The organism is Candidatus Clostridium eludens, from assembly GCF_045310515.1.
Lineage (GTDB): Bacteria > Bacillota > Clostridia > Clostridiales > Clostridiaceae > Clostridium_B > Clostridium_B eludens.
This window is the reverse complement of sequence record NZ_JBJHZX010000004.1, coordinates 115,344-173,014: the sequence shown is the minus strand read 5'-3', so window position 1 is coordinate 173,014 and position 57,671 is coordinate 115,344. Positions and strand designations below refer to the sequence as shown.

45 protein-coding genes, 1 tRNA gene and 2 riboswitches (1 of these 48 only partly in view) are annotated in these 57,671 nt (G+C 31.5%); of the genes, 29 read left to right on the top strand and 17 right to left on the bottom strand.

Annotated features, from left to right (window positions below):
• The 5 genes from ACJDU8_RS04255 to ACJDU8_RS04235 form a co-directional block, all read left to right on the top strand.
• Nucleotides 1-8,441, top strand: the 3' portion of a protein-coding gene (locus ACJDU8_RS04255) for a glycoside hydrolase family 94 protein (protein ID WP_406790911.1). 163 nt of this gene lie to the left of the window's left edge; the window shows 8,441 of its 8,604 coding nt (coding positions 164-8,604); the start codon falls outside the window, past its left edge; its stop codon occupies nt 8,439-8,441.
• A gap of 235 nt (nt 8,442-8,676) precedes the next feature.
• On the top strand, nt 8,677-9,687 hold the full coding sequence (gene trpS / locus ACJDU8_RS04250) for a tryptophan--tRNA ligase (RefSeq protein WP_406790910.1): 1,011 nt from the start codon (nt 8,677-8,679) through the stop codon (nt 9,685-9,687).
• A gap of 192 nt (nt 9,688-9,879) precedes the next feature.
• Nucleotides 9,880-10,119 carry a hypothetical protein gene (locus tag ACJDU8_RS04245; RefSeq protein WP_406790909.1) on the top strand — a complete coding sequence of 80 codons (240 nt, stop codon included), beginning with the start codon at nt 9,880-9,882 and terminating at the stop codon, nt 10,117-10,119.
• A complete protein-coding gene (locus ACJDU8_RS04240) occupies nt 10,110-10,841 on the top strand; it encodes a protein kinase family protein (RefSeq protein ID WP_406790908.1) in 732 nt (243 codons plus the stop codon). The genes ACJDU8_RS04245 and ACJDU8_RS04240 overlap by 10 nt, the downstream gene beginning before the upstream one ends.
• A 259-nt stretch (nt 10,842-11,100) precedes the next feature.
• A complete protein-coding gene (locus tag ACJDU8_RS04235; protein ID WP_406790907.1) occupies nt 11,101-11,619 on the top strand; it encodes an HD domain-containing protein in 519 nt (172 codons plus the stop codon).
• A gap of 110 nt (nt 11,620-11,729) precedes the next feature.
• Here ACJDU8_RS04235 and ACJDU8_RS04230 read toward each other — a convergent pair whose 3' ends face one another.
• The 6 genes from ACJDU8_RS04230 to ACJDU8_RS04205 form a co-directional block, all read right to left on the bottom strand.
• Nucleotides 11,730-12,596 (bottom strand): diguanylate cyclase, encoded by an 867-nt coding sequence (locus ACJDU8_RS04230; protein ID WP_406790906.1) that lies wholly within the window; start codon nt 12,594-12,596, stop codon nt 11,730-11,732.
• Nucleotides 12,593-12,943, bottom strand: a complete 351-nt coding sequence (locus ACJDU8_RS04225; protein ID WP_406790905.1) for a hypothetical protein — start codon at nt 12,941-12,943, stop codon at nt 12,593-12,595. The genes ACJDU8_RS04230 and ACJDU8_RS04225 overlap by 4 nt, the downstream gene beginning before the upstream one ends.
• Before the next feature lie 323 nt (nt 12,944-13,266).
• Nucleotides 13,267-14,064, bottom strand: a complete 798-nt coding sequence (locus ACJDU8_RS04220; RefSeq protein ID WP_406790904.1) for an ABC transporter ATP-binding protein — start codon at nt 14,062-14,064, stop codon at nt 13,267-13,269.
• Entirely contained in the window at nt 14,039-14,929 is an 891-nt protein-coding gene (locus ACJDU8_RS04215; protein ID WP_406790903.1) for an ABC transporter permease, read from the bottom strand. The genes ACJDU8_RS04220 and ACJDU8_RS04215 overlap by 26 nt, the downstream gene beginning before the upstream one ends.
• Nucleotides 14,929-15,945, bottom strand: coding sequence for an ABC transporter substrate-binding protein (locus ACJDU8_RS04210; RefSeq protein ID WP_406790902.1), 1,017 nt, complete (start codon nt 15,943-15,945; stop codon nt 14,929-14,931). Before ACJDU8_RS04210 ends, ACJDU8_RS04215 begins: the two co-directional genes overlap by 1 nt.
• 467 nt (nt 15,946-16,412) lie before the next feature.
• Nucleotides 16,413-16,829, bottom strand: a complete 417-nt coding sequence (locus ACJDU8_RS04205; RefSeq protein ID WP_406790901.1) for a HutP family protein — start codon at nt 16,827-16,829, stop codon at nt 16,413-16,415.
• Nucleotides 16,830-17,077: 248 nt separating this feature from the next.
• On the opposite strand from ACJDU8_RS04205, the gene ACJDU8_RS04200 reads away from it, so the two are divergent.
• The 7 genes from ACJDU8_RS04200 to ACJDU8_RS04170 all read left to right on the top strand — a co-directional run bounded on the left by ACJDU8_RS04200 (nt 17,078) and on the right by ACJDU8_RS04170 (nt 22,699).
• Entirely contained in the window at nt 17,078-17,437 is a 360-nt protein-coding gene (locus ACJDU8_RS04200; protein ID WP_406790900.1) for a C-GCAxxG-C-C family (seleno)protein, read from the top strand.
• A 51-nt stretch (nt 17,438-17,488) separates the two neighbouring features.
• Complete coding sequence (locus ACJDU8_RS04195; protein WP_406790899.1) at nt 17,489-17,938, top strand: DUF134 domain-containing protein; 450 nt, start codon at nt 17,489-17,491, stop codon at nt 17,936-17,938.
• A 538-nt stretch (nt 17,939-18,476) separates the two neighbouring features.
• The gene (locus ACJDU8_RS04190; protein WP_406790933.1) at nt 18,477-18,686 is read left to right on the top strand and encodes a FlxA-like family protein; all 210 of its coding nucleotides are present in this window, start codon (nt 18,477-18,479) and stop codon (nt 18,684-18,686) included.
• A 386-nt stretch (nt 18,687-19,072) separates the two neighbouring features.
• Nucleotides 19,073-19,939, top strand: a complete 867-nt coding sequence (locus tag ACJDU8_RS04185) for a Rossmann-like and DUF2520 domain-containing protein (protein ID WP_406790898.1) — start codon at nt 19,073-19,075, stop codon at nt 19,937-19,939.
• Nucleotides 19,929-20,756, top strand: a complete 828-nt coding sequence (gene panB / locus ACJDU8_RS04180; RefSeq protein ID WP_406790897.1) for a 3-methyl-2-oxobutanoate hydroxymethyltransferase — start codon at nt 19,929-19,931, stop codon at nt 20,754-20,756. The genes ACJDU8_RS04185 and panB overlap by 11 nt, the downstream gene beginning before the upstream one ends.
• A 14-nt stretch (nt 20,757-20,770) precedes the next feature.
• Complete coding sequence (gene panC / locus ACJDU8_RS04175) at nt 20,771-21,655, top strand: pantoate--beta-alanine ligase (protein WP_406790896.1); 885 nt, start codon at nt 20,771-20,773, stop codon at nt 21,653-21,655.
• Between the two features lie 195 nt (nt 21,656-21,850).
• The gene (locus tag ACJDU8_RS04170) at nt 21,851-22,699 is read left to right on the top strand and encodes an HAD family hydrolase (protein ID WP_406790895.1); all 849 of its coding nucleotides are present in this window, start codon (nt 21,851-21,853) and stop codon (nt 22,697-22,699) included.
• A gap of 56 nt (nt 22,700-22,755) precedes the next feature.
• On the opposite strand, the gene ACJDU8_RS04165 is transcribed toward ACJDU8_RS04170, so the two are convergent.
• From ACJDU8_RS04165 to ACJDU8_RS04135, 7 genes are all read right to left on the bottom strand, one after another.
• Nucleotides 22,756-24,021 carry a SpoVR family protein gene (locus ACJDU8_RS04165; RefSeq protein WP_406790894.1) on the bottom strand — a complete coding sequence of 422 codons (1,266 nt, stop codon included), beginning with the start codon at nt 24,019-24,021 and terminating at the stop codon, nt 22,756-22,758.
• Between the two features lie 5 nt (nt 24,022-24,026).
• On the bottom strand, nt 24,027-25,238 hold the full coding sequence (gene yhbH, locus ACJDU8_RS04160) for a sporulation protein YhbH (protein ID WP_406790893.1): 1,212 nt from the start codon (nt 25,236-25,238) through the stop codon (nt 24,027-24,029).
• A gap of 4 nt (nt 25,239-25,242) precedes the next feature.
• Entirely contained in the window at nt 25,243-27,165 is a 1,923-nt protein-coding gene (locus tag ACJDU8_RS04155) for a serine protein kinase (RefSeq protein ID WP_406790892.1), read from the bottom strand.
• Between the two features lie 193 nt (nt 27,166-27,358).
• Complete coding sequence (locus ACJDU8_RS04150; RefSeq protein ID WP_406790891.1) at nt 27,359-27,838, bottom strand: MarR family winged helix-turn-helix transcriptional regulator; 480 nt, start codon at nt 27,836-27,838, stop codon at nt 27,359-27,361.
• Nucleotides 27,813-29,402: a DHA2 family efflux MFS transporter permease subunit gene (locus ACJDU8_RS04145; RefSeq protein WP_406790890.1), complete on the bottom strand. Its 1,590-nt coding sequence runs from the start codon at nt 29,400-29,402 to the stop codon at nt 27,813-27,815. Before ACJDU8_RS04145 ends, ACJDU8_RS04150 begins: the two co-directional genes overlap by 26 nt.
• Nucleotides 29,403-29,416: 14 nt before the next feature.
• Nucleotides 29,417-30,070, bottom strand: a complete 654-nt coding sequence (locus ACJDU8_RS04140; RefSeq protein ID WP_406790889.1) for an HlyD family secretion protein — start codon at nt 30,068-30,070, stop codon at nt 29,417-29,419.
• 20 nt (nt 30,071-30,090) lie between these two features.
• Nucleotides 30,091-31,062 (bottom strand): HlyD family secretion protein, encoded by a 972-nt coding sequence (locus tag ACJDU8_RS04135; protein ID WP_406790888.1) that lies wholly within the window; start codon nt 31,060-31,062, stop codon nt 30,091-30,093.
• A gap of 479 nt (nt 31,063-31,541) precedes the next feature.
• On the opposite strand from ACJDU8_RS04135, the gene ACJDU8_RS04130 reads away from it, so the two are divergent.
• The 3 genes from ACJDU8_RS04130 (at nt 31,542) to ACJDU8_RS04120 (ending at nt 37,178) form a co-directional block, all read left to right on the top strand.
• Nucleotides 31,542-32,591, top strand: a complete 1,050-nt coding sequence (locus ACJDU8_RS04130) for a carbamoyl phosphate synthase small subunit (RefSeq protein ID WP_406790887.1) — start codon at nt 31,542-31,544, stop codon at nt 32,589-32,591.
• Between the two features lie 62 nt (nt 32,592-32,653).
• Nucleotides 32,654-35,860: a carbamoyl-phosphate synthase large subunit gene (gene carB, locus ACJDU8_RS04125; protein WP_406790886.1), complete on the top strand. Its 3,207-nt coding sequence runs from the start codon at nt 32,654-32,656 to the stop codon at nt 35,858-35,860.
• Nucleotides 35,861-35,939: 79 nt separating this feature from the next.
• On the top strand, nt 35,940-37,178 hold the full coding sequence (locus ACJDU8_RS04120; RefSeq protein ID WP_406790885.1) for a M20 metallopeptidase family protein: 1,239 nt from the start codon (nt 35,940-35,942) through the stop codon (nt 37,176-37,178).
• A gap of 83 nt (nt 37,179-37,261) precedes the next feature.
• On the opposite strand, the gene ACJDU8_RS04115 is transcribed toward ACJDU8_RS04120, so the two are convergent.
• A complete protein-coding gene (locus tag ACJDU8_RS04115; RefSeq protein ID WP_406790884.1) occupies nt 37,262-38,476 on the bottom strand; it encodes a sensor histidine kinase in 1,215 nt (404 codons plus the stop codon).
• Nucleotides 38,477-38,479: 3 nt separating this feature from the next.
• Entirely contained in the window at nt 38,480-39,157 is a 678-nt protein-coding gene (locus ACJDU8_RS04110; protein WP_406790883.1) for a response regulator transcription factor, read from the bottom strand.
• A 273-nt stretch (nt 39,158-39,430) separates the two neighbouring features.
• Here ACJDU8_RS04110 and ACJDU8_RS04105 point away from each other — a divergent pair, with 273 nt between their 5' ends.
• The 6 genes from ACJDU8_RS04105 (at nt 39,431) to ald (ending at nt 46,222) form a co-directional block, all read left to right on the top strand.
• Complete coding sequence (locus ACJDU8_RS04105; RefSeq protein ID WP_406790882.1) at nt 39,431-40,399, top strand: glycosyltransferase family 2 protein; 969 nt, start codon at nt 39,431-39,433, stop codon at nt 40,397-40,399.
• A complete protein-coding gene (locus ACJDU8_RS04100) occupies nt 40,383-40,802 on the top strand; it encodes a GtrA family protein (protein ID WP_406790881.1) in 420 nt (139 codons plus the stop codon). Before ACJDU8_RS04105 ends, ACJDU8_RS04100 begins: the two co-directional genes overlap by 17 nt.
• 14 nt (nt 40,803-40,816) lie before the next feature.
• Complete coding sequence (locus tag ACJDU8_RS04095) at nt 40,817-43,021, top strand: glycosyltransferase family 39 protein (RefSeq protein ID WP_406790880.1); 2,205 nt, start codon at nt 40,817-40,819, stop codon at nt 43,019-43,021.
• Between the two features lie 140 nt (nt 43,022-43,161).
• Nucleotides 43,162-44,436, top strand: a complete 1,275-nt coding sequence (hemL, locus tag ACJDU8_RS04090; protein WP_406790879.1) for a glutamate-1-semialdehyde 2,1-aminomutase — start codon at nt 43,162-43,164, stop codon at nt 44,434-44,436.
• 196 nt (nt 44,437-44,632) lie between these two features.
• Complete coding sequence (locus ACJDU8_RS04085) at nt 44,633-45,088, top strand: Lrp/AsnC family transcriptional regulator (protein ID WP_406790878.1); 456 nt, start codon at nt 44,633-44,635, stop codon at nt 45,086-45,088.
• 18 nt (nt 45,089-45,106) lie between these two features.
• Nucleotides 45,107-46,222, top strand: coding sequence for an alanine dehydrogenase (gene ald, locus ACJDU8_RS04080; RefSeq protein WP_406790877.1), 1,116 nt, complete (start codon nt 45,107-45,109; stop codon nt 46,220-46,222).
• 53 nt (nt 46,223-46,275) lie between these two features.
• On the opposite strand, the gene ACJDU8_RS04075 is transcribed toward ald, so the two are convergent.
• Nucleotides 46,276-47,919 (bottom strand): hypothetical protein, encoded by a 1,644-nt coding sequence (locus ACJDU8_RS04075; RefSeq protein ID WP_406790876.1) that lies wholly within the window; start codon nt 47,917-47,919, stop codon nt 46,276-46,278.
• A 179-nt stretch (nt 47,920-48,098) separates the two neighbouring features.
• Here ACJDU8_RS04075 and ACJDU8_RS04070 point away from each other — a divergent pair, with 179 nt between their 5' ends.
• The 3 genes from ACJDU8_RS04070 to ACJDU8_RS04060 all read left to right on the top strand — a co-directional run bounded on the left by ACJDU8_RS04070 (nt 48,099) and on the right by ACJDU8_RS04060 (nt 50,845).
• A complete protein-coding gene (locus tag ACJDU8_RS04070; RefSeq protein WP_406790875.1) occupies nt 48,099-48,950 on the top strand; it encodes a DegV family protein in 852 nt (283 codons plus the stop codon).
• 93 nt (nt 48,951-49,043) lie between these two features.
• Nucleotides 49,044-49,144, top strand: a riboswitch (SAM riboswitch).
• A gap of 86 nt (nt 49,145-49,230) precedes the next feature.
• Entirely contained in the window at nt 49,231-50,187 is a 957-nt protein-coding gene (locus ACJDU8_RS04065; RefSeq protein ID WP_406790874.1) for a methionine ABC transporter ATP-binding protein, read from the top strand.
• 1 nt (nt 50,188) lies between these two features.
• Complete coding sequence (locus tag ACJDU8_RS04060; RefSeq protein WP_406790873.1) at nt 50,189-50,845, top strand: methionine ABC transporter permease; 657 nt, start codon at nt 50,189-50,191, stop codon at nt 50,843-50,845.
• A 70-nt stretch (nt 50,846-50,915) separates the two neighbouring features.
• Here ACJDU8_RS04060 and ACJDU8_RS04055 read toward each other — a convergent pair whose 3' ends face one another.
• The gene (locus ACJDU8_RS04055; RefSeq protein ID WP_406790872.1) at nt 50,916-51,677 is read right to left on the bottom strand and encodes a cell wall hydrolase; all 762 of its coding nucleotides are present in this window, start codon (nt 51,675-51,677) and stop codon (nt 50,916-50,918) included.
• Between the two features lie 2 nt (nt 51,678-51,679).
• Nucleotides 51,680-51,820: riboswitch (cyclic di-AMP (ydaO/yuaA leader) on the bottom strand.
• 168 nt (nt 51,821-51,988) lie between these two features.
• On the opposite strand from ACJDU8_RS04055, the gene ACJDU8_RS04050 reads away from it, so the two are divergent.
• The 5 genes from ACJDU8_RS04050 to ACJDU8_RS04030 all read left to right on the top strand — a co-directional run bounded on the left by ACJDU8_RS04050 (nt 51,989) and on the right by ACJDU8_RS04030 (nt 57,416).
• Nucleotides 51,989-53,149, top strand: a complete 1,161-nt coding sequence (locus tag ACJDU8_RS04050; protein WP_406790871.1) for a DUF116 domain-containing protein — start codon at nt 51,989-51,991, stop codon at nt 53,147-53,149.
• A 162-nt stretch (nt 53,150-53,311) separates the two neighbouring features.
• On the top strand, nt 53,312-55,954 hold the full coding sequence (gene polA / locus ACJDU8_RS04045) for a DNA polymerase I (RefSeq protein WP_406790870.1): 2,643 nt from the start codon (nt 53,312-53,314) through the stop codon (nt 55,952-55,954).
• A 24-nt stretch (nt 55,955-55,978) separates the two neighbouring features.
• Entirely contained in the window at nt 55,979-56,578 is a 600-nt protein-coding gene (gene coaE, locus ACJDU8_RS04040) for a dephospho-CoA kinase (RefSeq protein WP_406790869.1), read from the top strand.
• A 43-nt stretch (nt 56,579-56,621) separates the two neighbouring features.
• Nucleotides 56,622-57,200, top strand: coding sequence for a lytic transglycosylase domain-containing protein (locus tag ACJDU8_RS04035; RefSeq protein ID WP_406790868.1), 579 nt, complete (start codon nt 56,622-56,624; stop codon nt 57,198-57,200).
• Between the two features lie 131 nt (nt 57,201-57,331).
• Nucleotides 57,332-57,416: transfer RNA gene (locus ACJDU8_RS04030), tRNA-Leu, on the top strand.
• Nucleotides 57,417-57,671: the final 255 nt, after the last annotated feature.

The window sequence follows — 57,671 nt, the reverse complement described above, 5'->3', positions numbered from 1 at the left end:
CGGCAGAAGTTAAAAAGAGAGGCTGTAAGAAAAAATTAATTGATAGTTTAGATAAAAATTATAAAAATATTTTAGACGGATATAATTTTTTTAACGGCGAAATTAAAAACAGAACAGAAGTAGTATCTTGTGCTGAATGGCTTTTAGATAACTTATATTTGATAAAAAAGGAATATAAGGATATAAAATCTAATATGCCAGGGAATTATTACAGGGAGCTTCCTGTAATTACCAAGGGATCTATGAAGGGATACCCTAGAATATACTATATTGCAAGAGAAATGTTGCTGTGTACCTATGGTACAGTAAGTGAAGAGGCCATAGAGACTTTTATAAGTGCATATGAAGAAAATACAGTATTAAAAAGTTGTGAACTCTGGGCATTGCCTATAATGCTTAGAATAGCCTTGATTCAAAACATAAGTAATATAACAGAGAGTATAGTATTTATGCAAAAAGAGAGAAATAGAGCGGAGGCTGTAGCAGAAAATATTATAAGCTCTGGTAGTAATATAAATGTGGAAATTGAAAGATTAAAAAGAAAAAGAATAAATTTTACATCTCCTTTTGCAGAAAGATTTATAAAAGTGTTAAGAGATAACTTTATAGAAAATACTGAAGTATATGACTGGATAGATGAAGAGTTAGATAAAGAGGACAGCAGTGCTAGTAGAATAGTAAATATTAATCATCAGAAACAGGCTATATATCAAGTTTCCATGGAGAATTCTGTTAACGGCATAAGAGAAGTATCTGCATTAAAGTGGAAGGAAAACTTTGAACGTTTAAGTTATGTAGAGCAGGTCTTAAAGGAAGATCCCGCAGGAATTTATAAGGAAATGGATTTTACTTCCAGAGATTATTATAGGCATAAGATAGAAAAGTTGTCCCAAAAAATAAAAGTACCAGAGTCTTTCATAGCAAGAAAGGCCGTGGAATGTGCTAAAGAAGCATCAGGAGAGATATATGAGAATCACGTGGGATATTATCTGCTTGACAAGGGCATGGATTGTCTTAAAAAAAAGATAAAATCTAGCGGTGAAGAATATGCAAAGGTTGATTCTGGAATTGAAAATAATATAACAACTGGTTTCTATATAGGTACTATAATATTTGGCACTATTTTTTTAGACTTGATAATAAATGGAATGAATCTCTATACACAGAATTTGTCTGTATGGAAATACATAGTGGGAGTTATTGTACTTTTAATACCAAGCAGTGAAATATTTATATCTATATTTAATTGGAGTATAAATAAACTTGTAGAACCTAAGTTTATACCTAAAATGGAGTTCAAACAGGGTATACCCGAGGAATTTAGCACAGTAGTGGTAATCCCTGCCCTAATAAACAATCCCCATAGGGTAAAAAGCCTTATAAGTGATATGGAAGTATATTATTTGGCTAATGAGGAAGAAAATTTATATTTTGCACTACTTGGGGATTTTAAAGACAGCTTTTGTGAAGAGGAAAGTGATGATAAATTAATAATAGAAGCTGCATTGGATGAAGTAAAAAAACTTAACCAAAAATATAGTAAGGATGGAAAAGATAAGTTTTATTTTTTAAATAGATATAGAAAATATAATGAAAAAGAAGAAAAATGGATTGGCTGGGAAAGAAAACGTGGCAAATTAATGGAGTTTAATTCTCTTATAAGGGGTGATATTAATACTAGTTATAATGTTATTGGTGGAGATATAACCAATTTATATAATGTAAAATATGTAATAACACTGGATGCAGATACCAAACTTCCAAAGGATACAGCTAAATTGCTTATAGGAGCCATGTCTCATCCATTAAATTTACCTTATTTGGATAAAGAAAATAAAAAGGTAATAAGAGGACATGGATTGATGCAGCCTAGAGTAAGTGTAAGTGTATTAAGTGCAAATAAAACCCTGTACTCAAATATTTTTTCGGGGGAAACAGGTATAGACATATATACCAGTGCCATTTCTGATGTATATGAAGATCTATTTGATGAAGGCATATTTACAGGCAAGGGTATTTATGATGTAGATGTGTTTAACAGGATCCTACAGGATGAGATACCTGAAAATACTGTATTAAGCCATGACTTATTGGAGGGATCTTATGTAAGGGCCGGACTTGTAACAGATATAGAACTTATAGATGGATATCCTGCCTATTACAATTCCAGTTGTAAAAGACTTCATAGATGGGTCAGGGGTGACTGGCAGCTTATTCCATGGATATTTAAGAAAAATTCTCTAAATGAATTATCTAAATGGAAAATAATAGATAATCTAAGAAGAAGTGTGGTAAGTCCAGCAGTAATAGTACTTATTATAGTGGCATTAACTTTATTTTCTGATCCAGATAATTTACTTTTAATAGCTCTTATTTCATTACTATGTCCTATATTTTTTGATGTATCAGAAACTGTAGTTTCTCCTGTAAAAGGAATAAGTCTGTCGGGAAAAGTAAGCAATTTTAAAATTGCCATAGAACAGTTTTTTTTAATATTAAGTTTTTTGCCTTATCAGGCATATCTAATGTTAGATGCTATAATAAGAACCCTTTACAGAGTTTTTATAAGTAAGAAAAATTTACTTCAGTGGCAGACTGCAGCAGATGTAGAGGCAGTTTCAAAAAAAGAGTTCAGTAATTATTTAAGTTCAATGTGGGTGGGCAGTGCTATTGGAATTATTGTAGCCCTCCTAGGTTTTATGAATTCTGTGGAAAGGGCACTTTTAATACTGCCATTTTGCATAATTTGGTTTTTCTCACCATGGGTAGCATTTAATATAAGTATGGAGAGAAAAAGTAACAAATCAGAAGAAATAGGTAAAGATGAAAAGAAATTATTAAGAAAGCTTAGTAGAGAAACCTGGGCTTACTTTGAAGATTTTATAGCTCCAGAAACTAATTGGCTTTCTCCAGATAATTATCAGGAAAAGCCTTATAAAGGAATAGCTTATAGAACCTCCCCAACTAATATGGCCATGGGGATTACTTCCAATATAGTGGCCTATGATTTAGGCTACATAGGTATATCAGAGCTTCAGTACAGATTGGACAATATAATTTTAAATATGCAGTCACTAGAAAAATATAAAGGACATTTTTATAATTGGTATGATATAAAGAATAAAACTCCCCTTTATCCCAGGTATATATCTACAGTAGACAGTGGAAATCTTGTGGGATATATATGGCTTGTGGAAGAAACATTAGATGAATATATGAAATACCCTTTAATAAACAGGAACTTAACCTTAGGATTAAAAGATACTTTGGAATTGGCAGAAGAAGAAATCTATAAAAGACTTGAAATTAAAGATGCGTATAAAAATTTTATAGAAGAGTTTAGTGGTGACTACTTGGATAATTATGGATTAGAAGGTAAAAATAATATATTTCTATTAAAGCCGCTTTTACATGATTTAATAAAAATATCTACGGAATTTAATCAAAAATCTGTGGAGCTATACTGGAATATGAAAGTCAATAATATGGCTGTAAAAATTTTAAGTGAGCTAGATAAATTTTTCCCATGGATTGATTTTGTGGATAAGAATTCACAATTGGAAAAATCCAAGTATAGATTTAATAAATTAGCTAATGAAGTATGCCTAGAAAAGATTCCTGAAGTTGTTGATAATATAATTAAGGACTTTAATGACACAGAGAATGTGAAAGAATTTTTATTAACAACTAAGTCAAATGCAGAGAATCTTATATTTGAAATAAGGACTATAAGGGATATCTTATCTAATATGGGAAAAGAACATAACTTTAGTATGCTTTATAGTAAAAAAAGACAGCTTTTTGCCATAGGGTATGATGTGGAAAAAGACACCTTAGGTAAAAATTACTATGATTTACTTGCATCAGAAGCAAGGCAGGCTAGTTTTGTGGCTATAGCTAAAGGTGAAGTGGAGCAGGCCCATTGGTTTAATTTGGGGAGATCTATGACTTCTGTAGGTGGAGGTAAGGGATTAGTTTCCTGGTCTGGAACCATGTTTGAGTATTTAATGCCTCTTATAATCATGAAAAAGTTTCCTGATACCTTATTTAGTGAAACTTATAAATATATAGTTGAAGTACAAAAAACATATGGAGATAAAAACCAGATTCCTTGGGGTATTTCAGAATCTGCATATTATGATTTTGATGTAAATCATATATATCAATATAAGGCCTTTGGAGTTCCGGGAATTGGTTTGAAGAGAGGACTCACTAATGAATTAGTAGTTTCTCCTTATGCTTCTGTAATGGCACTTCAAGTTGATTTTAACAGTGCGTTAAACAACATAAAAAAACTTATGGAAATTAAAGCTGAAGGCAGGTATGGATTTTATGATGCTATAGATTATACAAGTGAAAGGTTACCTAAAGGGAATAGAAGTTCCATAGTTAGATGCTTTATGATACATCATCAGGGAATGAGTTTTATGTCTTTAGATAATGTATTAATGAAAAATATTCTTCAAGAAAGATTTCATAGAATTCCAAGGGTGAAGTCTGTAGAACTTCTTCTACAGGAAAAGGTTCCGAAGGCTATTGTTTATGATAGAGAAGAACATAGTAAAGAGGCAAAACTATTATTGAAAGAAGAAAATATGGTTGCAAGAAAGTATACTACGGCAGGTACTAAAACTCCTGAAACAAATATAATTTCAAATGGAAGTTATTCTTTAATGATGACAAACAGTGGAAGCGGATACGGCAAAAGAAAAAACACTATGGTGTACAGGTGGCGTGAAGATGCTACCACGGATAATACGGGAATGTTCTTTTATATAAAGAATATAAATTCAAATGAGTATTGGAGTGCTACTTTTGAACCATGTAAGCATGAAGGAGAAGAATATGAAGTTATATTTTTACCTGATAAATCGGAATTCAAGAGAAAAGATGGAAACTTAAGAACTTATACTGAGGTTACTGTATCTCAGGAAGATGAAGGAGAGGTAAGAAGAATTTCAATTACGAATAGTAGTGATTACAAAAGAGAAGTTGAAATCACAAGCTATTTTGAAGTAACTCTTGCACCTTATAATGCAGATCTGGTTCACCCTGCCTTTGGCAATCTATTTATAGAAACTGAATTTATTCAGGAACCAACGTGTGTTATTGCAAGTAGAAGGCCTAAGACTAAAGATGAAGAAAGGCTGTGGCTTATGCAAACTATAGCGGTAGAGGGAAAACAAGTAGGTTCTGTTCAATATGAAACTAGTAGGGTTAATTTTATAGGCAGAAACAGAAATCTTATAAATCCTAGGGCCATGGATAATGATGCTCAGCTGACTAAATCAGTAGGTGCAGTAATTGATCCTATAGTAAGTATGAGAATCAGGTTACTTATAGAACCAGGAAAAACTTCCAAAGTAGCCTATAGCACTATAGTTACAGATTCCAGGGAAAAGGCGATTGAACTTGCAAGTAAATATAGAAATATGTCTAATGTAAATAGAATATTTCAACTTTCATGGACAGAAGTCCAATTAGAAATGCAATATTTAGGAACAAGATCAAATCAGGTAAATATGTATCAGAAGATAGCATCAAAAATTTTGTTTATAAATAACTTGTTCCAGGATAAGTATAAATATATTTCTAAAATAAAAAAAGGCCAGTCCGCATTGTGGCCTTATGGAATTTCAGGTGATTTACCTATAGTACTTGTAATTATAAGAGATGAGAGTCATATGGAACTTGTAAGACAGCTTTTGCTTGCCCATGAATATTGGAGTCTGAAAGGATTGTGGGTAGATTTGGTTCTGTTAAATTTACAAGATACTTCCTATGTACAATTACTTCAAGATAAAATACGGGATGCCGTAAATTCTAGAAGATTGAGTAAAAAAAATGCATCAGGAGGAGTGTTTGTATACAACCGCAGTACCATGAATCAAAAAGATATAGATTTTTTTATAGCTGTGGCTAGAATTGTAATAGATGCTGAAAAAGGAGAGTTAATTAAACATCTTAAAGATACTGAAGAAGAGAAGATAGGGTCATATGGAGATGTAGTCATAAATAAAAAGAACAGCTCAAATTATAGTTTTAAGATTCCAGAGCTTCAGTATTTCAATGATATAGGAGGGTTTTCTAAAGATGGAAAGTCATATTTTATAATATTGAAAAATTACAGTAATACTCCTGCTCCTTGGATAAATGTAATTTCAAATAAAAAGTTTGGATTTCACATTTCTGAAAATGGAGTATCCTATACCTGGAATAAAAATAGTAGGGAAAATAAACTTACAACTTGGTCAAATGACCCAGTTATGGATAGTGAAGCTGAAGCTATATATATAAAAGATGATGTTACAGAACAAACATGGAGCATATCCCCTAAACCTGTCAGAGATTCAGGAGAATATTTAATAGAGCATGGCTTTGGATTTTCTACATTTAAACATGAAGCTAATGAAATATTAGGAGAAATGACTGTGTTTGCAGATATTGATGATAGTGTAAAAATCTCTAGGGTGAGATTAAAAAATATAGGCAGAGGCAAAAGAAAACTCTCGTTAAGTTATTATGCAAAATTAGTGCTGGGGGTTTGTCATGAACAGACATCACAGTATATATATACGGGATTTAACAATAAGGAGCAATATATATATGCTAGAAATCCGTATAGCGAGTGCTTTAGTAAAGGTATATGTTATATGAAAATCTTAGGCGGAAAAAATTTATCCTATACTTCAAGTAGAGAAGAATTTATAGGCAGAGGGGGAGATGTATCAGCTCCTAAAGGTCTTCAGTCTGAAAATTTTTCTGGTAGGGTTGGAGCAGGAGTCGATCCTTGCTTTGCTGAAAATATAAAAATAGAATTAAACGAAAATTCAGAGACCGAGATCTTAATTCTTTTAGGACAGGAAGACAGCTTCGAAGAAATAAGCAGAGTTATTCAAAAATATAACAATATAGGAAGCTGTACTGAAGAATTAGAGAAGGTTCAAGATTATTGGGAGAAGCTATTTAATGTTATAAAGGTTCATACTCCAGATGATGCCATGAATATTATGTTAAATGGATGGCTCATGTATCAGGTTATAACCTGCAGATATTGGGCTAGAACTGCATTTTATCAGTCTGGTGGAGCCTATGGATTTAGAGATCAGCTCCAGGATGTAATGGCAATTTGCTATTTGGAGCCTGATATAACAAGAAACCATATAATATATAGTGCTTCACGGCAGTATTTAGAAGGAGATGTACAGCATTGGTGGCATCCTTTTGTAGAAAGCGGAATCAGAACCAGATTTTCAGATGACTTGCTCTGGCTGCCTTATGTGGTAGCAGAGTATATACAAAATACAGGAGATTACAGTATATTGGAGGAAGAGGCACCTTATTTGGAGGATGATCAGCTAAAAGATGGAGAGGATGAAAGATATAAAATATCTAATGTTTCTAAAGAGAAGGGAACCGTTTATGAACATTGTATAAAAGCCATTGAAAAATCTTTAAAATTTGGACCTCATAACATACCCCTTATGGGTTCAGGGGATTGGAATGATGGTATGAGTACCGTAGGAAATAAAGGCCAGGGTGAGAGTATATGGCTTGGATGGTTCTTATACAGTATATTGGATAAATTTCAATTAATATGTAAATTTAAAGAAGATAATGAGCAGTCAGATAAGTACTTAAAGTTAAAAGAATTCATAAGAGAAAATATAGAGAAAAATGGTTGGGATGGAAGCTGGTATAGAAGGGCTTATTTTGATGACGGCACTCCTCTTGGTTCTGTTGAAAATGAAGAGTGTCAAATTGATTCCATTTCCCAATCCTGGGCGGTTATATCAGGGGCTGCAAAAAAATCTAGAGCCAGAGAAGCTGTGGATGCCCTTGAAAGAAATCTTATAAGAGAAGATAAAGGACTTATACTGCTGCTTACCCCGGCTTTTGATAAATCTTCTTTAGAACCAGGTTATATTAAAGGATATATACCTGGAGTAAGAGAGAATGGAGGCCAGTATACTCATGCTGCTATATGGTCAGTTTTAGCACTGGCAAAAATGTGTCATAATGATAGGGCATATAAAGCCTTTTCTATGATAAACCCTATAAATCATACTAAGACCTATTTAAATTGTGAAATTTATAAAGTAGAGCCTTATGTAATGTCAGCAGATGTGTATGCAATAGATTCCCACGTGGGAAGAGGAGGCTGGAGCTGGTATACAGGTGCTGCTGGATGGATGTATACAACTGGCATAGATACAATTTTAGGAATGAAGTTTAAAGGAGAGGCTGGATTTACAATTTCTCCTTGTATACCAGATAGATGGGAAGAATACAGCATAAAGTATACTAGAGACCAGTGTATATACAATATAAAAGTTGAGAAACATTCAGAAAAAGGAGTATGGCTGGATGGTAATAAGATTGACAACAAAATTGTACCTTTTCTGGAAGAAGGAGAACATGAGGTAAAAGTGAATATATAGAATTAAGTAAATATAACTTCCTAAGTAAATTTAGGAAGTTATATTGTATTTCACATAATATTTCATGGTAAAAATTTACATAGCAATTTTTAAACGTTTATAGTAAAATATATGATGATATTTAGTTGAATTTAAATCTTTTGGGATTTAGGTGATACAATGCCAATAATGCCCTATGATTTTGTATCATAGGGATTTTTCATACATTAAATGTTCAAATATGGAGGCAAAGATTATGGAAGATAAGAAAAAGGTAATATTTAGTGGTATTCAACCTTCGGGAGATTTAACTATAGGAAATTATTTTGGAGCTTTAAAAAATTGGGTGAAGCTTCAAGATGAATATGATTGTTATTTTTGTGTAGTAGATCTGCATGCATTAACTGTAAAACAAGAACCAAAGGATCTTAGAAGAAGAACTCTTGAAGTATTAGCTATATATGTAGCGGCAGGTATAGATCCAGATAAAAATACAATATTTATTCAATCTCATGTGCCTACACATAGTGAAGGAGCATGGCTTTTAAACTGTTTTACTTATGTAGGGGAACTTGAAAGAATGACCCAGTATAAAAGTAAGTCTCAAAAGTACGGGGGAGGAGAATCAGTGCGTGCAGGACTTCTTAATTATCCTGTTTTAATGGCTGCAGATATATTACTTTATAATACAGATCTTGTTCCCGTGGGTAAGGATCAGACACAGCATATAGAACTTACAAGAAATATAGCTGAAAGATTTAATAATCTTTATAGTCCTACATTTAATATACCAGAAGGTTATATACCAGAAGATGGCGCTAAAATAATGGATTTGCAAAATCCTACAAAGAAAATGTCTAAATCCTCAGACAATCCCAATAGTTATATATTGATTATGGATAGTTCAGAAGTTATAAGAAAAAAAATAAACAGATGTGTTACAGATAGTATTGGAATAGTAAAGTACACTGATGATCAGCCTGGAATAAAAAATCTTATAATTATATTAAGTGCTATAACTGGAATGGGGCATGAAGAAATAGAAAAGAAATATGAAGGAAAAGGTTATGCACAGTTTAAAAATGATACGGCAGAGGCTATAATAAATGAGCTTAAGCCTGTACAGGATAGAGTGAATGATCTTCTTAAGGATAAAAAGTATTTGGAGGATATATATAAAAAAGGGGCAGATAAAGCATATTATGTATCCAGTAAAATGTTGAGAAAAATGCAAAAGAAAATAGGGTGTATACCTGTTTCCAAGTAGTGGGCTAAGTGAAAATTTCTAAAAATTATAATGTTTTTAAAATGGTGATATGATTTTTATATTATGTCACTATTTTATTATGTCTAGTTATTATGAATGTTGACATATGGGGGGAGATATCATATTATAAAAATATAAAATTTTTGTAATTGATAATTAATTGAGAGTGTATTTGAAAAGAGGTGTATTATAATGAGTTTTTTTTCAAGATCATCACGAAAGAGGAAATATGTAAATGATCATCAGGGTAGTAAGTACTATAAAAGACAAGGATTCTTTAGTCGTATATTAAGAATGTTTGGTTCGGTTTCTAATTCCCACAGAAGATATAAAACACATTATTCTTATAGTTCTGATGAAAGGTACCATGATGAAAGACAGTATCCACGGGAAAATCATTATAGAAAAAGATATAAGAGTTCATGGTCCTAATGCCCTTTTTTAGAAAAAGAGTATATTCGACAGGCTATTTGATTGATAAATACAGCATCATAAAACTAATAGGCCAAGGGAGATTTGGCATGTGCTATTTGGTTTCGGCACATGATAAAGAGTATGTATTCAAGGAGATTAAACCTAAGGCTATAAAGAAAAGTGGCAGCAAAGTTATATTTGAGTCACAGATACTTTCATCTATTAGCCATCCATTAATTCCTGAAATAGTTGATATAATAAAGAAAGATGATATATATGGTTATATTTTGGAATATAAAAAAGGCAGCACAATAGAGCATATGATTTTTGGGTATAGTCATAAATTTACGTCAGATGAAATTTATAGAATAGGAAGTAAGCTTATAGAAATAATAGAGTATCTTCACAGAAATAATATTGTGCATAGGGATATAAGGGTACCTAATGTGATTATCAATGAGGAAGATGTTTATCTTATTGATTTTGGGCTTGCCAGATTTATAGACAATAAAAAATATATGCCTTGTGAAGATTTTTTATATCTTGGCCATTTGCTTCTTCATTTATACTATTCTTCTTTTCAAAAGACTAATGTAAAGTCGAAGCCTTGGTATAATGAACTTCAATTATCATTAGATGAGTTAAATTTTCTAAGAAAATTATTGGGGTTAGATGATATTTATAAAAATATTTATGATGTAGAAAAGGATTTTTTTAAATTAAAAATAACCCAGATATAGAGGAGAATGTTTATATAATATATTATTGTTTTAGAATACCACCCTAAACCAGTTAAGATAATACTTAATAGCTTAGGGTGGCATTTTTATTTATTAACACATTTATGTATTATATTGAATTTTTGGGGCAAATTAAGAAATAAAATTTTATAATTAACATTTATTTTATTGTATTTTTTTATAAATGCAGTAAAATCAATAGTATATGTTTTTATTAAAGAGAAGCCTTTTTAGTATGAATGGTTGTAGGAGGATTATAGTGATAGATTTAATAAAATCAATATGGAAATTAAAAGAAGATCCTGATAATTATGATGAGTATAAACATTGTATTAATGATTTAATTCAAAACGAAGCTGTACTTTCCATGGGGAATTTCATACAGCACAGCAATATAAGTTGTCTTAGACATAGCATATATGTGTCCTATATGAGTTATCTGGTTTGTAAAAAATTAGGACTTGATTATAGCTCTGCTGCCAGAGGAGGATTATTACATGATTTCTTTTTATATGACTGGCACATAAAAAGATATGATAGTGGATTACATGGCTTTACCCATCCATATACTGCATTAGGAAATGCAAATAAACTTTTTCACCTAAATGATGTGGAAAAGGATATTATAGTAAAGCACATGTGGCCTTTAACCATAAAATTACCCAAGTATAAAGAATCTTTTGTAGTTACACTTGCAGACAAATATTGCGCATCTATGGAAATTATTAAATTTGACAGTAAAACTAATATGTATAGGCTTATAGGTGAAATTTTATAAAAATATATTATTTGATTACTGTATATATTAAATAATTACAGAGTTTTAGAAGCTGCCAATATGGAATAAATAAGATATTAGCAGCCTTTTTCTTTTGAAATGTCTTATGTTTAAGCAATTGCATCTATATCTAAATTTCCGGTAATAATTGGGCCATTGCCATCTTGTTTTGCTTCTGTGGATAATAAGCTTGCTTTATTTACTAGTTTGTTTATTATGTCTAATATATTATTTATATTGCTGTAAGTATGTACTTTACAGCTTACAATTCCAATAGATGCTGAAACTTGTATGTTATTTGGAAATTTATATGATTTGATAATATCTATTATATTTTGGGAAAGTATTTTACTGTCATCTACAGAATGTGAGGTTAATATTGCAAATTCATCCCCTGCGTATCTGCACAAATAACAATCAGAGGTAATATTTTTTTCTAATATTTTACCTACATTTTTTAATATGATGTCTCCATTGATGTGACCATATTTCTTATCTATATGGCCAAAATTATTTAAGTCTAAAAATATTATAGTGGTATTAATTTTATTTTTTATGAACTTATATGCATTATAGAATATATATTGGCTTTTATAGAGTCCTGTAAGTAAATCAATATTACTAACTAATTCAGCTTTTAAGGTTGTCCTTGTTATGTATCCTATGATGTCATGTCCATTTTCTACGAGAATAGTATGTATATTTTTATTTGAATCAAAGGTTTCTTTAATGTTCCACAAATGGGTAGAATAATTAATACAAATGTATTTGTGAGACATAACGTCAGCAATTATTCTATTAGGATGAGCTCCAGTTAATTCTTTTTTAGTAACTATACCAACTAATTGTTTATTTTCATAAACAATAAAGCAATCTATATCTTTTTCGCAAAAAATATTCTGAATTTGCCTTACGCCGTTTAGAACGTCTACTTTCATAAAATTTTTTTCTACTATAGTAGAAGCTTCTTTAATCATAAATCAATAGATTTACTAACATGTAAAATAATATTAACCTGTGCTTTTATAATCATTGATTCGTTAGCAATCTTTCCTCCTTCCTCCATTATCATCGGAATAAGCTTATCTCTTGAAAGCATATTTAGCAGAGATCTTCTAACCACAACTGCCTCAACATATTCGTGTTCAACTTTTATTATTTCATATTGTTCTGGAGATAATATATCTACCATTCTCTTTGCCGCCTGTGGTCCAATAGGGGCATGTTTACCTACTATTAACACATCTTGCATTGGAGGCATTTCAAACTCTGAAAAGTGCATACTTACCTGTGCTCTTTTTGTTCCTTCTATTTTACCTTCCATGATTCTTCCACCTTCTCCATAATTCATATATTATATTATCATATTTTGTCTAATTTTTCTATTATATGTATTATATTTTGAGCAAAATTTATCCCCAAAAAGCATTTGGATTATTTAGATATTGTGCCACCATAAGTAATTATTAATTCCGTAATTAAAGTTCCTAATTAAATACATATTTTTATTAATAAAATTGAATATTATGAAATTTATATTGGTGATTATAAGTAAAAATAAAAAATCAGCCTAAAGCTAGTATTTAAACCTAGCTCTAGGCATATTTAATATTATATTATAAATTTTATAAGTATTATAATTTTCTATTAAGAAAATAAAACTCTATCACTTAATCCTTCTTGTTTCCCCTGCGCTTTTTCAAAGGATTTTAACAACTTATCTATGGTCAACTTGCTCTTTTCTTCATCTCTCACGTCCATAACTATTTTACCGCCATGCATCATAAATAATCTATTTCCCAGGTTTATTGCATGATTTAAATTATGGGTAACCATAAGGGTAGTTATTTTATTTTCAACTATTATTTCATTTGTAATTTCTATTATTCGTTCTGAAGTTTTAGGGTCCAAAGCTGCTATATGTTCGTCTAAAAGTAAAAGTTTTGGTTTGCACATTACCGCCATCATTAAAGATAAGGCCTGTCTCTGTCCACCGGATAGAAGACTTACTTTAGTATGAAGTTTATCTTCCAATCCCAGATTAATCTGAGAAAGCATGTTGGTAAAAATTTTTGTGTTATTTTTATTTACGCACATACTTAGTCCATATCTTTTACCTTTATTATAGGCTATAGACATATTTTCCAATATGGTCATACTTGGAGAAACACCTTTTGAAGGATCCTGAAATACCCTCCCAATGTGTTTAGTTCTCTTATATTCCGGCATTTTACTTATTTCCTGTCCATTTAATATTATAGAACCCTCATCCGCATGGAGGGTGCCGCATATTAAATTAAGCAGGCTAGATTTTCCGGCACCATTACTGCCTATTATGGTAACAAAATCCCCTTTATCTACAGTTAAAGATAAGTTATCGTATAATATATTTTCATTTATAGTATTTTTATTAAATACTTTACGCAGTTTTTGTATCTTTAACATAAGATTCACCTCCAAGATTATGTTTCTTGGTCTTAAAGCCGAATTTTTTCCCGTTTAATGATAGGGCTACAATTACAATTAAAGCAGTTATTAATTTTAAATCTGTAGATTGAAGGTTACACATAAGGGCTAATGCTATGGCACCCTTATAAAGAATTGAACCTAATAATGCTGTAGTAGTAGGATTTAATAATTTTATTTTACTAAATACCGACTCTCCCATAATAACTGCAGCAAGTCCCATTACTACAGTTCCGGTTCCCATTCCAACATCAGAAAATCCCTGATATTGAGCCATCATTGCGCCGGATAAAGCCACTAGTCCATTTGAAATAGCAAGTCCAATTAGTTTCACATTATCCTTATTTAAGCTAAGAGAAGTTACTAATTGTTCATTATCTCCAACGGCTTTCAGAACAAATCCTAGTTTAGTTCTTAAAAATAAATCCAGAAATACTTTTACTATAATCATAATGATAAATAAAATCAATAAAACATTTATATTATTTGAAAATATAGTTTGTTTTCCGAATAACGGTATGTTAGATTTTGTCATTATTCTTAAATTTATAGAATACAGGGCTATCATAACTAAAATACCGGATAAGAGATTACTTATTTTTAATTTTACATGGAGAATTCCTGTAAAAATCCCACCGATACATCCTGCGCCAAAGGATAAAATACATGCTGCGAAAGGATTCATTCCTTTTACTATACATATAGCAGTTACAGCAGCACCCAAAGGAAACGTACCATCTACGGATAAATCGGGAAAATCCAATATTCTAAAAGTTATATATACTCCAAAAGCTGCTATGGAGAATATAAGTCCTTGTTGTAATACACTTATTAGTATATCCACTAATTAACTCCTCCCTTTACTTTTTCAGCTTTGGAGTTTAAATCATCTGGAATAGTTATTTTAAGCTTTTTAGCTGCATCTTCATTTATAACCAGCTGCATGTCTTTTAAAGTTGTAATAGGAAGTTCACTAGGCTTTTTGCCATTTATTATTTCTACAGCCATAAGGCCTGTTTGGTAACCTAATTTAGTGTAGTCAATACCTGTAGTAGCAAGAGCTCCTTGAGTTACTTGTCCTTTTTCAGAACCGATTACAGGAACATTTTTCTTATAACATGTGTTTGTTACAATGGATATAGCTGAAACTACTGCATTATCAGTAGGTACATATAATGCATCAATCTTTCCAACTATGGAATCTAAAGATTGCGGAACTTCGTTTACATTTGTTACGCCGGCTGTTATAATTTCAAGTCCATATTGAGGAGCTGCTTTTTTAGCACTTTCCACCTGAACTTGTGAGTTAGTTTCACTGGTATTATATACAATACCCACTTTTTTAGCCTTAGGTACTAATTTTTTTAACAGTTCAAATTGTTTTCCTATTGGTAAATCGTCTGAAGTTCCTGTTACATTAGTGCCAGAGCTTTTAAGAGATTTTGCAATTCCTGCCTTAACTGGATCTGTTACTGCAGTTATAAGTATAGGAATATTCTTAGTTGCATTGTAAGCTGCCTGGGCAGAAGGAGTTGCTATTGCAAGTATTAAATCTTCTTTTTGAGATACAAAGTTTTGGGCTATACTCTGGGTTGTTGGCATATCACCTTGGGCATTTTGGAAATTTATTTTGATATTTTTGCCATCCTCATATCCTTTAGCTTTCAATGCCTCTATAAAGCCTTTTCTAGCAGAATCAAGAGCTGGATGCTCCATAATCTGGGTAATACCAATTTTAATCACTTTTTTGTCCTTAAGGGTTGTCCCGGAATTGCTTGATGACGTTCCAGTACATCCACCTAAAATTGATGCAGCCAATAAAAATGCTGCAAGAAATGAAAGTCTTTTCTTTCCTACCATACTACTCATCCTCCAAAAATAATATTTTAATTTTATATATTGAAAAAACTTTATAACATATATTCTGCTTGTAAAAGTTTACAAAAATATGATGTTTAGATTTTATTTCCAGATTATATGTTATATAGTAAAAATAAAAAAAGTCCTGGGTTAGCAGAACTTCAGATAACAAAAAATTTTGTGGAACTTAAAAATTCTTATATCTTTAGACTATATTATGTTCTACATAAACTACCAATACTACCTAATTTAATTAAATTTCAATAGAATTGTTATTTTAAAAATTACCATACTACAAATTTGATATACTACATAATTATGTACCTTAACATAAAATTAGCCTACAACGTTATGACATATGAAATATACGACATAATTATACTTTATATATCTTAGATTGTCAAATACTATAAAATATACTTTTTTGCCAATTTTATTCTCATCTTAAAGTCATATAACTGTAAAAATTATATTGGAATAGAGCGGTGTCCCAATCCAATCACTACTTCATTTAAGTGCAGCAATCCTATACTCATAAATATACATACACTTATATGTTCTTTATTCCTGGCTATACCAATTTTGCCTCCTACATTAAGTCCATTTGCTTTTTGAATAATTTGAAAAAGCGCCTCTCTTGTAGCTCCTGCTATAGCACCGTCATGTACGTGGCAATTTTCTTTTATGAGGCCCTTTTTTTTAGAAGCTACTAAGGCTCTTTCTATTATTTTGGGTATAGTATTATTGATATTTCCGCCTATATCCACAGCGGCAGTTAGAATACCTTTATTTTTGAAAGTCTCCTCTAACATTTTTTCATTTTCTCTAGAGGATATGGACATTTCTACAGAAGCCTTTGCTACATCTGTACTTTGTATAGTCATATACTTTCCTCCTTGATTGTTTAATAAGTTATTTTTGTCATATCATATTGTAAAAATTCTCTCATATATTCTTAAAATATATCTTATCCAATAATACTACATATACAACTCATTTTCAATTTTTTTGAATTGGCATTTGACAATAATTATAAATAGTAGTATTATAAAAATGGCAAATGCCAATATGCAGCAGGATTTTATGTCAGAGCGTAATTAATGCCCATCAAAGGAATAGGAGGAACATGAAAATGAAAAAAGCGGTAGAGTTTTATAAAGAAGGATATAATTGTGCAGAATCTATAATAAAGGTAGTAAATCAGGAGAAAAGCTTAAGCATTCCAGTATCAATAGCTAGTCCCTTTGGTGGAGGTATGGCCGTAGGAAGTAGCTGTGGTGCAATAACAGGGGCACTTATGGCTTTGGGTGCAATAAAAGGCAGAAAAGAGGCGGTAGAACCAAATCAGGCCAGAGAATATGCTAAAAAAATAATGGGAAAAATAGAAGAAAAATATGGAACATTTCAATGCACAGAATTAAAGAAGAAAGGTGTATCCTGTGCTGAAATAATTGAGTATACCCACAGTGTTTTGAAGGAATATATAGATTAGTAACCTAAATCATGTTACTAGGACTGCGCAGTGAATGCAAGGAGGATAAACATGGCGAGGCCGATAAAATTTAGAAAAGTAGAATTTTTCCCTAAAAGTACATATTTTGTACCCTGGGGAAAACCTAAATGTAAAATCCAGGAGATTATTTTAAAAGTGGAAGAGCTTGAAGCTGTCAGACTTAAAGATATTGAGGAATTGAGCCAGGAAGAATGTGCTGAAAAGATGCAGGTATCAAGGCAAACTTTTCAAAATATCATCGATAGCGCAAGAAAGAAAATAGCTGTAGCTTTAACACAGGGAAATGCCATAAGAATAAGTGGAGGAAATTATACAACTACTTTTTGTAAATTTAAATGTTTTGATTGTGGCAAGGTGTATGAAATAAGTTATGAACAAGACAGAATTATTTGTCCTGGTTGTGGTTCACAAAGAGTTTTATGCAGCAAGAAAGCTGATTTTTGTTCAAGGTGGTGCAGTAGGGACAATATATCTAAATAATATTTTATCCGAACGCTACCATTGCTAACACCCCCAGCTTCTTCAAAGTGGGGGATAAGCACTGCTACGCGCCTGGATAAATTCTTCTAAGGTTCAGGTGAAGAAAAGCATTTCTTATGAGCAAACTCCACCTGAACCTAAGAATCACTTGATGATTAAGAGGTGATTATTCATCTCTTATTTTAGTGTGTAAAAAATTAAATTATAATATTGTGGGATGATAAAACTGAAGAGGTGATAAGATGGCAAAACGTTAAAAATAGAAGGCGGAAATTATAAACTTTGCCGTGATCTTGGAAATAAAGAAAACTGCAGCGGTTGTATTTGCGGCAGATATAGGCATTGTTTTTAAGAAAATATTAATATTAATGTAGTAAATTTACCTAAGGGAATATATTAATAAAATTTTAGGGAGGTTTTAACTATGAATATTTCATCAATTTCTTCTATGTTAAATAGTACTAATGTAACATCCAATAGCGGCAATAGTAGTGATGTAAGTCAGCTAGAAAAGCAAGCAGCTAATATTAGGTAGCAAATACAAACGGAAAATGCAAGCAATGATGATGAAAAAACAAAACAAGCTAAGATCAAACAATTACAAACACAACTGCAGCAAATTGAAGCACAAATTCAGCAGAAGCAATCACAAAAGACATCGGAAACTTCTTCTGTGGATACTGGAAAATCAGAAAAAATGAAAGCTGCTAGTCCTAATAGTGATAATATAATAGATGCACTTGCCTAGAACATCTTTAAAAAGATGATGGACTCATAAGCAAAATCCATCTGAACCTAAGAATCACTTGATATTAAAGGTTCTGATAATTCAGAGCCTTTAATATATTATTTATTAATTTAAAGAAACATTAGGAATATGTTTGTATAAATTATAATTTGCAGAGATACAATATAATATACCTTGGAAAATTAGGTAAACATACAAGTACTTGAATATAAAATTAATGTATGCTAAAATAATTTTGGGTAGTATCGTTTTGAACTGCACCATAAGTGTTAGGAATACTTATATTCTGCTCATATCAATTTTTGAAAGGGACAGGTTGGGAGTAACTCTTAGATTATTCTAAGAATTTTGTTTGTATTTTTGTATTGTAAAGAGATGGTGATGCCATGAAATTTAATATAGGTTTTATTGGCGCTGGAAGGGTAGGAGTAACCTTAGGTAAATATTTTCCTGTTAATGAAGTAAATTTAAAGGGTTACTACAGTAAAAGTGAAAGTTCAGCAAAAGAAGCTGCTAGTTTTACATCCAGTAGCTATTATAGTGAATTAAAAGCTTTAATAGAAGATTGTAATGTTATTTTTATTACGACTCCCGATGATATTATAAAAGAAGTATGGAATAAAATAAAAAAATACAAACTAAAAGATAAAATAATTTGCCATTCAAGTGGTTCTTTGTCCTCTTCAATCTTTTCAGATATTGACACTTTAGGAGCATTCGGATATTCTATCCATCCCATGTGTGCTTTTTCAGATAAATTTAATACCTATAAAACATTATATAAGATTTATTTTTCAATTGAAGGACATGATATGTACCTGTCAGATTTAAAATTACTTTTTGAAAAAATGGGTAATAATATTATTGTACTGGATAAAAGTAAAAAGCCGCTGTATCATCTTGCTAGTGTAACAGTTTCTAATTTGGTACTTTCTCTTTTAGATGTGGGATGTTCATATTTAGGAGAATGCGGCATTGATAAAGGTGTTGCAATTAGTGCACTTATGCCTTTGATTGATAATAATTTAACTAACATAAAGAACAAGGGTTTTATAAATGCCTTAACTGGTCCTGTGGAACGTGGAGATATAGAAACTATTAAACATCATCTTGAAGTTATACCAGAAAAAGATAAGGCTTTATACAAACGATTGTCGTTAAATTTAGTTAATTTATCGGAAAAAAAGCATATTGAAAAAAATTGGGATAATATAAAAAATGAACTTGGAGGTAAGGAATGCCATGAAAAATAATGTTTCTACTTTTGTTAATGCAAAACGTAATAATGAAAAGATTACAATGCTTACTGCTTATGATTACTCTATGGCTAAGCTTATGGATGAATCTGGTATCAATGGTATTTTAGTAGGAGATTCTCTGGGAATGGTATGTCTTGGATATAAGGATACTTTAAGTGTTACTATGGAGGATATGCTTCACCATATCAAAGCAGTTACAAGAGGGGCAGAAAATGCACTTGTAGTTGGAGATATGCCTTTTATGTCATATCAGACTTCAGTATATGATGCTGTAAAAAATGCAGGAAGAATAATTCAGGAAGGGTCAGCAGGGGCTGTAAAACTTGAAGGCGGTGTTTCAGTATATGAACAGGTGAAAGCCATTGTTAAAGCTCAAATTCCGGTAATGGGACACATAGGTTTAACTCCACAATCTGTTAATGTGTTTGGTGGCTTTAAAGTTCAAGGTAAAGATGAATCCAATGCTAAAAGTATAATTGAAGATGCCAAAAGACTTGAAGAGGCAGGAGCTTTTTCTATTGTTTTGGAAGGCATACCTTACAAATTGGCAAAGATTATTACAGAAACTGTATCAATACCTACTATTGGTATAGGTGCAGGGAAGTATTGTGATGGACAAATACTGGTATATCAGGATATGCTTGGCTTGTTTTCAGATTTCAGACCTAAGTTTGTAAAATCCTATGGTAATGCTGGAGAAATTATAAAGGAGGCATTCAAGGATTACATTGCTGAAGTTAGAGAGGGTATTTTCCCTGATGAAGAACATAGCTTTAAAATAGATGATAGTATTATAGATAAGTTGTATTAAAGAGGGAGTATAAAATGGAAACGGTTATATTAAAAAGAGATGATAAGATAAAAAGGATACAGACAGTAGGTGAAGTAAGAAGCCAGGTGAAAAAGTGGAAAATGCAAGGACTCACCGTTGGGCTGGTTCCTACTATGGGATTTTTACATGAAGGTCATGAAAGTCTTATTAAAAGGGCAGCGTTAGAAAATGATAAAGTGGTGGTTAGTGTATTTGTAAACCCTACTCAATTTGGAAAAAATGAAGATTTAGGATCTTATCCTAGAGATATTGAGAGAGATGAATTAGTGTGTAAAAGGGCTGGTGCCAGTTTAATTTTCAATCCAGAACCCTCAGAGATGTATTGTAAAGATGCAAGTACTAACGTCAGTGTAAATGGCTTGACGGAAGGTTTGTGTGGCTCAAAAAGACCAACTCATTTTGGAGGTGTGTGCCTTGTAGTCTCAAAATTATTTAATATTGTCACTCCTAATAGGGCTTATTTTGGTGAAAAAGATGCTCAGCAGCTTGCAGTTGTAAAGAAGATGGTACAGGACTTAAATTTTGACATAGAAATAATAGGATGTCCTATAGTAAGAGAATTTGATGGTCTTGCTAAAAGCTCAAGAAATACTTATCTTTCATTAGAGGAAAGAAATGCAGCTTCAATACTAAATAAAAGTCTTAATTTAGCTAAAGAAGCTTTAGATTCAGGGGAAAGAAATGCAAATATAATTGCAAATATAATTACTGAAAAGTTAAATTCAGAACCCTTGGCTAAAATAGATTATATTGAAATTGTAGATAGCTTAAACTTAAAACCTGTGCATAATATCCATTCATCTATTTTAGTTGCAATTGCAGTATATATGGGAAAAACGAGACTTATAGATAATTTTACTTTTAAACTGCAAAGATAATTTTATATATATTACATTCATTGGATATCAAGTTTTTGTATGTGTAATCACATTTCGTTTCTTGATATCCATTTTTGATATATTAAAATATTTAAATGTTAGTGGAACAATTGCTTATATTAGAATATAATAAAGATACATTAGGATGTTTTTAATAAGTAACATTAAATTTTAGTTAAATTGGAGGAAAATATTTTGACTTTATATATTTCAGATTTAGATGGAACATTATTAAATTCAGATCAAGTCATAAGTGAAAACTCGGTTAAAATTATAAACAGATTAATAGGATTAGGATTGAAATTTACCATTGCTACTGCTAGATCCTACGAAGCCTCGAAAAATATATTAAGGCCGCTTCATCTTAATCTACCTATGATCCTAAATAATGGATCCTTTGTATATGATCCTGTTTTAAATAAAAATATAAGAGAGAACTATTTAGACAATAGTATGGTTGAATTTATTTTGATGCATTATACTCTGAGGAAAATTTGCCCTTTTGTATCTGTAATAGATTCTGGTGGAAATAAGAAAATTTTCTATAAAGGTATTTTTAATGAAGGACAGAAAATATATATAAACTCAAGAAAAAGACTGGAAGATAAAAGACTTACCATAGTAAAAGATTTTTCCATACTAAAAGGATACAATGTTATTAATATATTTGCTATAGAGAAAAAGGGTGATTTAGATTGTTCATATAAATTGTTTGAAAATATTTTAGATGCCACATGTCATTATACAGAGGAAATCTATTCAAAAGGATTTTTTTGGTTGGAGGTGACAAATTCCTGCGCTAATAAAAAATCTGCCGCAGAATTTTTAAAAAAGTATTTAAAGATTGATAAGCTTATTTGTTTTGGAGATAACTTAAATGATAAATCTCTTTTTGAAATAGCTGATGAAAAATATGCAGTTGAAAATGCATACAGGCCATTAAAAGATATAGCTACTGGAATTATTTGTTCTAATGATGAGGATGGGGTAGCTAAATTTTTTCAGGATAAATATGGTGAATTTAAAGGTGAAAATAAATTATAGAATAAAAAAGTCTTTAATAAATTAGTGTTAATCATTTATTAAAGACTTTTTGATATTTATCTTAAAGTTGTATATGAAATTTTCTTGTTTTCATTGCAGCAAACCTGTATATTTTCATCTTTTATCTTTGTGTTTAATTTAACAGGATATCCCCAAAGTTCACAAATATATTTTAAAGTAGCTTCCATATAAGTTGAATTTAATTCTCTTCCTTCATGAATATGATTTAAAATAAGTGCAGTGTCTTTTTTTGATATAGTATCAACTACAATGTTAGGGATTAAATTCATACCACAAAGGTTACACAAAGTATTTCTAATTTTAATCCATCCACTCCCATCTGGGATTTCTTTTACTACATAATCATCTCCAATTTTATCATATTGAAATAGATTTAATTCATAGCACAGTTCTTCAGTGAGATATCTTCTTATGAAGGATTCATCTCTTTCTATCATCCTTACCTCAAATATCTTATCAAGTCCATACCGTTCTTCTAAATCTTCAAACATTTTAAATCCAATATAATAGGGATTTATACTTCCCATAGTAGGTGTTATAACATCATTATGTCTTTTAATAAATTCAATATAAAGGGAGCTTGTGAGATTAAGCTGGTTTAAAATTTTGTAATGCCAGTAGCTTGCCCATCCCTCGTTCATAATTTTTGTTTCAATCTGAGGTATAAAATATGAAGTTTCATTTTTAACTACACTTAAAACATTTTTTTGCCATTCTTCTAAAGTACCATGATTTATTATAAATCCTATAAGATCATCTTTAGATTCTTCCTCTGTTTTTTTCATACCTATAGCTCTTACTGTTTGGAACCTTATGGCATGGGCAGTATTTAAAATTTTTTCTACTTCGGCGTATCCGATGCTAGGATCATTTACATATTCTCTTATCATGTCTGCGTGGTTTTTAAACATTTCTATGGTATAGGATGCATTGGTACCTTCTTTAAATAATCTATTGTTTTTAAAAAAATCATTATGTCCATATACATGTGCCATAGTGAGAATTTGCAAAAGTAAGGTATTATCTTTCATCAAATAAGCAAGACAAGGATTTGAATTTATCACCATTTCGTACGGGAGACCTGTAATATTATATTTATACAGTGATTCTGACCTATCATAGGCTTTCCCAAAACTCCAGTGGGGATATCTGGAAGGCATCCCCACATATGCTTCATAGGCAATCATATCCTTGTAACTTATAATCTCAAATTCCTGGGGGTAAAAATCAAGTCCTGATTTTTGGGCAGTAGATTCTATAATATGTCCCCATGTTTCCAGATCTATAGTTGTATACTCCAAGGAAATCACCTCTCTTCTAATTCTTTTTTTAATATTTTTTTTAGGGATTTCCATAAATCCTGTTTTTCATAAATAGTTACAACGGTAAAATTATTATCAGTAATTTTGTTTTGAAAAATGTGTTTTATACTGCTTCCATAGGGACTTGGAATAATTTCAGCATAACTAAAAAGGTTGCAGACTTTACATAACTCTTTACCATATTTCAATGCTAGAGCATTATCTTCACTCCAGTTATCGCCATCACTAACATAAAAAGTGTAAACATTCCAGTAAGCTGGATTGAAATTTTCCTCAATTACTTCTAGGGCTTTTTTTAATCCACTGGATATATAAGTTCCGCCAGATTCAACTTTATGAAAAAATTCATTTTCTGTAACTACTTTAGCTGTAGTAGAATGAGAAATAAATTTTACCTCTACATTATTGTATTTCATCTTTATGAAGCGGTACAAAACGAAGAAAAAAGATCTAGCTAAGAACTTTCTTGTACTATCCATAGAACCAGAGGTGTCCATTACACAAATAATAGCAGCATTTAATTCCAGTTTTGGCTTCTTTTTAACTCTGAAATATCTTAAATCATCCTGCCTAAATGGAAATCTAGATTCATTGGCTGCAGTATCTTGTATTTTATTTTCAGGAGGTAATTCTGATTCTCCATGAGTTTCTCTTAAGGCCCTCTTAGTTGCTTGATGTCTCTTAAGTTTTTCAACAACAGTTCTTTTTTTAGCAAGCCTTGGGTTTATCCCATTTTTTTGATAGCCTGATTTTTTTGGTGAATTTGTAGATAAAATTTGTGAAAATTTTTTTTTATCCATTAAGGGCAGTTCTAAATCTTCCATAAGGTAGTCTATAACGTCTTCTATGGTAACTTCTATTTCATACATATCCTCGCCTTCTTGATTTCCTGCACCTTGATTACCTTTTCCATTTTTATCTTTCATGGCTTTCCCAATCTTATCGCCTTTTTTTTGAGAACCATCTCCGCTGCCAACTCCAGAACTATTATCTCCATATATAAATTGATATTCTTTAATACCTTTTATAGGAATCTTAACTTTTTTATTTTTACTTTGACCTATAATACTCTCTTCGGATATTATATCTGCCAGATTATCTTTTATGGATTTTTCCACCAATTGTCTGTGGCGTCTTCTATCTTCTAAGGATCTGTCATGATGGTCATTAACCTCAAATTCTCTGAAAATAGCCATAAAATCAATCCTTCCACAAATTATTGGCAGCATATTTTAAAATAACATCACAGCAATGATCACAATACCCATTTGCCTTTAATTCTTCAACCATAGAGTTGTATTTTACATCCTGGTCCTTATCTCTAACTTTAGATTTAGTTATAATTCTAGATAACTCTTTTACAGATGTAGTAAGCTTTTTCTCAATGGCTTCCTTTAGTGGTTCGTAGGAAGTGTATTCAATTTTGCCTCCATTTCGTATAATGTAGAACATATACGATGTAACATCTGTTCTAAAACCTTTTGCAGAACTTTCAGAAACCCCTATATGCTGTTCTATAGATCTCATGAAGTTTTCATCCGGCTCAAGTTCTTCCCCTGTAGATCTATCTTTGATTTTATTTTTATTTACATAAGCTTCAGCGTGATCCAGATAGTTATCAAAAAGACTTTCAGCCTGTTCTTTAAAACTATGAATAAAAGCTCTGGTTACTTCCTTTTCAAGTATTTTATTATATTCTTTTCTTATAGTATCTTTTAAAAATGTTATATATTTCTTTTTATCATCTTCTGCAATATCTAAATCCTTGGTTGCTTTTACTAGACTTTCCATTACACTCAATGGGTTGATACAATTATATTCTGAACTTGAAAGCGCATTATCCAAGGCTTTTATTATAAATCTTGTTGAAATACCTGTCATGCCTTCTCTCATACCAGCTTCTTCTTTCAATTCTGAAAAATCAATTTTTTTGGTGGTTCCTTTTTCTACTATATCTTCTCCGTTATAAATTTTTAGTTTTGTCATAGAGTCAACTTTATTTGAAGGTGAAAGTCTGGACAGAATTGCAAACATTGCTGCGATTTCTATGGTATGTGGAGCTATATGCGCATTAAATTGACTTTTACCCAGTATTTTTTTATATATTTTAACTTCTTCATTTAATTCCATGCAATAAGGAACTTCAATTTTTACTATTCTGTCAAGAATAGCTTCATTAGTGTGATCAGATTTAAATTTGTTCCATTCTGATTCATTAGAGTGTGCCAAGATAATTCCATCAAAATAAATCATTGATCCTTTTCCAGGAGATGGAACGGATTTTTCCTGGGTAGCTGTTATAATGGTGTGGAGATACTCAACATCGTTTTTAAAAACTTCTATAAATTCTACTAAACCTCTATTTCCTACGTTAAAGGCACCATTAAGGGAAAATATTCGTGGATCGTCTTCAGGATACATATCCATTTTTGATATGTCAATGGAGCCTGTGAGTACGGAGGTATCCTGATTGTTAGGGTCCACAGGCGGTACTACTCCGATGCCCTTTCTTGAACGAATAGAAAAATCAGTAGCTACTACAGGAAATTTTTCATATTCACCATTATATTCATGTTTTAATCTGTATTTACAAATAGGACATAAGTCTCCTTCAATTTCTACGTTGAGAATTTTTTTAAAATCTTCTTTTAAATGATTCGGTATTAGATGCAGCGGTTCTTCTCTCATAGGGCAACCTTTTAGTGAGTATATTGGTTCTGATGCTTCCAGTGCTTTTTTTATTGATTCCACCAAAGATGACTTACCGGCTCCTACAGGACCTACAAGGTAAAGTACCTGTCTGGATTCTTCTCCTTTCATTGCTGCTGAGTGAAAATAGTTAACTAGCTTCATTATTACTTTATCGATGCCAAAAAAATCATTTTTGAAAAAGTTATATTTTCTGATGGGTTCATTTCCATATAATTTTTTTACTCTAGGGTTTTCTTCAGGTTTTAATACCTCATATTTTTTATCTATTATAATATCATACATTCTTTTATGAGCTAACTTTACTATTTGAGGATTGTCTTTTACAATTTGTAGATATTCTAAAAAAGTACCTTCAAATTCATGTTTTTTTCTTATTTCTCTATCTTTTTCAATTATATCTTTAAAGTTCATATTCTCCTCTCCTTTTTACTTTATCTATTACATACTACGCTTGATGAATATTTATTATGTATAATAATGATAACTCTATAAATCAGATTTATTAAATTATATGGAGATTAAGTTTTTTTGGTACTTAAAATTATACTTAAAAATAAAAATATAACTGGAGATTAAAATTTCCAGTTATATAATATAGCAAAGATTAATTACAATCTTCTTTATTTAATAATAAAATAAAAGTTTCTAATGCATGAATAAGTTCTTCTACATTTATTGGATCCATATTTTTTATAGCATTAGATATGCAGTGGGTAACAAAGTGCTCCTTCATGCCAACTATATTGTTATTTTTTCTAAAATCTTCGGATATTGACAATTTCACAATTCTTCTGTTATTTTCAGGTATTTCCCTGATTACTACACCTTGGCTAACCAGGCGATTTACTATACCTGAAACTGTGCTTTTTGTTAACATTAAGTGGCTGCTTAATTCATTGAGAGTTATGCCTGGCGTTTTATACAAATGGAATATAACAGTAAGTTGGGGAGGTGTAAATCCATATTGTTTTGCAAACTCTTGAAATTTACAGCTAAAAATTTTGTGAATGCTTTTAAAAGTACTGATTATTTCATCAGAGTATTTTGCTATTAGTTCATCATTCCAACACGGCTCTTCCTTCATTATAGTTTTGCTCACCCTCCTTATTTTGTTTTTTAGGTATTTTTCTATTTTTCATCATTAAGGCCAAAATTACGGCTAAAATTACTATGACAGAGATTACAGCAAGAGCATAGGCCATAGCATCTATAGTAGCTTGCCCCTGAAGCATTTGTGCTAGTGTGGATATTGCAGAAGCTTTAGCTGTTTTTAAAGACTGACCTTCAGCCATATATAGCTTTGTTAATGTACTTATAGTATTATTAGAAGTTGCATTATAAGTGGTCATTTGTTCCGATAGCTTTAAGTAATTATAATTGGTCTTACTCTGCATTATCGTTGACATTATAGTTACGCTGAGTGAACCTGCTATTTGTCTTATGGTATTGGAAAGAGCAGAGGCCCTTCCAATTAAATTTTTTGGCACTGCATTCATTCCCACAGTACTAATTGGCATCATGGCAAGTCCTATTCCAACTGCTCTTACACATAAAATGAGAGTTATCATTTCTCTACTGGAATTCATATTTATCAAAGTTGAAATATGATAAGAACTTATAGCCAATATTATAATACCAGGTATTACAATTGGTTTTGCACCAATTTTATCAAATAAAGTGCCGCTTATGGGCATTAAGATTCCTGTGAGGATAGCAGCCGGCAGCATAATTATACCTGTTTCCATTGCAGTATAGCCTCTTATATTTTGTAGAAATAATGGTAGTACATATACTCCCCCCATTAGTGCTAGTGTTAAAATACAAGTTATAATTTGGCTTACACTAAAATCAAGCAATTTAAAAACCCGTAAGTCAAGCAAAGGATCTGGGTGAGTAAGTTCATTTACTACAAATAACACAAGGCTTAAACATCCTAAAATCAAAAGTACAGGATATCTTACTTCTCCCCAATCAATTGAAGTCCATTCCCCTAGAACATACAACAGGCTGACTACACCTATGGTGGAAGATAAGAAACCTATTATATCAAAGGCTCGGGATGTTACTTTTCTTTTTGAGTCTTTTAATAAAATAGCAGCTAATACTACACCTATTATACCTATAGGTACATTTACATTAAAAATAAGTCTCCAATCCATTTTTTCAATAATGTATCCTCCAAGTGTGGGGCCTATAGAAGGTGCAGCCATAGCAGCTATACCCCATACGCCAAGGGCCATGCCTATCTTTTCCCTTGGGAATATTTCATATATTATAGCCATTCCCACCGGCATTATCATGCCTCCACCAATAGCTTGAATAATACGGAAACATATCATTGATGTGTTGTTCCACGCGAATCCACATAGCATAGAGCCTATCGTAAACATTGTCAGTGCAAACATATATATTTTTTTAGAGCCAAAAACATCTTGAAGATATCCAGTGAGAGGTATAATTGCCCCAAGTGCCAGGGTATAGGCTGTAAGTATCCATTTTGAATCATCTATTGATACTCCAAAAACAGCCATCATCTTGGGAAGGGCAATATTAACTATACTACTATCTAGTATAGACATAAATGTACCAATTACAACTACAAGTAATGCCAGCCAGCTGTATAGTGAATCATGAGTATGTTCTTCCATTATGTATCACCTCATTACTTAACATGGATTTTAACAACAACATTGGTGCCTGGAAGTATTTTGTCATTAAACTTGTCAAGTGAAATTTTTATAGGTATTCTCTGTACTACTTTTGTAAATGTGCCACTAGTTGAGGATGGTATAAGAGATAGGGCAGATTGTGCTGCTTCTCCTACTGATTTAACTTTTCCTGTAAATTTTTTTGAACCATATTCGTCTATAGTAATGGTAACAGGTTGTCCGATTCTTACTTTGCCAAGTTTTGTTTCTTCAATATTAGCAGTTACATAAAGTTTATTTGGATCTATTAAGGTAGCTAAAGTTTGGCCTGATGACCAAATTTCCCCGATAGTTCCTTGTTTTTTAATAACTATGCCGTCAATAGGTGATCTTATTAAAGATTGGTCTACGCTTGAGTCAGGAAGATTCACCATTTCCTGGCGGGCTAATATTTGATTTTTTACAACAGTGTCTCCTTCTTCTATATTAAGTTCCAATAGTTTTCCACTAATCTGCGGAGTTACATTAACTAGGTCTGCACTTACTGTGGCATCATCTGTCGAAACGTAATAAGTGTTTTCATACCAATAATAATATCCTACACTACCTAGTGCTGCTACAATCACTATTAATATTCCTATAATTAATAATTTGCGTTTTTCTTTCATAATTAAGGTACCCTCTTTCTTTATTTATCTAGTCCAATTTCTGCAAACATTCCAGGCTTTAGGTTTGAATCTTTGTCTGTTAAAGTTACTTTAACTAAAATATCTCTACTTTCAGAACTTAAGCTTGAATTTATAACAGCTATTTTACCATGAAATTCTTTATCCGGTATTTCAGATACTTTAACAATTACATTTTGACCCTGAGAAATTTGACTTATTATATCTGCTGGAGCATAGGCATTTACATATAAATCATTGGGGCTAGTTATAGAAATAAGTACTTTGTCTGTAGAAGTTACGTCTCCAACATTGATATTTCTTGCATTTACTACACCTGAAATAGGTGCCGTAATAATGGCATGGTCAAGCGATGTCTGTGCAGTTTTTAGGGCAGATTCTGCCTGGGCTACCTGGGCCTGATAGACATCTATAGAAGATTTGGTAGGGCCATTATTTAACATACTTAATTGTGCTTGATAAGTTTTACATTGTGCTTCAGCAGAAGATAGCTGCTGGTTAGCGTTATCTAGGTCTTGTTGGGTTTCTGCTCCTTCACTGACTAGAGCTTGTATACGATCATAATTTTTCTTAAGTGTTGCATAAGATTGATTTGCATTGTCCAGGGCAGCTTGTGCTTGTGCTACTTGTTCGGGGCGTGTGCTGTTTTGTGCGTTTGCTAAACTGGCTTTTGCAGTATTGAGGGCAGCTTCTGCCTGGTCCACCTGGCCTTGTAAGTCTGTTGTATCTAACTTAATAATAACGTCTCCCTCACTTACTTTTGAACCTAAATCTACTGATATTTCAGAAACTTTTGCTGAGACCTTTGCAGTTACGTCTGCTTCTTCGTTTGTGGCAATTTTACCACCCATTAAAAATTGGGCAGAGGTACTTTGCTTAATAATTTTAGTAGTTTTGATGCTTGTACTAGTAACAGAACTACAGCCACTTAAAAGTATTGCTGCAACTAGACAAGATAAAATAGAATGTTTCATTTTTATCTCCCCTCATATTTTATATATTGTTTGTATAGATACTGTTCGCATATTAACAATGTTTATTATATAATTATTTATCTGTATATTCAAGAACATTATTCTAAAATATTAAAAATAAAATTATCTATTCTGTTTTTAATAGATTATTAAGTCTTTGTTAATGAAGATTAGGTACACAGACATATTTTTAGATAGATAGATTGTTCCCAGGGACTTGACATGTAAGTGTATTTTAATTAGAATAAGACGTAAGAATTAAGTGAAAAATACACTTTAAATTGGTCCTGTGAGGCCAGAAAGGGGTATGTATAGGTGTTTTTGTGTTGTGAAAAAATCAAATGTTTTATACTAAAAAATGAGATATAGGGTAATAGAAAAATCAATTTTAAGAAAAATTTTTCTATTACCTTTTTTGTTAGTTAAAATTTAAATTCAGTAAGTGTATTTTTGCTTGTAAAAATACAGGAGGTATATTTATGAAAGCAAAACTTATATTAGAGAATGGATATGTATTCCAGGGAGAAGCATTTGGATATCTAAATGATAGTGTGGGTGAAGTAGTTTTTAATACAGGAATGACAGGATATCAGGAAATACTTACAGACCCCTCTTATTATGGGCAGATTGTTACTATGACGTATCCCCTTATAGGAAACTATGGAATAAACCTGGAAGATATGGAATCTGACAGACCCAAGGTAAAAGGTTTTATAGTAAAAGAAAGCTGTAATTATTCCAGTAATTTCAGAGCTGAATTAGAACTTGAAGATTATCTTAAGATAAATAAAATTATAGGACTTTCGGGAATCGATACAAGGGCACTAACAAAGATGTTAAGAGTAAATGGCACTATGAGAGGAATTATAACTGTAAAAAATGTAAATTTCTCAACTGTGAAAGATACAATCCAATGTTTTTCAAATCAAAATGCAGTACATGAGGTAAGTACAAAGGAGAGTTATACTTTGGGAAAAGGTGGAAAGCATGCTGCTATATTAGATTTTGGAATAAAAAAAAGTATAGTAAGGGAATTTTTAAATAGGGGATATAAAGTAACGGTATTTCCTTCAACTTATAAGGGAGAAGATATCCTTAAAGAAAATCCTGATTTGATATTTTTGTCTAATGGGCCAGGGGATCCCTGTGATTTAAATTGGGAAATAGAAAATATAAAAAAATTTATAGGAAAAAAGCCTGTTACGGGTATATGTCTAGGACATCAGCTTTTAGCTCTGGCACTTGGGGGAAGTACCGCAAAACTTAAATTTGGTCACAGGGGCTGTAACCATCCTGTAAGGGATTTAGGCAGCGGTAAAGTACACATAACTTCTCAAAATCATGGCTATTATGTAGATAAATTGCCAGAAGAAATGGAAGTAACTCATATAAGTTTAAATGATGGAACTATTGAGGGGATGAGACATAAAAAATTACCTATATTTTCAATACAGTTTCATCCAGAAGCATGTCCAGGACCTTCGGATAATAACTACATATTTGATGAATTTAATAAATACTCACTTTAAAAACTATAAATTGTGAATCGTGAATTGTACATTGTGAATTGAAAAGAAGGGAGCAAGGTTATATGCCTTTAAATAAAAATATTAAAAAAGTTTTGGTAATAGGTTCAGGGCCTATAATAATAGGACAGGCGGCAGAATTTGATTATTCGGGAACCCAGGCATGTGAATCACTAAGGGAGGAAGGCGTGGAGGTTGTACTTGTAAATAGCAATCCTGCTACTATCATGACAGATAGGGAAGTAGCCGATAAAGTTTATATAGAACCACTTACAGTAGAATTTATAGAAAAAGTTATAGAGAAGGAAAGACCTGACAGTCTTTTAGCAGGAATGGGTGGTCAAACGGCACTGAATCTTACTGTTGAATTATACGATAATAAAATACTTGAAAAATATAATGTAAAAATAATAGGCACTTCTATAGGATCTATAAAAAAGGGTGAGGATAGAGAACTTTTTAGAGATACCATGAATAAAATAAATCAACCGGTTGTGGAAAGTGATATAGTTACGGATATAGAAAGTGGTATGAGATTTGCACAAAAAATAGGTTATCCTGTTATAGTAAGACCTGCCTATACCCTTGGAGGCACAGGAGGGGGAATAGCAGAAAATGAAGAAGAACTTAAAAGTATACTGGAATCTGGATTAGAACTTAGTTCCATAGGTCAGGTATTACTTGAAAAGAGCATAAAAGGGTGGAAAGAAATAGAATATGAAGTTATGAGAGATAGTCTTGGAAATTGTATAACTGTATGTAACATGGAAAATATAGATCCGGTAGGGATACATACAGGAGACAGTATAGTTGTAGCTCCAAGCCAGACTTTATCAGATAAAGAATATCAAATGCTTAGAACTGCTTCTATTGACATAATAAATGAAGTTGAAATAGAAGGTGGATGTAATGTTCAGTTGGCCCTAAATCCGCATTCCTTTGAATATGTAGTCATAGAGATAAATCCTAGGGTTAGCCGTTCATCAGCCCTTGCCTCAAAAGCCACAGGGTATCCTATTGCAAAAGTGGCAGCTAAAATAGCACTAGGATATGGTCTGGATGAAATAAAAAATGCAGTTACTGAAAAAACTTATGCTTGTTTTGAGCCTTCACTTGATTATGTAGTAATAAAAATTCCTAAGTGGCCTTTTGATAAATTTCAGGGAGCAGGGAGAGAACTTGGAACAAAAATGATGGCTACAGGTGAAATAATGGCTATAGGAAGCAATTTTGAAGCTGCATTTTTAAAGGGAATAAGATCTCTTGAAATAGGAACTTATTCTTTGGATTACAAAAAGTTTAAAGCTTTAAGTATGGACGAACTCAAAAATAGAATAGCATATCCAGATGATGAAAGAATATTTGCCCTGTCAGAACTATTAAGGCGAAAATACAAAGTTGAAAAACTATCTGAAATCACAGGCATAGATAAATTTTTTATAAGTAAATTTGAGTGGATTATAAATGAAGAGGAAAAATTAAAATGCAGCAGTATAAGCGATATAAACAAAGACTGGTTTGTTATGCTGAAGAAAAAAGGATTCTCTGACAAGGGAATAGCGGATATGCTGAAAGTTTCTCCAGATGAAGTTTATAAACTTAGAAAAATATGGAATATAACTCCTTCATATAAGATGGTAGATACATGTGCAGGAGAGTTTGAAGCCCTTTCTCCTTATTATTATTCTACTTATGAGGAATATGATGAAGTGGAAGTTTCCGCCAATAAAAAAGTTGTTGTAATAGGTTCGGGACCTATTAGAATAGGACAGGGTATAGAATTTGATTATGCTTCGGTACACTGTATAAAAATACTTAGAAAACTTGGAATAGAGACTATAATAATAAATAACAATCCGGAAACTGTGAGTACAGACTTTGATATTTCGGATAAACTATACTTTGAGCCTATAACAGAAGAAGATGTGTTAAGTATATTAGACAAAGAAAAGCCATATGGTGTTATACTGCAATTTGGGGGAGAAACTGCCATAAAATTGGCTGAATTTTTAAAGGAAAAAAATATAGTTACATTGGGTACTACTGCGGATCAAATAGATATGGCTGAAGATAGGGAAAAATTTGACGAGCTTCTTGAGAAACTAAATATTAAAAGACCTAAAGGAAAAGGAGTATGGACTATAGATGAGGGACTGAAAGAGGGGAAAAAGTTAGGATTTCCTGTACTTGTAAGGCCATCTTATGTACTTGGTGGTCAGGGAATGGAAATAACTTACACTGAGAAAGAACTTGCATATTATCTGTCTATGGCTTTTAATAAAGATAGGAAGAATCCTATATTAATAGACAAATATTTAATGGGTAAGGAAATAGAAGTAGATGCCATATGTGATGGTGAAGATGTACTTATACCTGGGATCATGGAACATCTAGAAAGAGCTGGTGTACATTCAGGAGATAGTATAACTATGTATCCTGGCCAGAATCTAACCGAGGATATAAGAAAAAAAGTTTTAGATTATACTGTAAGGTTGTCTTTAGGTATAGGAATAAAAGGTATGATAAATATTCAATTTATAGAATATGAGGAAAATCTTTATGTTATAGAAGTAAATCCTAGAGCGTCAAGAACAGTTCCTTACATAAGTAAGGTAAGTAATGTGCCTATAGTTGATATTGCTACTAGAGTAATGCTTGGTGAAAAATTAAGGGATCTTGGATATGGAGTTGGAATTTTCAGAGAGCCAGGCATAGTGGCAGTTAAGGTTCCTGTGTTTTCCACAGAAAAACTTCCGAATGTAGAGGTTTCCTTGGGACCTGAAATGAGATCAACAGGAGAAGTTTTAGGAGTGTCAAGGACCCTTGAGGGGGCACTTTATAAAGGACTTATGGCAGCAGATATGTTTTTTAATATGAAAAATGGGGTAATACTTGCAACTATAGGGGATCATGACAAACAGGAATTTTTACCTATAGCTAAAGAAATTCACAAATTGGGTATTAAATTTATAGCTACCAAGAATACGGCAAAACTTTTAAGGGATAATGGGATTCAGGTTAAAGAAGTTAGAAAAATGAAAGAAAAAGGACCTAATATAATAGATGTTATAAAAAACGAGGAAGTAGATTTAGTAATAAATACACCTACTAAGGGAAATGATTCCACAAGAGATGGATTCCATATAAGACGATTAGCTGTGGAAAGAAATATAGAGGTTATAACATCATTAGATACTTTTAGAGCTATGACCTATGTTAAGAAGAAAAATATACATGACAGTGAATTGGAAGTGTTTTCAGAGTACAAATAGATTTAGTGTGTGGAAATAAATGACAGATTAAAGATACCTTGAGCAAAAGGCAATGTAAATGGGGAGGGTTTATATAATTATGGAACAACTGGGGAGAATTGAAGAAATTGAAGAAATTGAAGAAATAAAAGATCTGGCGAATAAATATTATTCCGAAGTAGTAGAATTAAGAAGATATTTTCACACGTACCCTGAAGTTAGTAAGAAAGAATTTAATACTCAAAAAAAAATAATTGATGTATTAAATGGATTAGATTTAAATATTAGAAAAGCAGGTGGAACTGGTGTCATTGCAGAACTAAAAGGTGCAAAGCCTGGAAAAACCATAGCAATCCGAGCAGATATAGATGCTTTAGCTATAGATGATGAAATTAGTAAAGTTTATAGATCTAAAAATAAAGGTGCATGTCATGCATGCGGACATGATGGACATACTGCCATGCTTATAGGTGTTATAAAAGTTTTGTGTGATATTCGTCATAGAATTGAAGGCACTTTAAGATTTATATTTCAGCCTAGTGAAGAAGAGATAGCTGACGGTTCAGGGGCAGAAGCTATCATAAAAGATGGAGGCCTAGAAGGAGTAGATGCTATTATAGGATCTCACCTGTGGCAGCCTCTTGAAATTGGAACAATAGGAATATCCAAGGGGCCTGTAATGGCAGCCAGTGATGAGTTTATAATAGTTATTGAAGGAAAAGCAGGGCATGCTTCTATGCCCCACCAAACTATAGATTCAATATTAACAGCCTCCCAAATAGTAGTTGCTCTAAATACAATTGTAGGGAGGGATATAGATCCTATGAAGCAGGCTGTGGTATCAGTAGGTGTATTTCAGTCAGGCCATATATATAATGCCATAGCAGGAAAAGCTGTATTAAAAGGAACTATTAGATCCCTTGATGAAGATGTACGAAAAAAAGTGCTTATGCATATCAAAAAAATTGTAAAACACATATGTGATATGACAGGAGCCCACTGCAAACTTGATAGAATTGTATGTACCTATGTTCTTAATAATGACCCTAAAATTACTGATATTGTGCTGGAAGCAGGTAAGGAAGTAATGGGAGGTGGAGCACATGAAGTAAAGCCTTGTATGAGCAGTGAAGATTTTTCTTATTATTTACAAAAAATACCAGGGTGTTTTATTTTTATAGGTGTGGGAAATCCAGAAAAGGGTATTATTTATCCCCAGCATCATCCTAAATATGATATAGATGAAATAGCATTACTATACGGGGTTCAAGTTATGTCCAATTCCGCCTTGAAATTGCTTCTTAAGTTGAAATCTGAGGATAATGGTGTGAAAATGTAAAGGAATTTTTATATGTTATTAAGATATTTGCAAGTTGTAAGTAAATATGGTGTTATAATTTATAACACCATATGAAACCAAATTTAATTAAATGGGAGTATGATTTTAAATACAGAGCCTTTACCTACAGTACTTGATACAGCTATAGTTCCTTTATGCTCCTTAACTATAGACTTTGCTATAGACAAACCCAATCCAAAATTACCATTTCTATTTGAACGGGATTTATCAACCTTATAAAACCTTTCGAAAATTTTATCAAGATATTCTTCTGAGATACCTTCCCCTGTATCAGATACCATCAACTCGATTTTATTTTTTATAGTGTACATTTTTATTTCTATAGAACCCTTTTCCATGGTATGTTTTATTGCATTATCCATAAGAATAGCTACAAGCTGCTTAATACGTCCTTCATTTCCTGAAAAAATTACTTTTTGTTGTATATTGGATGTAATAGCTATTTTATGTTTTATGCAAACTGCTTCAAAGGGTATTATTGATTCAGTAATTGCATTACCTAAATCAAAGGAAGAATTACACAATGTTATGTTATGTGAGTCTGACCTTACAAGAAAAAGAAGATCTTCTATAAGTTTAGTCATTCTACTTGTTTCTAGTTTAATGTTTCCTAACCACTTGTTTTGACTTTCTACAGTTTCGTTCCTGTTATCTAAAACTATGTCAAGGTTAGTAGTTATAACTGCAAGGGGAGTGCGAAGTTCATGGGAAGCATCTGCAACAAAATCCTGCTGCTTTTTCCAGGTGCCTATAATAGGCCTTAGGGATATATTGGCTAGAAATAAGCTTATTATAAATACTAGTATGAGACTTCCTATACAAACTAATGCAGATATAATAATTAGACGTCTTAATACTTCGTTGTCAAAGGATTTATCCTGAAAAACTATAATAAATCCGTAATGTTTAGGAACTTTAAGGTATCTTAAATTAAAGCTTCCGTATGTAACTGTACCCTCTGGATTTTTATTATGAAGAATATTTTTTATTATATTATAAGATGCCTCTTCAGATAATGTACAATTTGGGGAAGGTTCTTTAATTTTACCTGTTTTATCTATTTTAATAAAAAAACTTTCAGATGATGTCAACTCCTTGTCGGGAGGTCCATGGGGAGGAATATTTTCCATTTGTGATGTTTTAAGCATGTGCATGTATGAAGAGCGTTCAAAGCTCCTTTCCATTAATATGTATACACCGGAAAATATAGTTATTAGTACTAAGCCTGTTAATATTAAATTAATTAGAACTAGTTCTATTTTTAATTTTCGAAACATAATTTAAACCTCTTTTAGACAATAACCTATGCCCCTTATAGTTTCTATGATGACATCGGAATTTAGCTTTCTAAGTTTTTTTCTAAGGTAGGAAAAATACACTTCAATGTTGTTATTCATTTCTACATCGGAATCAGGGCCCCAAACCCTGTCTAATATTTGATCTTTTGTTAGTACTTGATTTTTATTGCGGGCTAAAAGCTCTAAAAGCTGGGACTCCTTAGTGGTAAGTTTAATTTTAGTTCCTTTATACTGAACTTCTCCCCTTAGAGGATCAAAAGTTAAGGAGGCCAGCTTAATGGTTTCGTCTTGAATAAAATCTATGCGTCTCCTTCCTAGTGCACGTATTCTTGCCAAAAGCTCATCTTTAGAAAAAGGTTTGATTAAATAATCATCGGCACCATGGTCTAATCCTTCAACTCTGTTGCTGACAGAATCCATGGCTGTTAGTATAATTACAGGGGTGCCAATGCCTTTATTTCTGATATCTTTTAAAATATCTAATCCATTCTTTCCGGGAAGCATTCTATCTAGTATTATAACATCATATATTTGGCTTTCTGCCATTTCTTGACCTTTAATTCCATCATAAGCTGTATCTACATTATAATTATTTTTTTTTAATATATAGACCAGGGCATCTGAAAGCATAACTTCATCTTCAATTAAAAGCAATCTCATAGTAGTTCACTCCTTATCATAGGATATATCTTATATAAAATTATACTTAGTAAATTTTAAATCTTTGAAAATTTTTAGTAACAATACTATAAACTATCTACTAATAATATACGATAAATCTCAAATATGCACAATGTTTCATACATATCCAGGTAAATTATGAAATTATATACTATATGTTTAAATTTAGTTTACATTTATTAATTATATTTTTAAGTGTTTTTTAAGGTTCAAATATAAAAATTATATTAAACTAAATATGAGGTGAGGTAAATGTATAACAGTATTATTTATTCTATAGTAGTACCTTTATATAATGAAGAATTAGTTATTGATGAAACTTATAAAAGATTAAAAGAAGTAATGGATGCTACCTTAGAAAGTTATGAGATTATATTTGTAAATGATGGGAGCGGTGATAATACACGGAAAAAAGTAGGGCAGATATGCATTAGGGATAAAAATATAAAGCTTGTTAATTTTTCGAGAAATTTTGGACATCAATGTGCTATAACTGCAGGAATGGAAGTTTCTATGGGGGAGGCAATAGTTGTAATAGATGCGGATCTTCAAGATCCTCCAGAAGTTATCCTTGAAATGATTAAAAAATGGAAACAGGGCTATGATGTTGTATACGGAAAGAGGATAAAAAGAAAAGGAGAATCTTTTTTTAAGAAATTTACAGCTAGGGCTTTCTACAGGTTATTAAAGAGCATGACTAGTATTAGTATTCCCGTAGATACAGGAGATTTCAGACTTATAGATAGGAAAGTGTGTAATAGTTTAAGTTCACTGCCGGAGAAAAATAGGTATGTGAGAGGTCTTGTAAGTTGGGTGGGATACAAACAGACTTTTGTAGAATTTGTAAGACAGGAAAGATTTGCAGGAGACAGCAAATATCCTATTAAAAAGATGATGAAATTGGCTTTTGATGGTATAACCTCATTTTCATATAAACCCCTGATGATTTCAGGATATCTGGGAACAATATCTTTCTTTATTGGAATAATCACTATGATTATGGATATTATAAAGCACTTAACTGGCGGAGCAAATATAGTAAATTTCACTTTTGTTATATCTATTGACTTAATTATGTTTGGTGTAATGCTAAGTTGTATGGGCATAATTGGTCAGTATATAGGTAGAATTTTCGATGAAAGTAAAGGACGACCTAATTATATTATTGAAAGTGTCATAAATAATACAAATGTAGAGAAAAATCATGAGCCAGTTAACTAAGGCAGCGGATAGTATTTTTAATGGTAGACTTAAAGCTCTAAGTCGTTTCTCTGTTACAGGAGTATTGAATACCCTGATAGACTTTTGTGTATTTACTATATGTGAAAGTTTATTTGGTATACATTATACTATAAGCCAGGTATTAGGATATAGCTTTGGAGTTATAAATAGTTTTATATTTAATAGAAAATGGACATTTGAAGGTAAAGCTTCTGATAAGGAGGTACACCATGAATTAATTCAATTTGTTGCAGTTAATATTTGTTCTCTTATAGTTACAGTATTATGTATAAAATTTTTAGTAAATGATTTTAGTATAAATGTGTATATATCAAAAGTAATTGTCACTTTTATAGCTCAAATTATAAATTTTTTATTATATAAGCTTTGGGTATTCAGTTAAAAGGAGGAATGTGTATGAAAAAGATAAAATTTACAAAAGAAAAGTTTCCAATAGCAATAATTTTAGTTTTATCTGCTGTATTAAATTTTGCAAACTTAACTATAGAGGGATATGGAAATGAGTATTATGCTGCAGGCGTAAAAAGTATGCTTATAAATTTTAAGAATTTTTTCTTTGTGTCTTTTGATCCTTCAGGATTTGTGTCTATTGATAAACCTCCTTTAGGTTTTTGGATACAGACTATTTCAGCAAAAATATTTGGATTTAGCGGCTGGAGCATAATGTTTCCCCAGGCTCTTGCAGGGGTTATATCCGTTGGACTTATATATTATATAGTGAAGAAGTCTTTTGGAAATACAGCTGGAACTATTTCAGCTCTTTGTCTTGCTGTTACTCCCGTTTTTGTAGCTGCCAGTAGAAATAATACTATAGATAATCTTTTGGTTATGATGCTTCTTATTGCCTGTGTGTTTCTTTCTAAGGCCGCAGAAAAAGGTAGGTTTAAATATCTTATAATAAGTTTGGTTTTTGTAGGTATAGGATTTAATATAAAGATGCTTCAGGCTTATATGATTGTACCGGCAGTATATGTAACTTACCTCATTTCCTCAGCTGTACCTGTGAAACAGAGGATAAAACATCTGGTTGCAGGTACAGTTGTACTTGCTGTAGTATCATTATCCTGGGCAGTAATAGTGGATTTGGTGCCTGCACAGTATAGACCTTATGTGGGAAGCAGTACAAATAATACTGTTATGGAACTTATAGTGGGACATAATGGAGTTGAGAGATTTAATAATAGTGGTATGGGCGGCATGGGCGGAAGACAAGCATCAGGGGAATTTAGAAATAGAAATGATAATATATATGGCAGACAAAATCAAAATGGAAATTGGGCTAATAGACAAAATGCTGCAAGGGGCAGTCAAAATGGAAATATGCCTAATTTCCCAGGTGGAAATGGCAATATTCCAGAGGGAATGAAATTATCAGAAGGTCAGATGCCTGGAGGAAGAGGCGGTCAGGGAGCAATGGCAGGAAACTTTGGAGGACAGACAGAATCAGGCATTACCAGGTTGTTCTCTAAAAATATTCTATCAGATCAAATAGTGTGGTTTTTACCTTTAGCTATATTTGGGTTTATTGCAGGAGCAATAGTGGAAAAGCTGAAGTTTCCTTTTGATAATAGAAAGAAACTAGATTTAATATTATGGATTTTCTGGCTTGTTCCTGAATTTTTATATTTCAGTTATACCAAGGGCTTATTCCATCAATATTATTTAACCATGATGGCTCCACCTATTGCAGCCTTATCAGGAATAGGAATTACCTCCATGTGGAAACTTTATAAAGAAAAGAGTATGAATATAAGGTGGATTTTATTACCTATATCTCTTATTGTGGATGGATTAGTACAGCTTTTAATGCTATCTTATTACAGTAATATATCCTCTGCAATTAAAACTGTGGTTGTATCTTCTCTAGTACTGTGTTTTGCATCATCTGTACTGCTTATAATATATAAGATAGTTAAGAAGGGTAATTTGGAACAGGCTTGGAACATAAAATTGGGAAAAGCATTGACAGCTCTTGCTTTTATAGGAGTTTTAATAACTCCTGCTATTGGATCTGCTGCCACTATAAAGTATAAGATGAATGGTACTATGCCTTCAGCAGGATTGGAGCTTCTATCAAATAATCAATCGAATAATTTTATGATGGGAGGAAGAGGTCCTGAGGGCAGTGGTAACAATGATAAACTCATAAAGTTCCTTGAGAAGAATACTACGGATGAAAAATACATTCTTGTGGTTTCAAATGCTACTTCTGCCGAAAATATAGTACTACAAACTGGTAAAGGTGTAATGGCATTAGGTGGATTTATGGGCTCTGATAAGATAATTACTTTAGATAAGTTTAAAGAATTGGTTAAAAATGGACAAGTTAGATATGTACTTACAGGAGGAATGGGAAGAGGTTCCATGGATGACATTATGAATTGGGTAGAGAAAAATGGTAAAGTGGTTCCGGAAAGCCAGTGGAGGGAATCAAATAGCTCTAACAGTGAAACTATGGATTCAAAAATACAAAATTCAAATAATGAGGATAATAAAGTTAGCAATAATGGACAAAATGAAAATTTACAGCAAAATCGCTCCAATGGATTTGGCGGCATGAATTCAGAAGTGTTATATGATTTGAAAGGCAGTGTAAAGTAAATTTAAAAAGGTATTTTAAGCAGGCTATTCTAGGTGAAGGCCTGCTTAAAAGTGGTTGATTATTCCTAAAATAATGTTATAATGAAAATAATTTTATTCTCAGATGCTTAAAATAGCATTTTTGTAAGGAGGATACGAAATTGAGAAATGATCTGATATTTGAAGAATCAAAATTGTATATGCCTGGTGGAGTAAATAGTCCTGTAAGAGCGTTTAAAGATGTACCTTTAAATCCGCCTGTGATAAAAAGGGGTAAAGGTGCCTATATATATGATGAGGACGATAATGAGTACATAGATTTTGTGTGTTCCTGGGGGCCTATGATTTTGGGACATTGTGATGAAGATGTAGTAAAAGCCATAAAACATACAAGTGAAAATGCTATATCTTTTGGAGCTACTACGGAGATTGAATTAGAACTTGCTAAATACATATGTACTACTGTAGATAATGTGGAAATGATTAGAATGGTGAATTCAGGCACGGAAGCTACTATGAGTGCAGTAAAACTTGCCAGAGGCTATACGCAGAAAAATAAAATAATAAAATTTGCAGGATGTTATCATGGCCATTTTGATGATTTCCTTGTGGAAGCAGGTTCGGGAGTTATGACAGAGGGAATTCCAGGAAGTGCAGGAGTTCCGGAAGACAGTATAAAAAATACTCTTATAGCTGAATATAATAATATTGAGAATGTAAAAAATATTTTTGAAAAGTATGGTAAAGATATTGCAGCAATTATAGTGGAACCTGTGGCTGGAAATATGGGAGTAATTCCAGGAAAAATAGAATTTTTAAAGGGGTTAAGGCAGGTTTGTGATGAATACGGAAGTTTACTTATTTTTGACGAGGTAATGAGTGGATTTAGGGTTGCTTATAAAGGTGCTCAGAGTTTGTATGGTATAAAACCTGATATAACTACTTTTGCAAAAATTATAGGCGGGGGCCTGCCTTGTGGTGCTTATGGTGGTGGAAAAGATATAATGCAAAAGCTTTCCCCTATAGGACCTGTTTATCAGGCTGGAACTATGTCAGGTAATCCAGTTGTAATGGCTGCAGGACTTGCAACACTGAAAAAATTAAAGGAAAATCCTGAATATTATGTGAGTTTTGAAAAACTTGGTACAAAGTTAGAGCAGGGCATAGAGCAAATATCAAAAAATAATAAGTTACCTATGGTAATTAATAGGTGCGGAGCAATGTTTTCTATATTTTTTACTAATGATTCAGAAGTTAAAGATTATAAAGATGCAAAGAAATGTGATACTGTTATTTTTGCTGCATTTTTCCAGCATATGCTTAATCAGGGCATTTATATTGCACCCTCACAATTTGAAGCCATATTTTTAAATACTAAACATACAGAAAAGCATATTGATAAATTTTTACAGGCAATTAACACTTTTAAAATTTAGCATTGCATGCTAAATCTTTTCAGATGCCTAAAATATTTAAGTTAGATTCATAATTGAATATTTATAAATTAAAAAAATAAGGTTAAAAATTTTTTAACCTTATTTTTTATGTACTTATGGAAAACGTATTTAATTTTTTTAATATATATATTATAATTTGCTTAATAAATTTAAGATAATTCAAGAGAGGATTAGTATGGATAATATCGATATTAAAATGCTAAAGTTGCTGCAGCAAAATTCTAGAATTTCAGTTTCAGAAATGAGCAGTAAAATTAATCTATCAATACCTGCAGTAAGTGATAGATTAAAAAAATTGGATGCTTCAGGATTAATTGAAAAATATACAATAATTATTAACAATAAAAAATTTAATAAGGACATTATGGTCATAATGTTTGTAAGTCTTGAGAATCCAACGTTTATCGACAAATTTATAGAAATTATTAAAAATCAGAATGAAATTATTGAGTGTCATTATTTAGCTGGTGACTTTGATTATGCATTGAAAATTATTACGGAAAATACAGAAACTCTTGAAAAAGTTCTAAATAAAATAAAATGCATTAGTGGAGTCCAAAAGACTAAAACCATAGTTACACTTTCTACAATTAAAAATAATTATTCTATAGTACCTGACGAAATTAAATAAATATAGGGGGAATATATAGTGGTTATAGGAGTGCCTAAAGAATTGAAAAATAACGAAAATAGGGTGGCCATAACACCTGCAGGAGTACATGCTTTAGTGAAAAGCGGCCACAAAGTAATAATAGAGAAATCCGCAGGAGTAGGAAGCGGAATAGAAGATAAGGATTATAAAGATGTGGGCGGTAAAATAGTAGATGAAAATATAGAAGTATTTAAAAATTCAGATGTAATAGTAAAGGTAAAAGAACCAATAGAAGAAGAATATGAACTTTTTAAAGAAAATCAGATTTTATTTACCTATCTTCATCTTGCTGCAAATGCACCACTTACGGAATTGCTGATTAAAAAGAAAATTACAGCCATAGCTTATGAAACTGTACAGCTCAATAATGGAAGCCTTCCACTGCTTACTCCTATGAGTGAAGTAGCAGGAAAAATGTCTATACAGATAGGAGCAAATCTACTACAGGAATATAATGGCGGGGCTGGTGTATTACTTGGCGGGGTTCCAGGGGTGCTGCCAGGTGAAGTTGTAATTATTGGAGCTGGTGGTGTAGGAACGAATGCTGCTAAAATGGCTTTGGGACTTGGTGCAAAGGTCACAATACTTGATATAAATAAAGATAGATTAGCTTATATAGATGATATATTTAATGGCAGATTGTCCACCCTTGTTTGTAATGAGTTTAATGTGGCAGAAATGGTTAAAAAGGCGGATCTTTTAGTGGGAGCGGTATTGGTAACAGGTTCAAAGGCGCCCAAGATTGTTACCGAAGAAATGGTTAGGAGTATGAAAAAAGGAGCTGTAATAGTTGACGTGGCTATTGATCAAGGGGGTTCTATAGAAACTATAGATAAAGCTACAACTCATGATAATCCATGTTATGAGAAGTTTGGGGTAATTCATTATTCCGTATCTAATATGCCTGGAGCTGTATCAAGGACGTCTACCTATGCTCTTACCAGCTCTACCCTTCCTTATTTAGAGGATATAGCTAATAAGGGAATGGAGAGAGCAATGCTGGATGATAAATCTCTTTTGAAGGGACTTAATGTCTATAAAGGATTTGTAACTTATAAAGGGGTGGCAGAGAGTTTGAAACTGGAATATAGGGAACCGGAAGGTTTATTATAACATTGAGAAAGGAATGTTTTAAAACATTCCTTTCTGTAAAAAGAAGGTTATTATTAATAAAATTTTATGTCAAAAGATTCCGGATTGAATCCTTTTTTCTTAATGGCTATGTCAACTAATATTTTTATAAGATATATGAACAGAATTATGTTTAATATACTAGTTCCGTCAGTTATTAAGCTGTGTGAGTTGGAATTCATACCTCTTAAACTTCCAAAAAGCACGGAATAGATGTTAGTGTAGATAGTAATAGTGTATCCTGCAAGTATTGTAAGTAGTCTTTTGTCTTTTAAGTATATAAAAGATAAAATTGACAATACTGCGGCAGGAAGTAAATATCTTTCATGCATTCCCGTGGAAAAAGTAAAGACTCCAGCAATTTGTACAAGTGCACAGGAAAAGATAAATATTCTGTTTTTTCCCTTGATGTAAATATACCAGGAGAATACTGTAATTGCTATAATGGCTATTATTCCCCAAATCTTATAACTAAATATAAACAATGTATTTGAAATGTCTTTATAATTTCCGCCAAGTAAGTTAAATAAGTTAAAACCATTTACAGAGGCATAAGGATACTCTGATATGGTACTTGCATATAACTTGAAAATCCATAAGCCACTTTGATTAAAGGAGAATGGAAGTATAATAACTAAAGCTGTTACAACACATGAGACTATACACTTTAAAATAGTCTTTAAATTTTTCTCCCTTACAAGCTCAAATAGCAGTACAGGAAGAAATATAATTCCCTGGGGTTTCATAAGTACCGTAGAGGTAAAAAATATAGAGGAAAGAACAATTTTTCCTTCTGATAGTAAAAATAGAGAAAGAACTACAAAAAGAGTGAAAAAAGAATCCACCTGGCCCCAAAGGGCTGAATCTATAAAAATACATGGATTGAAAATATAAAATACACTTAGAAAAATGCCCATTTCTAAAGAAAAATATTTTTTAGCCAGTTTATATATTATATAGGAGGTTGCAATATCTGCTATTATAGAAGGAAACTTTAAAAGCAGTGTGTAATATGGAGTTATTGAACTTATTTTTGCAATCTTTCCAATTAAAAATAGTACATAAATGTACAGTGGAGGATAGTCAGCGGATCTGGCGTTTGCATAAAATTGAGATAGACCATTTGCAGCAGTGGAAGCCCAACTTCTGAATAGACTTATGTCACCTCCGTATCCTTCTATAACTGTTGATAATGAAACTCTCAGAAATAATCCTATACAAAGCAGTGCTAAAATAAGAAGTTTTGCATTATCGTTATTTATTCTGAAATTTTTACGGTTAAAAAAGTAAATGGCTGTAATGGATAATATGAAAAATATTATTAAGTACAGAGTAAGTAGTGGGGCATATTTATTATTTGAAGACATAAATCCTCTCTGTTGATTTCCGCTAGGCATTTGCGTATTAGTACCAGGTGTTTTACCGTTATTTTTGGAAAAATTCCTGAAGTTTCCGTTGGGTGTGTTTTTATTTGAATTAGTATTTCCCCATGTTCTTTGACCATTGTTTCTTTGCGACCTCTCACCGTTATTTGAATTAAATTGTTCTAATCTATTTTGTGTTGTACTTGTACTGGTCTTATAATTTTTTATACTATAAATACATAAAAGTGCAGATAATAATATTAAAAGAATTAGGATAATTTTAAATACATTTTTCTTAAAAAATACTTTTATCATATTTTTAAATCTTCCTTTCTAAAATTTAATGGTAATTATATATTTACTGTTTAAATATATTTTCATAGGTAAAGCTTAAAATAAGCTTAAAAAATAATACAAAATTCTGTTAATATAGTTTTAATAATGTTTTGTGATGTATTATAATTTAAATAGCTAAAGATATATGGAGGTACTTTATGGAAAAGATTGCATTATTAACAGATTCTGCATGTGATATAGATGAAGAGACTATAAATAAATATAATATAAATGTCCTTTCCTTTAGAATTATATATGAAGATAGAGAATATATAGATAAAATAGAAATTACTCCAGAGAAAATATATGATAATATGAAAATTGAAATTCCTAAATCTTCACTGCCGTCAATGGAAGATATGGAAAAGGTTTACGGGAGACTGGAAGAAGAAAATTATACTCATGTAATTGCTGTAGTTATTTCAAGTGGGCTTTCAGGTACATATAATGCTTTAAAGATAGTAAGTGAAAAACATAAAAAATTGATAACATATATATATGATTCTAAATCCACATCTATTGGAGAAGGAATTATTTTAAAAGAGTGCGGTAAGCTTATTGAAAAGGGTGAAAATTTTCATCAAATTGTAAATAACATACCAAAAATAAAAAATAAAATGCACTTCTTTTTTGTCTTTGGAACTCTGGAATATGCCAGAAAGGGTGGACGTATAGGAAAAATATCTGGTACTATTGGAGAAATTTTAGATATAAAGCCTATTGTTTATTTCGATGATAATTATGGTGTGTGTTGTACATATGATAAAGTAAGAGGAAGAAAACGCTCTCTAAATAAAATGTTGGAAATAGGTAAAGGTTTTTTAAACAAAAATTCATGTGATGTATATATAGTACATGGCAATGCCAGAGAAGATGCAGATAGAATTCATAATATGGTTTCAGAATTGCCTAATGTAGGAGATATACATATGATAGGACAGATAAGTCCTATAGTTGGTGTATATTCCGGGCCTGGAACAGTTGGAATATGTTATAAGGATAGAATGTAGAAAGTTTGTATTTTGTAACAATGGATAATGGCACCATTGACATTATAGATCTAAGTTGATATAATTAAAGCCGTCAATTAAATATAAATCTTGAACTTATCAAGAGAGGCGGAGGGAACAGGCCCGTTGAAGCCCGGCAACCAGTACATTGTATAATGGTGCTAAGTCCTGCAGCGAAGGCTGAAAGATGAGAGAAGTAGTGTAAATATTAAATCTGAGGTTTTCCTCAGGTTTTTTTAGTTCTGCATAATTTTATTTATAAAGGTAAGGTGAGTATTAAGTGATAAGTGTTCAAAATGTAGGTAAGAGTTTTGATAATAAAGTTGTACTTAAAAATATAAGTTTCAATATAGAAGAAGGGGAGATATTTGGAATAGTGGGACAGAGCGGAGCAGGGAAATCTACACTTCTTAGATGCTTAAATGGCCTTGAAACTTATGATACGGGAAGTATAAAAATAATGGACAAAGAAGTAAAAGACTTAAGAGGAAAAGAAATAAGAGTTTTCAGAAAAGACTTAGGTATGATATTTCAAAATTTTAATTTGTTAAATAGGAAAAATGTATATGACAATATATCACTTCCACTGGAAGTATGGGGATTTGACAAAAAGAAAATAAAAGATAGGGTAAAAGAATTATTGAATTTAGTGGGACTTGAGGATAAAGCAGAAAGTATGCCAAGACAATTAAGTGGGGGACAAAAACAAAGAGTGGCTATTGCCAGGGCACTTGCATTAAATCCCAGCATATTACTTTGTGATGAAGCCACTTCTGCTTTAGATCCTAATACTACTAAATCTATACTTGAACTTTTAAAGAAGATAAATAGAGAATTTAAATTAACTATAGTTGTAGTAACCCACCAAATGGAAGTAATAAAAGAAATATGTAATAAAGTATCAATCATTGATGAGGGTGAGATAAAAGTAGAGGGGGAGGTAGAAGAAGTATTCTTAAAGCCAGGAGAGTACTTAAAGAAATTACTGGGAAATGAAAAATTACTTCCTGAAAGAGGTATAAATGTAAGGATATTTTTTCCGAAAGAAATAAGTCAGGATAATCTAATAACTTCCATGGCCATAGAGCTGAATATAAAATTTTCCATAGTCTGGGGGAAACTCGAGAAATTTCGAGATAATGTATTAGGAAGTTTAGTAATAAATATAAATGAAAAAGATAAGGAAGTCATATGTAAGTATCTTTCTTCAAAAAACGTAGTATGGGAGGTAGAGTGATATGAATTTCAGCCAAATATTTCAAGAGGTATTATTTCCTGCCATAGGACAAACCTTTTATATGGTAATAGTTTCTACAGTGTTTGCAGTAATTATAGGATTTATACCGGCAGTTTTATTAATAGTGACACAATCAGGAGGTCTTAGACCCAATAAAGCAGTTTATAAAGTTTTAGATGTAATAGTAAATTTGCTTAGGTCATTTCCATTTATAATACTTATGATAGCCATTTTTCCATTGACAAAACTTATAGTGGGAAAAGCTATAGGTACTACAGCTGCTATAGTTCCTCTTACTGTTGCTGCAGCACCTTTTGCAGCAAGAGTAATTGAATCTTCGCTTAAGGAAGTAGATCCTGGAGTGATAGAGGCATCAAAATCTTTTGGGGCAAGCAATATTCAGATAATATTTAAAGTTATGCTAAAAGAAGCTCTTCCATCTATAGTACTTGGAATAACACTTACAGTTATAAGTATAGTAGGTTATTCTGCTATGGCTGGTACAGTAGGTGGAGGAGGACTTGGAAATGTGGCAGTAAATTACGGATATTATAGATTTCAAACTAATATAATGATTTATACTGTAGTAATACTTGTAATAATCGTTCAGTTACTTCAAACTATTGGAGATATAATATATAAAAAACTTAATAAATAAAAAAATTTGGCATAAGTAATTTATAGGTTAAATAATATTTTTACTTATGCCTTAATTTTTTACTTTAAGACTAATATGCAAATACCATTTTGCCCACTCTCAAGGCAATTTTCTTTGACCAGAGCCAGGTATTTGTTGTGCTGTCATCAAAATAATAAAATGCACCATTTGTTGGGTCGGAGCCGTAGAGTGCTTCATAAGCAGCTTTTTTTGAATCATCAGAGGCTGGATTGTTTATCCATCCATTGGAGACCGGAGTGAATTGATAATATCCTCCTGATACTTCATATATTACATCTTTTATAGTAGATGGATAGCTTGGACTTTGTACTCTGTTTAAAACTACAGCAGCCACAGCTACTTTGGCCATATAAGGCTCGCCTTCAGCTTCTGCAGTTACTAGTCTGGCTAATAAGTCTAAATCACTTTGACTATAAGGTACTATTGGATCTGAAGAGCTTGTACTTTTAAAAACTGAACCAGAAGGTATATTTAATACTTGACCTGGATAAATATATTGGTCTACATTATTATTAGCGGCAATTAATGCGTTAAGAGATATGTTATATTTTTTTGCTATTAAGTAAAGTGTGTCTGAAGTTTTTACAGTATATGTTTTTGAATTAACATACAAGATTTGATTTGGATATATTTGGCTGTTTGTCAAATTATTATTTTTCATAATGGTGTCTGCGTCAGTTTTAAATAATACGCCTATTTTGAATAGAGAATCTCCGGGTTTTACTGTATAATTAGCTGCATAAACCTGTGAAAAAGATAACATAGAAAAAGTTGCTGCAAATAGTATTGTTCTGATTTTTTTAAAATTCATAAGTATCCTCCCTATTTTGCCTACGAGGTTAGCTGACAGGTTTGGACAGGGATTGTCCTACTTTCTAATAAAAAGATTCACCTCAAATAATTGTTATTCCCCGCACTTCATCCTGTTTTTGGAAGTTTAGGCTTGTCTTATCTTATAATTGTTATTTTAACAGTATTTCCAAAGTATATCCTTATTAAATTGCTGGATATATTGGTACATATATCATAAAATGAATTATTTTGTAAAAATATATAAAAAATAATTAAATTATTATAAAAGCAAAAACTATTTGTATAAACTATAATTAGGAGAGAAAGTATATGAAGAATTGTATAACTTATGATCTTAGATATAAATTCCATAATTCTAATGAATATTATAAATTTATATCTGATTTTGCCAGTAAAGTATTACAAAAAATTAGAGTTAGAACAGATAATATAATAGATGATTTTATGGACTATATTGTATATTCCAATGTAGGGAAATTGCGAAGTAGGGAAGAATATGAATTGGAATTTTTAATTATAGGAGTTTTGTGGAATGTGTATATAAAAAAGGCATTAAATGCACCTAAAGTGCCCTGTAGAATTTTAATTTTGCTTTCAAGTATAAGAAAGTATTCATGGGTTTTTAAAAGTTATATAGATAATTTAAGGGGAAAACTGTCATATAAATATCTTTTAATTAATGTAGATGACCAAGATAGGATTTATACATCATATAGTAGAAATGATTTTAAAAAATTGATAATATGGCTTAAGGCATCAGGAGAATTTAGATATGAAGTTAAAAGAATGAATATATGGAATTCATTTTTTAAAAATAATGATGAAAATTATGTATCTGATATAATGGACATAGCTGTCAAAACAGCAGTTTGGTTTGAAAAAGAATCTATGAAAGCACTTGGAATTTATACTTCAGAAGTTAAAAGCTTTCTGAATAATGAATATAAATTTTATGAAACGAGAGAAGATAATATTTTTTGTGGACGTAAAGAAGTTGAGTATCATCTTAATATGGTGGGAGCAGAAATTTTAAACAAGGCTTTTAGAAATACATTTTTGAAAACAAATGATAAAAAAGTTATTATTCCTGCCTGTATGTGTCTAAAACCTTATGGAGTATGCAGAAGAAAAAAAGTAAATGAAGGTTTTATATGTATGAATTGTTCTGAAAAGTGCAAAGTTAATATATTGGGTAAAACAGGAGAACAACATAATTTTAAAGTTTATATAGTTCCCCATGAAAGTGATGCTTTTTCTAACACAAAAGATATTAAATATGGAGACATAGGTATTGTGGGTATAGCATGTGTGTTAAATTTAATAGAAGGAGGCTTAAAGGCTAGAGATTTGAATTTAGTACCTCAATGTGTTATCCTTGATTATTGTGGATGTAAGAACCATTGGCATAAATGTGGTATTGAAACAGACATAAATTATAAAAAGCTGTTTGAGGTGCTGGGAATTAAATAAATTATGTGTTAACAAGGTATCTAAGTAGTAGAGAGCAGATATAGTAAGATGTTATAATATAGAAGTTGGAGAAAAGCATTCCTCATGAGCAAACTCCACCTGAACCTAAGAATCACTTGATTTGTTGAAAGGCATCTAAAATAAAATTTTGGAGGTGATTATATGTCTAAGGAAAAATTATTGATACTGGATGGGCACAGCTTAATGAATAGGGCCTTTTATGCTCTGCCTGATTTAACTAATTCAGAGGGAATTCATACAAATGCAGTTTATGGATTTGTAAATATGCTGTTAAAAATGAAAACAGAGATTGAACCTAGTTATATAGTATGTACTTTTGATAGAAGTGCACCTACCTTTAGACATGATAAGTACAGTGAATATAAAGCAGGTAGAAAAAAAATGCCTCCTGAACTGTCACAGCAATTTCCAATAGTTAAGGAAATATTGAATCTTCTATCTATAAATATTTTTGAAATAGACGGATTTGAGGCTGATGATCTCATGGGAACATTATCTACTTTTGCAGAAAATCAGGGTATAGAGGTATATGTAATTACTGGAGATAGGGATGCCCTTCAATTGGCTACGGATTCAGTAAAGATCGTCATAACCAAAAAAGGTATAACACAAAAGGAGATATATGATAGAAATAGAATGATAGATGAGTATGGAGTAACTCCCACACAGTTTATAGATGTAAAAGGACTTATGGGAGATACTTCAGATAATATACCAGGAGTTCCTGGTATAGGAGAAAAAACTGCTTTTAAGCTTATAAGAGAGTATAAAAGTATAGAAAATGTATTTCAGAATATAGATAGTATTAAAGGAAAAAAGTTAAAAGAAAATCTGGAAAATTATATGGAACAGGCTGTATTTAGCAAAAGACTTGCTACTATTGTTACAGATGTTCCTATAGAAATAGATCTGCAATCTATTGAGTCTAAAGAACAGTATGATGCTGAAGGCTTAAGAAAATTATTTGAAAAACTACAATTTAAATCTTTGGTAGACAAAATACCTAAAATGGAAGAAAGAGAGAAAGATAAAATAGAAAATTTTCAAGTAAAATTTGATATTATAGATAATTTGCATAAATTTTGTAATTTTGCACAATATTTATCTACCACAGCTATAAAGAATAATTTATTGCATATTAATTTTAAAGTTGTAAATGAAAATAGTTATTCTAAAAGCTATATAGATAAAATATTTGTAAATATAGGAGAAAAAAACTTTCAAATAGATATGAAAAAAATATATAATGAAAATGGTGTTAGGGCAGTAGAAACAGCAAAACTTTTATTTGAAGATTCCAGCCTAAGTAAAGTGAGCTATGATGTAAAAATACCTTGCAGTATACTTCATAGAATGGGAATAAAACTTCTAGGCATAGAATTTGATATAAAGATAGCATCTTACTTAATGGATCCTGCCAGAGCTAACTATGAATTGGCAGATATTATTAAGGAATATTTGGGGATGGAAATTTCAAAGGAAGATCAGGATTATTTTATAAAAGAAATCACATTATTTAGCAAACTATATTCTGTTTTAAAAGAGAAAATATCAGATGCCAATATGGATCACTTACTGTATAAAGTAGAGCAGCCTCTTATCTATGTGCTTGCATCTATGGAATATGAAGGGTTCAAGGTAGATAGAGATAAGTTAATACAACTAGAAGATAAATTTAAGATAGAAATAGGCAAGGTTCAAAAGGAAATATATTCTCTTTCTGAAGAAGAATTCAACATAAATTCTCCAAAGCAGCTTGGCAAAATATTATTTGAAAAATTGGATTTACCTGTTATAAAAAAGACTAAAACAGGATATTCCACTAATGCAGATGTGTTAGAAAAATTACAAAACAAACATCCTATAATTGAAAAAATAACTTATTACAGACAGCTGACTAAATTATATTCTACGTATATTGAAGGATTAAAAGGAGTAATAGAGCAAGATGGTAAAATTCATTCGAATTTTAATCAAACGGTAACTACTACAGGAAGACTTTCAAGTACTGAACCTAATCTTCAGAACATACCTATAAAATATGAAATGGGAAAAGAAATAAGGAAAATATTTGTGCCGGATAATGAAGATTGTATTATACTTTCTGCAGATTATTCACAAATAGAACTTAGGATATTAGCTCATATTTCAGGTGATGAAAATTTAATAGATGCATTTATAAATCATAGTGATATTCATAGTAAGACTGCCTCAGAGGTATTTAAAGTTCCTTTAGATGAAGTTACATCTACTCAGAGAAGTAATGCAAAGGCTGTGAATTTTGGTATAGTATATGGTATTGGAGATTTCAGTTTAGCCAGAAATTTAAATATATCCAGAAGAGAAGCAAAATCTTATATAGATACGTATTTTGAAAGATACCCCAATGTAAAATTATATATGGATAATATAGTAGAACAAGCTGAAAAAAACTTTTATGTTACTACACTATTAAATAGAAGAAGGTTTATACCAGAAATAAGATCTTCTAATAAAATAATGAAAGCATTAGGGGAAAGATTAGCCATGAATACCCCTATTCAGGGAAGTGCAGCAGATGTTATAAAAATAGCTATGGTAAATGTGTATGATAAATTGGAACATAGTAATTTTAAAAGCAAGATAATACTTCAAGTTCACGATGAACTGGTTTTAAATGTATATAAAGATGAACTGGAAGATGTAAAAAGTATTGTAAAATGGGAAATGGAAAATGTGTTTAAATTGAAAGTTCCTCTTGAGGTGGATATAAGTATAGGGCAAAATTGGTACGAGGCTAAATAAAATAATTAAAACAGGGGTGGGGACATGATTAAAATAGGACTTACGGGAGGTATAGGGAGTGGAAAAAGTACTGTTTCCAGCATGTTAAAAGAAGAAGGGATAAAGATAATAGATGCTGATATTGTAGCTAGGGATGTAGTTGAAAAACATAGTGTAATAATTGATAAAGTAAAGTCTGTTTTCGGAGAAAGATTTATTGACAGCTCAGGAAAGTTAAAAAGAAGAGAGTTGGGGGATTATATATTTTCAGATATAGATAAAAAAAATAGATATGAAAATATCATAATTCCTTTTATAAAAAAAGAAATATTTAAAAAAGTAGATGAATTAGGCAAAAAAGGTGAAAGGCTTTGTGTAATAGATGGAGCTACTCTCATAGAAAATGGATTCCACAAATACACGGATATGATTTTACTGGTATGGGTAAGTAAAAAAATCCAAATGTGTAGAGTAAAAGAAAGAGATAAGTTGACAGAGATGCAGATAATTGATAGAATAAATTCTCAAATGTCTTTAGAAGAAAAGAAAAAATATGCTAATTTTGTGTTGGATAATTCAAATACTTTAGATGAAACTAAAAGACAGTTAAAAGAAATATTAAATAAAATAACTTTGAAATTATAGGGGGTGGAGTGCCTTAAAGTGTAATATTAAGGCATATATAAGATTGAAATCTAAAAGTAAAATAGTAATAGTACTATTGATAATAATAGCAATATTCAGTGCAAAGAGTGTTATAAGATATTACTTTCCTTTAAAATATTCAGATTACATAGTAAAATATTCTAAAGAGTATGGTCTGGATGCCTATTTTGTAATGGCTGTAATTAAGACAGAGAGTAATTTTAAAAGAAATGTAAAATCAAATAAAAATGCCATAGGTCTCATGCAAATAACTCCGGATACGGCTAAATGGGCAGCAGAAAAGATGAATATAACAGATTTTCAAGAAGGTATGCTATATGATCCGGAATTTAATATTAGAATGGGATGCTGGTATTTAAATGATTTAAAGATGGAATTTAACAACAACATGAAGCTGGTCCTAGCTGCATATAATGGGGGCAGGGGTAATGTACAAAAGTGGTTAAGTGATTCGGAGCATTCAACAGACGGGGAAAATCTTGACTATATACCTTTTAAGGAAACAGATAAATATATTAAGAGGGTGGAGGTAAATTACAGAATTTATAAATTTTTGTATAAAGGCTTTTTACTAATAAGCTCATTATTAAATTTTAGTTGACAGCCTTATGAAAAGTGATTATAATACTATTGTAATGTGAGGACAATAGAGTGTGAAATGTTTGGAGTTAGTGGAAGTTAAGTAGTTAATTATTGATTAAATATTTTGCTATTTTTAAAGATATAATTAATGCGAAGGTGGCGGAATAGGCAGACGCACTACTTTGAGGGGGTAGCGAGTAACTTCGTGTGGGTTCAAGTCCCATCCTTCGCACCAAAGTAAGTAATTTAAATAATTTCTGAAATATTTGTGAAGTTCTTATCTTGAACCTACAGTCAAGTTAAGGGAGTTCAACAGACGGATGTGGATATGGACCTTTTATGAGACCTTTAAGGCATTAAGGCGATAGAGATATCAGTGAGAGCGCCCACCTATTGTAGAAGATAGGTATCAATGAAAGAACAACGGTATTTTGGTTATAATGCGGGAAATTAAGAGAGTAGGCTTTGAGCTTACTCTTTTTTGTTGATG

Excerpts from the sequence above, each read along its gene's own strand:
- ACJDU8_RS04210 (WP_406790902.1), bottom strand. The coding sequence starts at position 15,945 with ATGGTAGGAAAGAAAAGACTTTCATTTCTTGCAGCATTTTTATTGGCT.
- ACJDU8_RS04225 (WP_406790905.1), bottom strand. The coding sequence starts at position 12,943 with ATGGAAGGTAAAATAGAAGGAACAAAAAGAGCACAGGTAAGTATGCAC.
- ACJDU8_RS04240 (WP_406790908.1), top strand. The coding sequence starts at position 10,110 with ATGGTCCTAATGCCCTTTTTTAGAAAAAGAGTATATTCGACAGGCTAT.
- ACJDU8_RS04120 (WP_406790885.1), top strand. The coding sequence starts at position 35,940 with ATGGAACAACTGGGGAGAATTGAAGAAATTGAAGAAATTGAAGAAATA.
- ACJDU8_RS04140 (WP_406790889.1), bottom strand. The coding sequence starts at position 30,070 with ATGAAAGAAAAACGCAAATTATTAATTATAGGAATATTAATAGTGATT.
- coaE (WP_406790869.1), top strand. The coding sequence starts at position 55,979 with ATGATTAAAATAGGACTTACGGGAGGTATAGGGAGTGGAAAAAGTACT.
- ACJDU8_RS04185 (WP_406790898.1), top strand. The coding sequence starts at position 19,073 with ATGAAATTTAATATAGGTTTTATTGGCGCTGGAAGGGTAGGAGTAACC.
- ACJDU8_RS04150 (WP_406790891.1), bottom strand. The coding sequence starts at position 27,838 with ATGAAGGAAGAGCCGTGTTGGAATGATGAACTAATAGCAAAATACTCT.
- carB (WP_406790886.1), top strand. The coding sequence starts at position 32,654 with ATGCCTTTAAATAAAAATATTAAAAAAGTTTTGGTAATAGGTTCAGGG.
- ACJDU8_RS04055 (WP_406790872.1), bottom strand. The coding sequence starts at position 51,677 with ATGAATTTTAAAAAAATCAGAACAATACTATTTGCAGCAACTTTTTCT.
- ACJDU8_RS04095 (WP_406790880.1), top strand. The coding sequence starts at position 40,817 with ATGAAAAAGATAAAATTTACAAAAGAAAAGTTTCCAATAGCAATAATT.
- ACJDU8_RS04195 (WP_406790899.1), top strand. The coding sequence starts at position 17,489 with ATGGCGAGGCCGATAAAATTTAGAAAAGTAGAATTTTTCCCTAAAAGT.
- panB (WP_406790897.1), top strand. The coding sequence starts at position 19,929 with ATGAAAAATAATGTTTCTACTTTTGTTAATGCAAAACGTAATAATGAA.
- ACJDU8_RS04245 (WP_406790909.1), top strand. The coding sequence starts at position 9,880 with ATGAGTTTTTTTTCAAGATCATCACGAAAGAGGAAATATGTAAATGAT.
- yhbH (WP_406790893.1), bottom strand. The coding sequence starts at position 25,238 with ATGGCTATTTTCAGAGAATTTGAGGTTAATGACCATCATGACAGATCC.
- ACJDU8_RS04050 (WP_406790871.1), top strand. The coding sequence starts at position 51,989 with ATGAAGAATTGTATAACTTATGATCTTAGATATAAATTCCATAATTCT.
- ACJDU8_RS04200 (WP_406790900.1), top strand. The coding sequence starts at position 17,078 with ATGAAAAAAGCGGTAGAGTTTTATAAAGAAGGATATAATTGTGCAGAA.
- ACJDU8_RS04100 (WP_406790881.1), top strand. The coding sequence starts at position 40,383 with ATGAGCCAGTTAACTAAGGCAGCGGATAGTATTTTTAATGGTAGACTT.
- polA (WP_406790870.1), top strand. The coding sequence starts at position 53,312 with ATGTCTAAGGAAAAATTATTGATACTGGATGGGCACAGCTTAATGAAT.
- ACJDU8_RS04130 (WP_406790887.1), top strand. The coding sequence starts at position 31,542 with ATGAAAGCAAAACTTATATTAGAGAATGGATATGTATTCCAGGGAGAA.
- ACJDU8_RS04220 (WP_406790904.1), bottom strand. The coding sequence starts at position 14,064 with ATGTTAAAGATACAAAAACTGCGTAAAGTATTTAATAAAAATACTATA.
- ACJDU8_RS04145 (WP_406790890.1), bottom strand. The coding sequence starts at position 29,402 with ATGGAAGAACATACTCATGATTCACTATACAGCTGGCTGGCATTACTT.
- ACJDU8_RS04085 (WP_406790878.1), top strand. The coding sequence starts at position 44,633 with ATGGATAATATCGATATTAAAATGCTAAAGTTGCTGCAGCAAAATTCT.
- trpS (WP_406790910.1), top strand. The coding sequence starts at position 8,677 with ATGGAAGATAAGAAAAAGGTAATATTTAGTGGTATTCAACCTTCGGGA.
- ACJDU8_RS04060 (WP_406790873.1), top strand. The coding sequence starts at position 50,189 with ATGAATTTCAGCCAAATATTTCAAGAGGTATTATTTCCTGCCATAGGA.
- ACJDU8_RS04115 (WP_406790884.1), bottom strand. The coding sequence starts at position 38,476 with ATGTTTCGAAAATTAAAAATAGAACTAGTTCTAATTAATTTAATATTA.
- ACJDU8_RS04205 (WP_406790901.1), bottom strand. The coding sequence starts at position 16,829 with ATGACTATACAAAGTACAGATGTAGCAAAGGCTTCTGTAGAAATGTCC.
- ACJDU8_RS04135 (WP_406790888.1), bottom strand. The coding sequence starts at position 31,062 with ATGAAACATTCTATTTTATCTTGTCTAGTTGCAGCAATACTTTTAAGT.
- ACJDU8_RS04110 (WP_406790883.1), bottom strand. The coding sequence starts at position 39,157 with ATGAGATTGCTTTTAATTGAAGATGAAGTTATGCTTTCAGATGCCCTG.
- ACJDU8_RS04230 (WP_406790906.1), bottom strand. The coding sequence starts at position 12,596 with ATGATTAAAGAAGCTTCTACTATAGTAGAAAAAAATTTTATGAAAGTA.
- ACJDU8_RS04070 (WP_406790875.1), top strand. The coding sequence starts at position 48,099 with ATGGAAAAGATTGCATTATTAACAGATTCTGCATGTGATATAGATGAA.
- ACJDU8_RS04075 (WP_406790876.1), bottom strand. The coding sequence starts at position 47,919 with ATGATAAAAGTATTTTTTAAGAAAAATGTATTTAAAATTATCCTAATT.
- ACJDU8_RS04105 (WP_406790882.1), top strand. The coding sequence starts at position 39,431 with ATGTATAACAGTATTATTTATTCTATAGTAGTACCTTTATATAATGAA.
- ACJDU8_RS04155 (WP_406790892.1), bottom strand. The coding sequence starts at position 27,165 with ATGAACTTTAAAGATATAATTGAAAAAGATAGAGAAATAAGAAAAAAA.
- panC (WP_406790896.1), top strand. The coding sequence starts at position 20,771 with ATGGAAACGGTTATATTAAAAAGAGATGATAAGATAAAAAGGATACAG.